The organism is Type-E symbiont of Plautia stali (assembly GCF_059731115.1).
The window spans coordinates 1-56,658 of record NZ_AP035907.1 but is presented as its reverse complement, the minus strand read 5'-3'; the positions used below and the strand labels follow the sequence as shown (position 1 = coordinate 56,658).

The following is a 56,658-nucleotide window of genomic DNA, read 5'->3' as shown; positions in this document are numbered from 1 at the left end:
GCACATCAGTCACCATTTCACCGGACTGAAAGCGCTGGACCAGCCCCTCCCATACCTGCGAGGGGCTGGAGAACAGGAAGGCGTTGATGTTGCCACTGCGCACACCGAGTTCCCACCCTCCCAACAGCAGCACCACAATCGCCACCTGTAAGAACAGCAGCGTGTAGCGGCGTGCGTTAGCTGAGCGGAAAAAGGTTTCTCGCGAACTGCGATTTGCCGTCGCCGCAACCGTAGGGCGTGTAGACACTGAGTTCATTGTCATGTCGTCCTCTCGTTAGTTAACCGGCTCAGGCTGAATGCCGATGCTGCGCCAGATATGTTCGTAATACTCATTGAAACGCGGTGACAAGCGGCGTTCGGGAATCGACAGGCTATCCGTGCCGAGATCGACCTCAATCTCCTGCACAATTTCACCTGGTCGCGCTTTCATCACGTAAACGCGATCAGATAGCGTGACCGCCTCTTCGATGTCATGCGTAATGAAGATCACCGTCTTGTGCTGCTCTTTCACCACGCTCAGTAATTCACTTTCCAGCGAGATTTTGAGCGGGTAGTCCAGCGCCTTATAAGCCTCATCCATCAGGATGATTTCCGGGTTGGTGACCATGGTGCGCATCAATGCCACACGCTGTTTCATGCCGCCGGAAAGCTGCGACGGATACTTCTGCTCGTAACCGGTCATTTTGTAGAGTTCGAACAGTTCACGCGCTTTGGCTCGCGCCTGTGCTTTGGGCATGCCGCGCACTTCCAGACCGAGGATCACGTTGTCGATCACCGTACGCCACGGGAACAGCAGGTCTTTTTGCAGCACATAACCGAGTTCCGGTGACGGCGTGCCGGTGGTTTCGCGATTCTTCAGCAATATGCTGCCGCTGTCGGGCATTAGCAGCCCGGTGATGATGTTGAACAGCGTCGATTTGCCGCAGCCGCTGGGCCCGACAAAAGAGACGAATTCATTGCGATTGGCATGGAAGTTGAGGTTGCGCAGCACCGTCACCTCACCCTCCGGCGTGGGATAGCTTTTGTGGATGCCAGCGGCTTCCAGAACTTTACTCATGGTTTTCCCCCAAAGGTCGCGCGTGGCGATTGTGAACCGTCAGCGGCGAAGGCGGGGCCTGCACCGGAACGTAATCTTTCAGGAAGTGATAGCCGAGATAGTCGCTGCTGCGGGCGCGCAGAATGGCGGATTGCACTTCGACGCTGGCAATCGCCATGCCTTCCGTGGTGCCACTGTCGGCGACGATATTTCCCAGGGGATTGATAATGCGGCTGTGGCCGTGATAGTGCAGATTGCCGTGCTGGCCGCACAGATTGGATTCGATCATCCAGCATTGATTTTCCAGCGCACGCACGCGGCCAAACAGCGTGTAGCTATCGACCATCGGATCGGCATCGCCTGCGCTGCCATCTCCGGCATAGCCCCATGCGGTAGGCATGATCATGATGTCCGCGCCTTTCAGCGCCAGCTCGCGGGTACTTTCCGGGAACACTTTGTCATAGCAGATCAACATACCAATGCGGCCAATTGGCGTGCTGAACACCGGGAAATCGCTGCCGGGATAGTAGACGTGCTTCTCATCGCCCGGCTGATGCACTTTGCGATACACGCCGATCAAACCCTCTGGCCCTAACAGCACCGCGCTGTTAAACAATATTTCGGCCCGTTCAGGATGGCGTTCGGTCATGCCAAAAACCACATGCAAGCCCAGTTGCCTGGCAAGCATCTGTATGGCCTGCACGCTTTCGCCTTCAGTCACCACTTCGGCTTGCGCCATTTGCCAGGCCACTGCTTCACCGTTCCAGTTGAGCGTATCCGGCAGATAACCCTGCAAAACCTGCTCAGGGAACACCACCAGATCGGCGCCCTCCTGTGCCGCCTGTTCCATCCAACTCAGCAGGTTATTGAGGTTGCGGGTTTTGTCGTAAAACGCGGGCAGAGTGACGCTAGCGATGGTGGTTATGTTCATAGCAGCTCCCAGAAGTTTTCTTTTAAACTGCTACTCTGCTCACATTTAGACCAATACAATTTTCTTATGTGATAATTTTTATCATATGTGAGAAATTAACTTTCCAGTTCACTAAGCAGAAGAATCATTGCCAATGAAAACCACCCGACAGCATGAAGCCTCCGGGCTGGGCGCCGCCTTGACCGGTGAACAAGATTTTGGCCTGCGCATCAAGACGATACGTCAGGCACGTGAGTTGACGCTGGAGCAGGTTGCCGAGTTAAGTGGCGTGTCGATTTCGACACTTTCGAAGATTGAGAAAGGCCAGGTATCCGCTTCATTCGATACTATTGCCAAGATTGCCAGCGCGTTTGATTACTCTCTGGCAGAACTGTTTGCCGATGAGTTACCGGCGCCCTCGGTGGCGAGCACTGCCATTAAGGGGCGCCGCACCTACACGCTGGCTGGCAAAGGGCTGGCGTTTACCAATCCCTATTTTCGCTATGAAGTGCATGCCGCTGAACTGTTGGTTAAGGGGATGATTCCGGTGGTAATGGGGATTGAGACCCGCGAATTGCCGCCGCCGGAAGCCTGGTCTCAACATGCTGGCGAAGAATTCATTTATGTCTTGTCAGGCGAAGTGATGTTGCATACGCAGCTCTACGCGCCGCTGCGGCTGGCGCAAGGTGATAGCGCCTACATCGACAGTACGATGCGCCATACCTTTGTACGGCTGAGTGAAGCAGCTGCGAGCTTGATTTCCATTTGTCAGACTGAAACGCTGGATATTGAAGATTTGACGCGCGGTGGCTGATCAGAGCCTTCCCGCCACGCCAGCAAACACAGTAAACTGACCGCCGATTACCCCACAAAAGGAACTTCAGCTATGGCACGGGAACACCACTATCAGGTCACGGTCCGCTGGACCGGCAATCGCGGCACCGGCACCTCCTCTTACACCGCTTACGATCGTAACAGTGAGATGCTGGCAGACGGCAAACCCATGATGCCTTTGAGCGCCGATCCGGCATTTCGTGGCGATGCCACGCGCTGGAATCCTGAAGAGTTAATGCTGGCTTCGGCCTCCGCCTGTCACAAACTGTGGTATTTGCACCTGTGCGCGGACGCGGGAATTGTGGTGGAAGCTTATGAGGATGCCGCGGAAGGCACCATGGTGGAAGGCGCTCGGGGTCGTTTTACGCAAATCACGCTGAAACCGCGCATTACGCTGCGCGATCCGGCAGATGCGGATCGCGCGCGTGAGTTACATCATCAGGCACATGAGGCCTGTTATGTGGCCAATTCACTCAACTTCCCGGTGAACTGCGAACCGACGTTTGCCTGATCAGGCGGCGCCGGCCAACGGCGGTTGCGGCGGTTCCCATAGCCGCACGCCGTTACGTCCGGCGCGTTTCACCTCGTATAACGCTTCATCTGCGTGGCGCAGCCAGTGACGTAATGACTCCGCATTGGATGCCGAGGCAATGCCAATACTCACCGAGCAGCGAAACTCCGCCGACGCTGGCAGGCGCACCTGAGCGATTTTTTCCTTTAAGCGATTTGCCAACGCGACCACCGACTCATCGGTTGCATGGTGCACGATCACGCCCAGCTCATCGCCACCGAAACGCGCGGGAATATCCTGTAATCCCACGTGATTGCGTAACAGCGCTGATATCTCGGCCAGTAAAAAATCCCCGGCTTCGTGGCCCCAGGTATCATTCACCGACTTGAAGTAGTCAAGATCCATCAGCAGCAGATACCCCGCACTGTCGCCACGACGCGTACTCAGGAATTCGCTCTCCAGACGACGTTCAAACAGACGGCGGTTAGGGATCTCCAGACCAGGGTCCATTAACGCAATACGCTCCAGTTCACGGTTTCGTTTACGCAATTGCCAGGTCAAATTGTAGGACGTCACGCTCAATACCAGCATATAGCAGGTTGCCAGCGGCAATGTCAGCCAGACGGTTTGCGGACTGAATGTGAGATTGACACCCGCGCCATCCACCAGCCAGACCATAACGAAAGCGCAGAGGAAAGCCTGCATGGCAGCGATTAACTGCGCTGCGCCTCCTGCCGCATAACGATCCGAGGCCAGCACCGCCATAATGATAAATGACGGCAATGGGCTAAGCGCCATCAGCGCTACCCAAATACCGCCAAATGCCGCGTCCAGCGTTAAGTTATGTCGTTCGGTGCCGGTGGAGTCTTCGGCACGCAATGCCCGGCGATAAGCAACCCACGGCCAGATAAATGCATTGGTAAATAACAGGGCGCTGAACGCCAGACCGCGATCCATCTCCATCAATACCGAGAGAATCGGGAAGAAACATAAAATTGTGCCAAGCTGGCGCATGATAAACATACGACGAACGAAGCGCTGTGAACGCCGCTTCAGATGGCTATCATCAGGTGAGTAATAATTCATTCACTGGAAAAGTCTGATCGACAAGAAAAGCAGTTTAACGGGAAAAACCGCGAGCGGAGCGGTTTATTTTAAGAATATTTACCTTGCGCTTAACAACTGCGCAAGGTTCGTAAGGATTTTGTAAAGCTACCGCCCAAATTTACGTGCAGCGGCTAAACAACATACAACGGCTGCCGTCACAACCAGCATCGATGGATGAATGGATTCATGAAGCAACCAGGCTGAGAAAATCAGGCCAAAGAAAGGCTGTAACAGCTGCAGTTGTCCTACGCTGGCGATACCGCCGGTTGCCAGCCCCCTGTACCAAAAGATGAAACCAATCAGCATGCTAAACAGCGATACATATCCCAAAGCCCACCATGCAGACGCCTGAACAGGTTCAAAACTGAGAGGAGCCGTCATCACTGTTGCCAGCAACATGATCGGCAGTGAAAGGATCAGTGACCAGCATATGACCTGCCAGCCACCCAGGTGCCGAGAAAGCAATGCGCCTTCTGCATAACCCAAGCCGCACACTAACGTCGCCGCTAACATCAAGAGATCACCGGTCAGTGATGCCGCTGCGCTCTGCACCAGCGCAAACCCCATCACCAACAGACAACCGAGAGTGGAAAATAACCAAAATGCTCTTCGTGGTCGTTCGCCTCCACGAATCACGGCAAAAAGCGCGGTAGACATTGGAAGCAATCCAATAAAAACGATCGAATGTGCGGAGCTGACATGCTGTAACGCCAGCGCAGTGAACAAAGGAAAACCTATCACGACACCCAGCGCGACAATCAGCAATGAAAAAAGCTGTCCGGGCGCAGGTCGGTGTTGTCGAAGGGCTAAAATGATCAGGACCGCCAGCACTCCTGCAATTGAAGCGCGTATGAAAGTCAGGAAAAAGGGATCGAAACTTTGTACCGCCACACGCGTAGCCGGTAACGATCCACTAAAAATAACCATCCCGATAAATCCACTCATCCATCCTTGTAATCCAGAATTTCTAGCGTGAGATACGCTTGTGTTGCTGCTAGTCGCCATAAATGCCACCTTGATTCATTGACTTACCCCCCGTTGACGCTTTAGAGCGTAAATGACAGCATTAATGACAATCAAAAAATTGTCATGGATACATTGGATGAAGGCTCGCTATAAAGTTATCGTTGATGAATTCGCCAGCGCCATTCAACTCGGCCATTTGCCCGCAGGGACACGATTGACCACGCACAGAGCACTCGCCAGCGAGCGTGCTATCTCATTAGCCACCGCAACGCGTATTTACAGTGAGCTGGAAACCATGGGACTGGTGAGGGGTGAAACTGGTCGGGGAACCTTTGTCAGGGAAATTTTGCGCCCGCTAGGATCAGGTGATGATCAACAGCGAGTTGCACCAGATGTATTAGATCTGAATTTCAACACCCCTTCCCTGCCAGAGCAAGCTGACCGTCTACGCAGTGCACTGCGACAACTTGCGACACGCGGTGACATCGAATCGTTATTGCGCTATCAGCCTTATGCCGGGCGTTTGAACGACCGTGAAGCGGTTGCCTCTTACCTGAGCAATATGGGAGTTGTTACGCAAGCCAAAAACGTTTTGATGGTCAATGGCGCGCAACAGGGTTTGGCGATAACCGTAATGGGTTTATTGAGACCGGGTGATGTTGTCGCGGTTGATGCTCTGACTTATCCGGGCTTTAAAGTGTTGGCCAGCCTGTATCATCTGGAACTCGTCCCTATCCCCGTCAATCCTTCTGGCCCTGATCTTGTGGCTTTGGAAACCGTTTGCCAAAGCAGGCGGGTTCGCGCCATTTACACCATGCCTACATTGCATAATCCGCTGGGCTGGGTGCTCAGTAGCGAACAGAGAGAAACTATCGGTTCAATTGCCCGAAAATATAATTTACTGATCATTGAGGATGCGGCTTACGCCTATCTTGAGCCGCGACCTCCAGCACCCCTGGCCTATTACGCCCCTGAAAGGACGATATATGTCACTGGTTTTTCTAAGAACGTGGCGACGGGGTTGAGAGTCGGTGCCGTAGTGTCTCCTGCGGAACATCGTGATGCACTGGAACGCGCGATTCGCGCTACTAGCTGGAACACGCCCGCATTAATGACCTCCCTCGTCTGCGACTGGTTGCGAGAGGGATACGTCGCACAACTTGAGGAAGAGAAGCGAAGAGATGCCGGGCAACGTCAAACCCTGGCGCGAACAATCTTGCAGGATTTTACCTGCTATGGACATCCGAATGCCTATTTTATCTGGATTGTGTTACCTGAAGAGGCTCGGGCGGAGCGCGTGGTAAAACACCTGCTGCAGAGTCGAATTTCCGTATCAACCGCAGAACCTTTTAGTACCTCGGCGACCGTGCCGCAGGCTATCCGGCTGGCGCTGGGTTCTGTAAGCCTGCATGATTTGCAATCGGCTTTGATAAAAATAAAGGAAGCGATTGATTACGAAAAAGGTTTGTAAGACGAAGCCTGTTTGTCAGCCACTCAATCAGTGAAAACTTTGAACCCACAGCGATTTTCAGCAGCTGATTAGCGCCAGCGGTTGTCACATCAGCAGCTTGAACGCAGGATGTTCACTGCCCCCTGTTGATAGGAAAACGTCATGTCTCTTTCTGCGGCACACAAGCGCGTGCTCATTGCCGGATCCGTCGGCAATTTTATTGAGTGGTATGAATTCGCCGTTTACGGTTTTATGGCCACGCTGATGGCTAAAAACTTCTTCCAGCTTGAGGGCGAAAGTGCCCTCACCAGTCTCATCCTGACCTATGCGGCATTTGCCGTGGCCTTCTTTTTTCGTCCTTTAGGCGCGGTAGTGTTCGGCAGGTTGGGCGATCGTTATGGACGCAAGCCGGTATTGATCACTGTGTTGATATTGATGACGCTCGCCACCGCTGCGATCGGTCTGGTGCCGGTTTATGCCTCCATTGGCGTTGCTGCACCGCTGCTGATTACCGCGTTACGCATCCTGCAAGGGTTGTTTGCCGGGGGAGAGTACGGCGGCGCAGTGTCACTGATGACGGAATTTGCGCCTCCGGGCAAACGCGGCTTTTACGGAGCATGGCAGTCTCTGACCGTAGCGTTTGGATTACTGGCGGGCGTGGCCGTGGTGGCGGTTTTGCCGTTGCTCATCGGAGACGCAGCCATGATTGACTGGGGGTGGCGCATCCCGTTTCTGCTCGCACTGCCACTAGGCGCTATCGCACTTTGGCTACGGTCGGGCTTAGAAGAGTCTCCACAGTTTGAGCAAGCAACAAATGCAGAAAGCGCGTCGATCGGCGCCACTGCGCGTGCCATTGTGCTGGGTATCGGACGACTGATGGTGTGGTCCGCCGCGGGCTATACCTATCTGGTGATCATGCCGACGTATTTGCAGGCCGCGCTGCATACCGGCTTCAATCAGGCGCTGCTGATTGCCGTGATCTCGAATCTCGGTTTCGCGGCCACCATCCTCCCTGCCGGTATCCTGAGCGATCGCATAGGACGACGCACAGTGATGCTACTGGCGACCTTCTTGCTGCTGGTGCTGGCATTCCCGTTGCTGAAAGTACTGCAAGCCCCACAAAATGGCTTGCTGATCAAAGCAGCGGTGGTGTTTGTGGCCGGGGCATTGGTCGGCATGCTCGCAGGCCCCGGCCCCGCGATGCTGGCGGAAATGTTCCCGACGCGCGTGCGCTACACCGGGCTTGGGTTAGCCTACTCGCTGTCGAATGCGCTGTTTTCTGGCTGTGCGGGGCTGATTATTACCGGATTGATGAAACAGACCGGCAATGCGGATATTCCGGCCTGGTATGTGATGGGCACAGCGCTGGTGAGCTTTGTCGCGCTGTGGACGTTGAATAAAGACGATCACCGCAGGCCGTTATAAAAAGAAGGCGGCCATCAGGCCGCCCCATCCTTGAACAAACTTAACGGCCCGCCCCCTGCAAGCGGAACTGCGCGACCAACCGCTCTAACATCATCGCTTGTTCTTCCAGCGAGTTTGCCGAATGCGAGGATGCGCTCACCAGCGTGGCGTTTTGCTGGGTAGTGGTATCAAGTTCACCTACCGCGCGAGCAATTTGCTCAATGCCACGGCTCTGCTCTTCGGAAGCAGCAGAAATTTCCTCCATGATCTCATTCACGCGCGCAATGCTACCGAGAATTTGATCCATGGTTTCGCCAGCACGCGCTACCTGCTGATGCCCGTTGCTGATGCGGCTCACCGACTCACTGATCAACTGTTCGATGTCTTTCGCTGCACCGGCGCTACGCTGTGCCAGGTTGCGCACTTCACTGGCGACCACGGCGAAACCACGCCCCTGCTCACCGGCTCGTGCCGCTTCAACTGCCGCGTTCAATGCCAGAATATTTGTCTGGAAAGCGATGCTGTTAATGACGGCAGTAATGTCGGCGATTTTCTTCGAGCTGTCGGAGATTTCCCCCATGGTGCTGACCACATCGCGCACCGCTTTACCGCCCTGATTCGCATTGTGTGAAGCTTCTGCGGCAATCTGGCTGGCCTGCCGCGCGTTCTCGGCGTTATTTTTAACGGTAGCCGTTAACTGCTCCATGCTGGCAGCCGTTTCCACCACCGCCGCCGCCTGCTGCTCGGTACGTGATGACAAATCGAGGTTGCCCTGATTGATCTCGCTAGCGGCTTGCGACACGCTGCTGACGCTATGCAACACATCGCCAATCATACTGCGCAGACGGTCGTTCATCCGCCCCATCGCCGAGGTCAGCTTGCCGAGTTCATCATGACGATCGGTGGTAAACTGCGAGCTTAAATCACCGCTGGCAATGCGCTCCGCCAGCTCAAGATTGTGGAATACCGGACGCGTAATCTGACGGATGATGTACCACGCTACCAGTACGCCAAACAGAATCGCCAGCCCCCCAATCAACAGGGATAGCGTTGCTGAACCGTTCGCCAGTTCATCATTGCGCTCCTTGACGATGGCAATGATCTTTTTGATCGCCGCACTGCTCTTATCACCCGCGACTTTTACCGTGTCTTCTGAAGCACGCAGCTGACCATAGCTGTCCGCCGCTTGCAGGCTGAGATCTTTAAAGCGTTCGGTATCCTGCCACAGCGCGGTAAATCCGCCCTGCTGTTCCGGTGGCAGCTGAGCCAACAAGGCTTTCATACCCTGATCGGCCTGCTGAAAATGGGTTTGCAAGGTATTGCGCAGGGTATCGGAGACATTGAAGCGCAGCGCCCAGGCTTCTTCACGCACGTTGCTAATGGCGAAGAGCTGTTCATAGATCTGATTGGTCAGTTCTGGATTGGTCACTGGCGTGCGGATCAACTGCATATAGCGCGAGGTCATGTCTTGCTGGCTCAGGGAATCGAGCTGTGCTCGCTGGCTATTTAGCTGCTGCGTGGCTTGCGTCATCGCGCCAATACTGTTTTGGAAGCTGGCGAGATGAGTATCCAGTTCATCCACCAGCGCGTGGGCATTGTCTGTCCAGGAGAGTTGTTTAGCCTCGCGATTCAGCTGCTGTGCATGAGCGACGTAGTCGGCCATCACCTTGCCGGATTTATCATCACCATAAAGGTATTTGAGGCGGTTAATTTTGGCCTGGAACACCTCAATGTTGATGTCGTAGATCAGATTGGTTTTCTGATAGATGTCATGAATCGCATTGAAACGCTGCACGCTGATGCCGGTGGCTAATGCCACTAACAGCAACACGATGCCAAATCCTGCTGACAATTTTCGGGTGATGCGTACATTACGTAAACGGGATACCAGCCCCATGTTCCCTCTCCTGCGAATGTTGTTTTTGTAAATTCTGGTAAGGGAGTTATCGGAGCGAGGCGGGATTTGTTTATCGCGGAGATCACAAAAAAACGATTACAGGATGTTATGCGCCGCCGGGCAGCGGCGCGAGCAGGTTATCGCGCGGATTGCGGGGCTAACTGGCTGATAAACAGGCCTGCCGCACTCACCGCATCCACCGCCACTTTCCCTAACTGCTGGCGAATGCTGTCGCCCAGCGCGATGGTGGAAAAACCGGTGCATGAGAAGGCGATGACTTCAATGCCATCGCGATAAAGACTATCCGCACAGGCCAGGGCGCTGGCGCGACCTTCTGCGCTCAGCAAGTCCGTAGTGTTCAGCACCCCTTCCGGACGCGCGTAGCGCACGGATTCACCCAGCAACTGACGGAAAGGCGCCGGGGCCGCCGCGCCAATCCCCATCACCGCGACAGGACGCTTGAGCATACGCGCAATGCTTGCCGATGCCGAACCGGCGCTGATGACGGGAATCGATACGGCATCGCGCAATGCCGCAAGGCCAGGATCGGCGGCGCAGCTGAGAAACAGCGCATTGCAGCCGTCGGACTCTAATTGCCGCCCGAGCGTAACGATCTTAGGCACCGCCAGCGCTTCACTGGCATCATCAAAAATGCCTTTGTGCTGATCGGGGATCGCCCGGCTAATTGAGTTGATAGCGTACTCCTGATAAATCAGCCGACCATGTTCTTCGACAAAGTGCTGATCTGGGTGAGTGAGTACGCGAATGATGCCTAACATGCGGTGTAACTCCTGGTGTGAAGTTGAAGGTGATTGCAAATCTGCCTGTTGCACAGCTGATGTTGTTTTATTTATGTGCAGTAAATTGGCAGGTTTAAACGGTGGAGACAACTGTTGCCTGCCGTCACTAATGCGTATTCACACTATAGTGAGCTCCCCACATCGCTGATCACTCCGCGTAGCCAACGGTGTGCCGAACTGTCCTGCGTTCGGCGATGCCAGAGCAAATCAAAAGGGATGGAGGGCAACGCTAGCGGCGGTTCGAACATCACGAACCGATCTTGATGAGCGGATGTGGTCGCCACGCGGCTCAGCACTGTAGCCACATAATCCGTGTCGGGGAGCAAATCAGGGACGGTAAACATGGTGGGTAACGTCAGGCTGATGTTGCGCGCCAATCCCTGCTCTCGCAGTTTTTGATCCACCAGTCCATATCGGTTGCCTTCCGGGGAAACGAGGATATGTGGCAGTGACAGAAATGCCTGCAGGTTCATTTCCTTTTGCGCGATGGGATGATCGCTTCCCACCAGCGTGACAAAGTCATCGCGCAGCAGCGGTTGCGAAAGAATCCGGTTCTCAGCTTTGGTCGGCGGTACGCCTACCGCAATATCAATTTTCCCCGCATCCAGTAGCGCAACCACCTCATCACGATCAATAAAGTAACGCACATGGATGGTGCAGTTGGGTGCCAGCGTCGCCAGCTTTTTGGTTAATGCAGGCAGCAATACATGCAGCGGGTATTCAGTGAGACCCAGGGTAAAACTGCGCTGCTTGTCATTGGGATCAAAGTCCTCCGCCGGCTTCATTAAATGACACACCTGCCCTAACGCATCAGCCACCGAGATCGCCATTTCCTGCGCCTTTGCCGTTGGCAGCAATCCCTCCGCACTGCGGATAAATAACGGATCATCGAAAACACGGCGTAAGCGCGCCAGCGCAGCACTCATCGCCGGTTGGCTCACGCCCGCCAGCGCCGCTGCTTTCGTCACGTTGCGTTCCAGCATTAGGGCGTTAAAGGCCACCAGCAGATTGAGATCGAAACCATCAAAATTCATATTTTGTATATTGCTCTATATCAATCATTTGTTGGATTGATAGTCTCAGGTTCGGGAATACTGCACAAGCCGGTGAGATGCACCGCTAACTCATTTAAAAGGTTTCCGTTATGTCTGCGACTCAACAACTGAATCAACGTCTGCAAGCTGAACGCGCTGCGGTAGAAAATCTGTACCGTGCGTTTAGTGATAAGAATCCTGATTTGTTGGATCTGGCGGTGACGCAAGACTGGAGTGATATTCCTTTAGCGCCGGGGCAAGGGCCTGGACCAGAGGGTTTCAAACCGGTGCTGGCGAGTTTTATCGCCGCGTTCCCGGACATCAACATTATTGTTCATGACATGCTGCAGGAACCGGGTAAAGCGGCGGTACGTGCTGAGATTACCGGGACACATCAGGGCGAGTTTTTGGGTATCGCGCCAACTGGTCACCGTATTCACGTTCGCCTGCATGAGTTCCATTTACTGAACGGCGAGCGCGTGACGACCACCTGGCATATGGAGGACTGGATGGCGCTGTTCCAGCAGATTGGGCAATTCCCAGCGCAATAGATAACGCGTTACATCGCGATCAAATATTCATGGAAATCCGCTGCCGGATTTAAAGCTAACTGCGCGGCACTCTGTTGCGGATGAGCCAGCAAATACCGCCGCACCAGTGCATATCCGAGCGAGTAGCCCAGCCAACGCGGCATATCGGCGCTACCGAAAAACCAGGCATTATGGTCGTAAAAGGGTTGCGACCACTGTTCTATGGCCCGATCAACATAAGGGGCAAACAGTGAAGGAGCCAGCGTTTCCCACGGCTCGGGCTCGCCACCGCACACTTCCTGCGAGAAGTGACCGGCTAAACCTTCAGACACCAGCGCTTCACCCAACATCCTGCCATAGCCGGGGCCATCCCAGCGGGCAGCATGATGCAGTTCGTGGGCAAACATGCGCGTCAGGCTCTCTTGGGTGAGATCGTGACTGTGCGGATCAATGGTCAAATAGATGATGCCAGGTTCCGGGGAGTAGCCCAGACACCCTTTGCCTTCGAGAACAAACTGCCCTGCTTTGATCACCACATCTAAGGCATTAATCTCGAGATGGCTGTTAGCCTGCCGCCAGGTGCGTTGCAGTGCCTCATCGATCCAAGGACGTTGAGCGGAGAGTGTTTGTCGGGCATTGATGAAGTGAAGATCGAGAGAATGCATCTGGCCTCCTGCCATTGTGAAATAGAACGAACTCACATCATGCTCAGGTATCCATGCGATGACAAATTTCAAATGATTAAGCGTGATGAACTGCATGGTTTAAGCCAGGCATAATCTTCCCCTGCTATGCTAAGCACCAGACGTTAATCAGTGTTCACAGGCGGAAGAATGAAAGTCGTGTTATGTGCGTATCATGAGATGGGATGCGCGGCGCTGGAGAGTTTGCAGGAAGTGGGATTTGAAGTGGTGTGCGTGTTCACCCACGCGGGCGCCCATCAGGAAAATAGCTTCTTTCATTCTGTTGAAGCCATGGCGCTGCAGCAACAGATCCCGGTGTTTTGTCCGGACGATATCAATACGCCAGAATGGATTGCCAAAGTAGCGTCGCTGCAACCCGATGCGATTTTGACCCTGTCTTATCGACAAGCGCTCTCTCCTGCCATGATTGCCACCGCCAAAAAAGGCGCATTCAATGTGCATGCTTCGCTGCTGCCCGCCTATCGCGGACGTGCGCATCTCAACTGGGTGATTATCCGCAATGAGCGTGAAACCGGGGTGACGCTTCATCGCATTAATGACGTGCCAGATGGCGGGCCAATTCTGGCGCAAAGCCGTGTCGCTATCACTGATGAAGATGAGGCGCTTTCATTACATCGCAAACTGGTACGCACCACACGTGAACAGTTGCCAAACTGGCTGCGCGCTCTGCGGGCGGGTAGTTTGATTGAAAGCGTGCAGGATGAAAGTCTCGCCAGCGAACCGGGACAACGAAAGCCTGAGGATGGGCAGATTCACTGGCATCAGTCTGCCGATGAGATTCATGCTCTGATTCGCGGCGTTGCTTATCCGTGGCCTGGTGCGTATAGCCTGATGGGAGAACAGCGTTTTATCGTGTGGAAAAGCCGCGTGATTACCCAGTCGCATCAGCACGCAGCGGGCAGCATTATTTCCATCGATCCGCTTTATATCGCCTGTGGCGAAAATGTGCTGGAAATTGTCGCGACGGGGTTATCGCATCACGACAATCTTAGTGCGGCGCAGCTCGTGCAGCACTTCTCACTGTGCGTGGGGATGCAACTGAAGTCATGTTGAGCTGGCGATTTCAGGCTGAAATCGCCAACCTTTATCACCAGCGGGTCGCTGCCATATCAATCACAAAGCGATATTTCACATCACCTTTCAGCATGCGCACGAATGCATCTTCGACTGCTTCACCCGCAATCAATTCGATATCTGCCGTGATGTTGTGTTCGCCGCAGAAATCCAGCATCTCCTGCGTCTCTTTGATGCTGCCGATGGATGAGCCGCTGATGCTCAGGCGACGGAAGACCATCGGCGTGACGTCAGGAGCCTGATGCGGTTGTTCCGGAATGCCTACCAGCACCAAACGACCATTGGTTTTGAGCGTGGCGAGGTAGGGATCGAGATCGTGAGGCGCGGACACGCAGTCGATAATGAAATCGAGAGAGGTTCGCGCCGCTGCCATCTGTTCCGCATCGCGTGAGACCACCACGCGGCTGGCCCCCAGACGTCGCGCATCGGCACCTTTTTCCGGAGAGGTAGTGAATAGCGTCACTTCCGCACCCATCGCACTCGCCAGTTTTACCGCCATATGCCCAAGCCCGCCTAAACCCACGACGCCGACTTTGTCACCAGCCTGCACCTTGAAGTGACGCAACGGTGACCAAACGGTGACGCCCGCACACAGCAACGGCGCAACGCCTGCCAGCGACAGGTTCTGCGGCACTGACACCACAAAATGCTGATCGACCACCACATTCTGTGCATAGCCGCCCCAGGTGCTGTCGCCAGTGTGTTTGTCGATACCATTATAGGTCGCGGTAAATCCGGCTTTGCAGTACTGCTCTTCCTGCTGCTGGCAGAAATGGCATTCACGACAAGAATCAACCATCACGCCGACACCCACCACATCACCGACCTTGAAGTTTGTGACCGCTGCACCGGTTTCCCGCACGCGACCGACGATTTCGTGGCCCGGCACCAGCGGATAACGACTGACCGCCCATTCGTTACGTGCCATATGCAGATCGGAGTGACACACGCCGCAGTACAGGATATCGATTTTCACGTCCTGCGGCTGCAGTGGACGCAGCGCGATCTGGCTGGATACTAAAGGTTTTGCCGCGTCGTGTGCGACTAATGCGTTGATTTTCATGGTGCCTCCGCAAGGTGCTGGCGTTATTGAGTTGAAGGCGGCAGACTATAGTCAACGTGGTGCAAAAATGATAGTAGTCACCATTTGGTGACCATAAGGAGAGACACCGATGCCAGCCTGGGTTGACGGTAAACTGGTTTTTTATGCGGATTCCCCGCCGCGTCGCTTGATGGACCTGTTCTCGCTGAAGTGGAGCAGCATGGTGCTGCACGCGCTTTATCACTGGCCGGGACAACGTGCCCGAACCGGGGAACTGCAACGCAGCCTGCAGGGAATTTCGAAGAAAATGCTTTTTCAGACACTGAAAGAGCTGGAGCAGCGCGGACTGATCGCCCGGCATGTGTACGACGTGGTTCCACCGAAAGTGGATTATCGCTTAACGCCGTTAGGATTGACCTTCGCAGCGCCGATTGAGCAGATGTATCTGTGGGGGCTGGAAAACCAGGCTGCGCTGGATGCGATGGACGCCAACTTAAAAGCGGCTACGGACGTGCCATCAGACGTTCCACCGTCTCACGATCTCTCGGCAAGCGAGGATTAAACACCACCAGGCTCAGGCCGGGCTTACCCTCAACCGCGAAGGTGCTGTATTCAAGTTCCAGCACGCCTTCGTCCGGGAGCCACAGTTGCTTTATCCCTTCGCCATGCTGGCTCACTTCCTGCGATTGCCACAGTTGACGGAAGGTTTCGCTCATCGCGCTAAGTTCTTCCACCAGCGCGCGCACATGTTCGCTGGCACCGGTGCGTGCTACGTCGGCACGGAAATTCGCCACCATGTTACGCGTGACCTGATGCCAATCCGGCAGGCGTTTTTTCATCTCTTCGTTGCTGAACATCATCAACAGGATATTGCGCTGTTCCGGCGGCAGCTGCGCGTAATCTACAAACACTTTGGTCGCCGCATGGTTCCACGCCACCACCTGCCATTCAGCAGTTTTCACTAGTGCGGGCGTGTGCGTCATGCTATCCAGGACGCGTTGCAACGAGGGTGAAACATCCACGCCCGCCTGCCAGGTGACGCCCGGTAAACGATTTTGCGCCAGCAGAAACAGGTGGTCGCGCTCGGCGGCACTCAGCTCCAACGCTTTGGATAACCGTTCCAATACCTCTTCGGAGGGCGCACCGCCTCTGCCCTGCTCCAGCCAGGTGTACCAGGTGGTGCTGACGCAGGCGCGCACCGCCACCTCTTCCCGACGCAATCCGGGCGTACGACGCCGCAGCAACGGATAGCCGAGTTTGCCGGCATCCAGTCGCTGACGGCGTTCACGCAGGTAGTTGCCGAGCAGATTGTCGTCTTGTTGGGTCATGGCGTTATCCTGTTAGTGCCTATACCTGTATAAGCTCACGACTTTTCGCCGCGCCGCAGACTTTTATCATAGTGCTTCAACAGCCAGAAATAGGAGTACGAATATGCGACTTTTTGTGACCGGCGCAAGCGGCTTTATCGGTTCGGCCATTGTGAAAAAACTGCAGGCACGCGGCGTGGACGTGCTTGGACTGGCACGCAGTGACGCGTCAGCAGAGAAACTGCACCAGCAGGGAGTCCAGGTGATGCGCGGCGATTTAGAAGATATTGCCAGCCTGCGTAGCGCCGTTGAACAGAGTGACGGTGTAATCCATGTCGGCTATATCCATGATTTCAGCCGCATGGATCACGCAGCGGCTATCGATCAGCAGGCGATTCTGGCGATGGGTGAAGTACTTGCCGGGTCAAACCGTCCGCTAGTGGTGACCACCGGTACTGCATTGGTCTCGCCAGGACGTCTCGCGGTTGAACAGACTCAACCGGTTTCCGGCGGCCATCCTCGTTCCGACTCCAACATCGCCGCACTCGCGCTGGCGGATAAAGGGGTGCGCGTCTCGCTAGTGCGTCTTCCGCCCACGGTACACGGCGCAGGCGACCACGGCTTTGTGCCGATGATCATTAATATGGCGAAAGAGAAAGGCGCGGCGGTGTATATCGGGGATGGTGCGAATCGCTGGCCTGCGGTGCATCGTGATGATGCGGCGGAGTTGTTCTGCCTCGCCACCGAGCACGCCGAAGCCGGCACGATTTTGCATGCGATTCAGGAAGGAGGCATCCCATTTCGTCAGATCGCCGAAACCATTGGTGCAGGTTTGTCTCTGCCGGTGAAAAGCCTGAGCATGGAAGAAGCGAAAGAATGGCTGGGCTGGATGGCGTTCTTTGCTTCCATTGATAATCCGGCTTCCAGTGAATGGACGCGCCAGACCTTTAACTGGCAGCCCACCGGACCGGGACTGCTGCAGGATATGCGTGAGGCGGGTTATTTTTCGCGTTGATTCCGCACCGCCTCTTGCAGGAAATCAATAAACGCGCGGCTTCTTGCGGGAAGAAAACTCCGTTCCTGGTAGAGCAGCGCAATCTCAAGGGGTGCGGGAGCGAGTTCAAGCTCAATCACTTCTAACTGCCCACTTCGAATATAAGGCTCACAAGCCTGCGCTGAAAGGATGGCAAACCCGATGCCTTTCAGTGCAGCTTGCATCGCCATCTCACCACTGTCGACACGGAAAGGACTCAGCACATTGATGTGTCGAAATCCTTTGCCAGTGGTTATAAATTGCCACGCTTGCCCCTGAAGTGCACTTACGGTGGTGATGCAGGGCAGAGCCAGCAATTGTTCTGTTTGCGTTGGTCTGGCGTATTTTTGCAGTAAAGTCGGCGCCGCAACAATGTGGCAGGGTAATGAAGCCAGCGGTCGAGCTATGACATCACTGCTGGCGCGCGTGCCGCGACTGATATCAATGACAACATCGCAGTCATCCCACAGTGCCTCTGCTCCCTGCAGGCTGGTAGTACAATGGAGTTCAATTCTGGGATATCGCAGTGCAAAGTCAGCCAAGAGATTGCCGAAAATCACCGGCCCGACTCCATTTGGTAAACATACGCGTAGCAGCCCTTCCGGCTCAGTTTGTGCGTGGCTTAATCTGGCTTCCGTCTCATTCACCGAGTCCAGCAGTGGTCGCATGCTGTCAAAAAACATCTGCCCTGCTTCAGTAAGCTTCATTTGGCGCGTACTTCGCTGTATGAGTCGCATCCCTAATCGTTCTTCCAGCTGCGAAATCTGGCGACTCACATTCGATGCAGGTATATTCAAGGCACGCGCGCCGCCGATAAAACTGCCCTTCTCTGCAACGGTGACGAATACCCGCAAAACATTTAAATCGATTCTACTGCGCATCGTTTATCCCATTTTTGATAATTAATCGTCTCACTTTATCGCTCTAATCATAATGAAGCACGGGCAATAGACTAGGCCTCCTGTAACTTAATGGAGCAAACTATGCCTGTCCTCACCCCGCAATCAGGTTCATTCGCTGTGATCCGCATCGCTGTGATTATCGCTTTTGTCCAATTCACGAATGCCCTCGAATACATGATGTTTAATCCGCTGTTTGCCTACATGGCGTCTCAATTTTCAGTGCCTGTCACTTATGCAGGTTATGTCACGGGGACTTACACCCTGGGTTCAGTGCTATCCGGGTTATGTATTTGGAAATGGATTGACCGCGTTAATGCCAAGCGGTTTTTACTGTGGAATATGGCGCTTTTAGGCGCTCTGACGGTGCTGATCACCTTCACGAGCGATTATACCCTGCTGCTGGTTCTACGATTTATGGCGGGCTTAGTGGGAGGAACAACCATGGGTGTGGGGATGAGTTTATTAATCAGCCTCGCGCCAGCGGCCTTACGAGCACGGATGATTGCCACCGTCATTGCCGCTTTCTCTGTGGTCAGCATTGCAGGGATGCCGACCATGCTGTTTTTGAGCACACATTTCGGCTGGTATAGCGCAACGAGACTCATTGGTTTGCTGTGCCTGATAGCTTTGCTTCTTATTGCCGGGTTTATTCCTGATGCCCCGCGCAAAATCTCCCCTAAATCATCGATAACAATGACGCCAGAATGGTTGTTTTTCGCCAGCGGGAACGCCATCGCGCAATTCACTCCTATGCTCATCATTCCTGCTTTAGTGCCTTTATTGACCCAACACATGCAGGCTGTGAGCGCCTCGCTGCCAATGCTGTTCTTCATCGGTGGCATCGCTGGGTTGATGGCGACAAAGCTTACCGGAAAGCTATTGGCTCACTGGTCCAGCTACACCTTAGCCGTTGTCTCAACGCTGATATTACTGGTCAGCATGCTGCTTCCCGTGACAGGTTTGCATGCCAGCGCATTATTCATGGGGCTGTTTCTGAGCGGGGCTTACGGACGATTGGTGGTGGTGTCGTGTGTGACGACGAGGTTTCCAAATGAGGCTAGTCGGGCTGGTTTCCTGTCCCTGCAAACGGCGCTGATGTCATTGAGTACCACCCTCGCCTTTTTTGTTTCGGCCATGACTTTTGAGATAGCAGCGCCACTTCCGATCATATTCTGGGTGCTGGTTGCCGGCAGCGCATTACTCTTGCCACCGCTGATTAAGAGGATGGAAAAAAGGTTAGCGAGACGTGAGGCCTGAGGTGATAAAGGTAGCGGCAGAATCGATCGCCCAGCTAAAAGTTTAGCTCTGGTTCGATAAACTCTGCCGCGAGGGATTAGCCAAACGGCTCTTCGCGTGCCAGCAAGCGTGCTATCACGTTAAGCGCACCTTCGTCGTTATTGCTGTCGGTTTTATAACGCGCAACAGCGGCCACGGGTGCGGCTGCATTGGCCATCGAAAAGCTGTAGCACGCCTGACGCAGCATTTCGAGGTCATTGGCGCTGTCGCCAATGGCCAGCACTTCGCAATCGTCGATGCCCCATTTTTCCTGCAGCAGCGCGATGCCATGTGCTTTGTGGCAGCCAGGAATGATCAGATCGACAAAACCAAAGCCGCTGGAGACCGGATGCATAATGTTTTCAATCGCGCCCAGTTCTTTGTGCAAACGCTCCATCAGGGCATCCACCCCTTCGTGGGCCAGATTCAACGAAAACTTAAAGATGGTGTCATCGATATCGTAGAGGTTGTCGCGCTTTTCCAGCCGATGATAGTGATTCGCCAGCATCGCAATCACTTCCTCCGGCATTGAAGTGTGCACATAAGCGCCATTGCGACCGCACACCACGGTGCTGATATCCGGCTCTTTCGCCAGAATATCGAGAATTTGATGGACGCGTTCTGGCGCTAATTCGCCGCAGAAGATCTCTTCATTGCTGTCTGACACCCAGGCACCGTTCTCGGCGACAAAGGCGATTTCATCTTTGATATCCGGGAAATAGCGTTGTAACTGGTAATACTGATTGCCACTGGCGACCACAAAACGAACGCCCTTCTCTTTCAACAAAGCGTACTGGCGCGCAAAACGCTGGGCGTTGTACTGTTTGTTGTCATCGAGAAAAGTCCCATCCATATCCACCGCAATCATTTTTACTGCCATCTTACTCTCCCGTATCGTTTGACCAGCATTCCATCCAGCTGTGAAAAGGTTTTCATAGAGCTTACTCGCGGTGTGGATTAATGAGAATGGTAATAATGAGATTGTTAACCGCTTTCAGAGATTTCCAGTGCCATCTTTTACTGCAAATCCGCCCCTTTTTCCCTGATCCAGACACAGAACATCTCTGCCATGTCCTTTGCGTAGTCGAGAATCTCCGCCTCAGTGCGCGGTGTTTCGGAAAAATGCTTGCCCACGTTACCCAGTGTGCTGTTGATCAGGTCCGCAGCGCGCAGACGTTGTTTCTCTTCCAACTGGGGCAATAACTCATACAGGAAGTCACTCATCACGTTTTCACCCGCCGCGCGCGCGGCTGCCACTTCCGGTGCATCACGGTATAACGGCGCTGCATCGTTAAGTGCGGTACGCATTGCCGCTTCTTCACACTCTGAGTGCAAGAAAGCGAGCGTGAGTCGGTGCAGACGTTCACCCGCAGGCACATCTCGATTGCGCAGGATTGATCCTAAAAGATCGCCGGTGCGTTGCCACTCCTCGCTCTGTAATCGAAAGAGGATAGCCGCTTTATTGGGAAAGTATTGATACAACGATCCAATACTCACACCAGCACGCTCCGCCACACGTGCGGTGGTAAACCGCGTGGCGCCTTCCTGTTCCAAAACCTGAGTAGCGGCTTGCAAAATCGCCGAAACCAGCTCGCTGGATCGCGCTTGTTGCGGCTTTTTTCTCTCTGAAATCTTAGCGTTACGGCGTTCAGCCATCTGATGCTCCTGAACACGAATAGTGAAATGCGAATGATTCATCGTATTGTGTTCGCACAGATTAATCCACGGAGAATCACCATGAATACCTTAACTTCCGCGCCCCTGGCGCCGCTGCTTAACTACCTGTTCGAACTGGCCGACAATATGGCGCATCCGACCAATGAAGCCTTCCGCGTGATGTCCGATGAAGAGCAAAATCGCCTGTTGCAGAGCAAAACAGATTATCTCGAACTCTATGGTCATCTGAAAAATGTGCCACTGGCGGTGTCGCGTGAGACTGGCAAACTGCTGTATATGCTGGCACGCAGCACCAAGGCGCAGTCGATAGTGGAGTTTGGCACCTCCTTTGGTATTTCAACGCTACATCTCGCGGCAGCGTTACGCGATAACGGCGGCGGAAAGATCATCACCAGTGAATTTGAGCCGGGCAAGGTTGCCTTAGCACGTAATCATTTTGCGGATGCGGGCGTGAGTGATTTGATTGAAGTGCGCGTGGGTGACGCGCTGCATACGTTGAGCCGCGACCTGCCTGCTGCCATCGATATGCTGGTGCTGGATGGCGCCAAGGCAATTTACCCTGAGATACTGGCGCTGGTTGAATCACATTTGCGCCCTGGTGCGCTGATCGTCGCCGATGATGCCGATTTCAGCCCCGAATATCTCGAAAATGTGCACAGCGGGCGTGGCTATCTGTCGCTGCCGTTTTACGATGGCGTTGAAGTGTCAATGTGGCTGGGACGTTCAAAGTAATCAGCACCCAGAGCCTGTGCTCTGGGTGACTGTCATTTTCGGTACTGCGCTTCAACCCGCTCCTGCTTAATCTTCGCATCAATTGAAAGTTCCGCCGTGGGTCGCAGCAGCAAACGCGCCAGGCCTATCGGATCGCCCGTCTCACGGCAATAGCCATATTCACCATGATGAATACGCTGCATGGCGGCATCAATTTTCGGCAGCAGGCGGCTTTCGCGATCAATCTGACGAAACAATAAGCGTAACTCCTCTTCGCGGATCGCTTTATCCGCTTCATCCCCTTGCTGTTCACTGCGTTGCAGCTGCGTTTTCAGGTAGTCGATATGTTCGAGCAGTTCCTGCCGCTCAAAACGTAATAAGCGCAAAAAATAGTCACTCTGGTGAGGATTCATATACTCTTCTGGCGGCATACTGAGAAGGTTTTGCTGCTCGGCTGCTGTGGGTTTGGTCATATTGAAATTCCTTAACAGCTTCGTGTTAATGTTATATCGTCACATTTCAAATCATTCATTGAGGTTGCTGCGATGAAGAGCACTGTTCCTCTGTTACTTATCGCCATAGCATCGGCAAAAGCAGGTGCCTTTCAGGCAAAGATTGATACGTTAAAACTGGCGCAAAAACCGGATACCGCAGTGGCCAACGTCGATTTGACACAGCCTCTGGCGACGGCGGAAGTGCATGCGGCGCTGTTAAAGCCCGTATCCGGCTGCCAGTGTCCGTTCTGTACGCAAATGCGTGCGCTGGCGGGCTAACTCAGGCGGATACGCGCGCCACGCGCTGCGGCCAGGGATCGGCAAATTCGCCGCCACTTTGCCACCATGCAAGCTCCTCTTCGTTGAGAAAGCAGCGTTTCAGGGCGACGGTGAAGGCTTTCACCTCATCCGGTTCACCAATAACCGTTAAACTGCAGCGCCGATCGCCAAATCGCCCCGGCATTTTTGCCACTGCCTGTTCGACCGCCGCGCGCTCCTCAGCAGTAAGCGGACTATCACGATGATTCAGAATTCCCGCTTTCCAGTAACTGATAAATTCCAGACTGATGCTGCCCGTGGCCTGATTCCATAACAGTGCCAGGTCATCCCGCGTCGGCAACCAGAAAAAGCCTTTGCTGCGATAGATGCCCGCGCCCATAAAGTGGTGGCAGGTATCCCACAATCGCTGTGGATGGAATGGACGATCGTCGTGAATCACTTCGGAAGTCATTTGCCACGCACCGGGATCAATGGCATCCACCTCATCCGCTAATTCTTCAATTAACTGCGCGACCCGCCCGAAATCGTAGGGCTGCATCGCCATGAGTTCACTCAGAGAGAGGTTTCCCCGCGATACCGCCATCACTGCCACATAGGGATTGAGCGGATGAATGGCCTGGGCAATGCGGGTAATGCTGGAAGACGGCAGCCGATCATTTTTGGTGAGCAGCAGATGGCTGCAAAACATGATTTGTTCTGCCAGCAGATTCTCGATGCGCCGCTCGTGACGAGTCAGATTGGCCTGCAAACGAGGAATCAGCGCTTCGCCCTGCTGGTAATCATCATTCAGCATCACGCTGTCGACCAGCGATAAGAATCCATTGAGTTGCACTTCAGCATGATCGCGGAAATAACGCACCAGTGGCAACGGATGGCTACTGCCCGAGGTTTCCAGCAGGATCAGATCCGGGCGATGTGCGTTGAGCATCGACTCAAGTGCGGCATCGAGTTTTTCGATACCCGTTCGGCTGCTAATACTGTCGGCCGAGAGCGTAATGAAATTATGTTTACTGGCGTTGACGATTTCAGTGTTGGCAATCAGCACGCCATCGACGTCCAGTTCGCTCATATCATTGACGATGACGCAGACTGCAAGTTGCTGTTTATGCGCCTGAACCAACAGACTTTTTAATAGCGTTGTTTTGCCTGCACCCAGAAAACCGTTGAGAATGGTGAGGGGAATTTTTTGCATCGTGACCTCTTGCTGCCGCACGTTGCGGCTGGGTTTGCCATCCATGGCGTCATGCCGTTCCGTTAAACCAGGTTCTGCCAAAGTACCCGCTGGGTAAACGCGCTTCGCTCAGGCAGAAATGTGTTGCCGGGCGCTCAGTTCATTGCACCGTCAACGATCTACCCGGTTCCTCGCGTTTATCTTCCTCAGTGAAACCAGGGTTCAAACGGATCTGGATATTCGGCCCAGTTTTCCGGGCCCTGCGCCATCTCTTCGTCAGTCAGCAGCGCATTTTCCAGCTGGTTGCGCAGACGAGCTTCATCCATCTCAATACCAATAAACACGATTTCCTGACGCGCATCGCCAGTGCCCTCGACCCAGTTCTGCATGATGTATTCCAGCGTCTCGGGATCTTCCGGCCAGCGCTCTTTCGGCGCGCTGGCCCACCACATGCCTGCTAAGCCCTGACGCGTCACGCCACCGGCCTGTGACCAGGAACCGGCATAATGAGGACGACTGGCGAGCCAGAAGAAGCCCTTAGACCGCACCACGCCTTTGAGATCGCCTTCAATGACGCTGGCGAAGCGGGTGGGATGGAAAGGACGACGCGCGCGGAACACAAAGTTGCGGATGCCATACTCTTCGGTTTCTGGCGTATGTGAACCGCGCAGTTCTTGCAACCAGCCGGGGGCTTGTGAGGCCGCATCAAAATCAAATAAACCGGTATTCAGCACTTCCTTCAGTGCAACCTTGCCAAACTCAGAGGTCACCACGCGTGCGCGCGGGTTGAGAGAATGCAATATCGCCAGCAAGCGAGCTTTTTCCGCTTCATCAATCAGATCGGTTTTGTTCAGAATCAGCACGTCGCAGAACTCAATCTGATCCACCAGCAGATCCACCACCGTGCGTTCATCTTCTTCACCCAGCGATTCACCGCGGGATTTGATGCTCTCGTTGGATTCGTAATCGCGCAGGAAATTGAAGCCGTCCACGACGGTCACCATGGTGTCCAGCGCAGCGACTTCTGACAGGCTCTGACCATCTTCATCGGCAAAGGTAAAGGTTTCCGCCACCGGCAGCGGTTCGGAAATACCGGTCGATTCGATCACCAGGTTATCGAAACGGCCATCTTTTGCGAGGCGATCTACCTCCAGCAGCAGATCTTCACGCAGCGTGCAGCAGATGCAGCCGTTACTCATCTCGACTAACTTCTCATCGGTGCGCGACAGCTCCGCCCCGCCCTCACGCACCAGAGCGGCATCGATATTCACTTCCGACATATCGTTAACGATCACTGCCACGCGGCGACCTTCGCGATTGTTAAGAATATGGTTAAGCAGCGTGGTTTTGCCCGCGCCGAGAAAGCCGGAGAGGACAGTTACCGGCAACTTTTTAAAATTCGGGGATAATGATGACATTGCAACTCCTTCAACATGACAAGTGCAGGTGCGGTGACATGCCACACCAAACGTTATAATTGATATGTTATAACATAACAATTACGGTTGTCATTGCGTCGAAGAAAGTTTGTTGTTTAAGGCAAAAAAAGCGGGCCGTTTCGACCCGCTATAAAGCATTACTTGTTATCGGGATAGCTTAGATCGATCGCTTCATCCGGTAACTTAGTGAATTTTTTCACGATAGTGCGGAAGTCGGCGTTAGGCGTCAAATCGGCAAACTGTTGCGGATAAAGGTCTTTAGCCAAAATTTCCATCCCCACGATGTTGTAAGGGTGGTTATAGAAATGATGGTACACGCCATAAACACGGCCATTCTTCACCGGCTCGATCTGTGCCAGACCGGTACGTTTCAATAGTGTCTGGAAAGTGGCATTCACCTCTTTCGGCTGCACGCCGTAGCCGAATGGCAGCACGTTGGTGTTAGGACGTTTTGAACCGGTCATGATGTAAACATCCGGTTTCATCGCAATAATTTTTTCCAGCGCGATAAAGCCCACGTTGCCCGGCAACAGCTCGGAACCAATATTCTTACCGCCTACGGCTTCGACTAGTCCGCCCCAGCCATTGTGACTGTGAGTGAAGCAGCAGTTATCGCTGTTACCGGCAATCGGCTCAATAAACACAGTCGGTTTGTTCTTCACCTCAGCGACGCCTTTGGTGATGCGATCAAACCTCTGCTGATAGAAATCGGTATAGGCCTTAGCCTGGCTCTCACGGTTCAACACTTTACCCAACAGCGTGACGCTGGGTGCCGTGTTTTGCGCGGGGTGCAGTTCATAATCCACAAACACCACGGGAATATGCAGATTATTCAGCGTACTCAATACACCTGACTGTTGCAGCGCCGGTTTCGCGCGCAGTTGGGCAATCATCATGTCGGGCTTTTGCGCCAGCACGCTTTCTAAATTGACCTGGCCCTGGTCGCTGAAGCCCATATCGACAATTTTGGTCGCTTCCGGCCATTTGCCTTTCAGCAGATCCCAGGTTTGGGTGTCTTGTTTCTTCGGCAGGTTATTCCACGCCACCACACGCTTGAACGGGTCATCACGATCCAGCAGCGCCAGCGTCAGAATATCGCGGCCATCCTGCAGGATGATGTGTTGCGGTTCTTTAGTGATGGTTTGCGTGTTGCCGTCCATATCGGTGACGGTTAACGGGTAAGTGGTAGCCGAAGCCGCCGTGGAAGCCAGTAATCCCATTGCCAGTAGCAGGCGCGTTTTCATCCTAAAACTCCGTGGTAAAAAGAATAGTTATTATTATCAATTACCTTAACACAACCTTAAGGGCCGAAAATAAACGCCAGGACAATGGGTTGTAACCGAGTATTAATGCTGAGTGATAAAGGTTGGATGGCGGATGGCGGATGGCAGATGGCAGATGGCAGATGGCAGATGGCAGATGGCAGATGGCAGATGGCAGATGGCAGATGGCAGATGGCAGATGGCAGATGGATTATCCATTCCCTGCCGGCAGCCCGCAAGCCGCCGCAGCAGGGAAATGCGCGTCAGGTGAAATCGGACAGCTTCTGCCCGGAGGTAATCAACTCCTGCAACAGCATCTGCCGACGCTCTTGCGACGTATCACGGCTGACCATAAAGCAGATCGCCGCCACCGCCTGGCCGCTGCGTGAGCGAATCGGCGCGGCCATACAGCAGGTAAAGCTTTCGGAGAGCCCTTCCGTCATGCAATAACCCAGCTTACCGGCATGGTGGATTTCATCGAGAAACGCCTGCTTATCGAGAATCTGCCCGCTGGCAAGACGGTAATCTTCTTCTGGAATCAAATCGAGGATCGCGCTATCAGACCAGTTGCTGAGTAGCAAGCGGCCAGTCGCAGTCCAGGTGATGGGCACGCGTACACCGATATCTGAGGTGATCTTGAAGGGGTGCGCGTTGCTGCTCTCGGACAGCACCACCGTGTACTTGTTGCCTTCCAGCATGCAAAGCTGCACAGTTTCGCCATGGCGCGCCACAATCTCGACCATCAGCTGATGCGCGCGCCGGATCAGATCGTTATGCGCCATGTAATCCGCACCGTAATAGTGCATCTCGCGACCGAAAAACACCGCACCATCTGCATCTAATTCCACCAGCCCGGCTTCACTGAGCAAACTGACCAACTCATAAACGCTGGATCGGGGTGCGCCAGTGGCATCGATCAAATCGCGCATCGCCATCGGCTGACGGGCAATATGCAACTGACGGAAAATATCAATAACCCGGTCAACACCGCGCGCCCGTGACGGTTTTTCATCCGGCATACGCTTACTCCCCTGTTGCATTGGTGCGATTGGAATACATGAAAAAAGAAAAGCATCATACACCCCAACGCAACAATTACCCATCCCCGTAAAAATAAAAATTAGTCACTGACGTTATATTATGGCGATCTATTTTGGGGCCTCATTTTGGCGCAACGATTTTTTACTGACATTAAAAATTTTCGACGAAGGTCACATTCTTATTAAACGAACACTCCGCAATAAATTTATTTTGCGATCCCGACTACATCACAAAAAATTAAATAGCCGATCACATATTGCAAAAGCAAATCCCCTGTGCAAATCTTGCCCTATCCGGTATTGCAGATTTGAGTCTGATATATCGGACAGACTAACTACTCCAGAAATGAGGCAATTTGCATGACGATAAAACGTTATGGCATTGAAGGCGGGACCGGCACTGGCGGGCAAATGTTGCCCTTCGCCCGTGCGGTAGAGGCCGATGGCTGGCTGTATATCTCAGGCCAGACGCCGATGCGCGACGGTGAAGTGGTGGAAGGCGGTATCATTGAACAGACCCAGTTAGCATTTGATAATTGCCTGACCATCATGCGCGAGGCAGGTTATCGCGTGGAAGATGTGGTACACGTCACGGCGGTGTTGACCGACGCACGCTACTTCAGTTCCTTTAATAAAGTATTCAGTGAGATATTCAGTGGAAATCCACCGGCGCGTATTTGTAGCGTGCAGGATTTAGTGGTCGACTGCAAAGTGGAAGTGGATATGAAATGCTTCCGCGCCGATCGTAAATAATTATTACGGTTAAAACAGGCTGACGATTTTTTATTTTCTTCGCCCACACCAGGACAGCCTGTTATTAATTGATGCTTTTCATTTTGCTGTGAAATATCGGTGTTACGCCGACTCATAACCATTTTATAGAGAGCATAAAATGAACACAACATCGCTTAAATTCGGCGCCGCTGCGCTGGCGTTACTGGTTTTAGCTGGCTGCACACCCACCGAAGAAAAAAAAGAGGCTGGCGCCGCACCGCAATCGGCCCTGCAGAACGTACTGCAACGCGGCACGCTGCGTGTCGGTGACTGCCTGAGCTTTGCCCCCTTTGGTTTTTATGACAAAGACGGCAACCCGGATGGTTATGACGTTGATTTGGCTAAAGCACTGGCCAAGGAGATGGGCGTGAAACTGGAGATGGTGAATACCACCAGCGCCAACCGTATTCCTAATCTGCAAACCAATAAAGTCGATGTGGTGTTCTGTAACTTCACACGCAATCTTGAACGCGCCAAAGAGATCGGCTTCACCAACCCGTATGTGGTGGCCAGTGAGGCAATGCTGGTGCGCAAAAACAGTGGCATTCAATCTGCGCATGATATGGCAGGCAAAACCATCGCCACAGTGAAGGGTTCAACCAATGGGGATGAAGTCCGTAACCTCGGTATTGATGTGAAAATTCAGGAATACGACTCATCGCAAGCCGCGATCCTCGCCGTGAAGCAAGGTCAGGCCGATGCGATGATCGAAGACAACAACTTCCTCGCCTATCAGGCCAAGCTCGATCCGACGCTAACCGTGACCAACGAAGCGCTGGTACCACTGGAATATAACGCCTTCGGTGTGAAACAGGGGGATCAGGTGTGGACCAACTATCTGAATGAATTCCTGTTTGAGATTAATGCATCGGGTGAAAACGCCCAGCTGTATCAGAAATGGTTCGGTAGCAAGCCACGTTACCCGCTGAATCCGCATTATTGATTGATGTGCGGCGCGGCAGTTGATGCCGCGCCGTTCGAAGGAGTCAAACCATGAGTTATCAATGGCTAACCCTCTGGCGCTATGCCGACACCTTTCTTGAGGCCGCATGGCTGACACTGCAGGTGACATTGCTGGCCTTCGTGCTGGCGGTAGCATTGGGTTTATTGTCGGCATTAGCGAAATCATCGCCTGTTGCTCCCCTGCGCTGGATCAGTCACTGCTACGTCGAGTTTATTCGCAACACGCCGGTGCTGCTGCAAATTTTCATCATCTTCTTTGGGCTGCCCTCGCTGGGCATCACCATGAGTGCCTTTACCGCCGGTGTGCTGGCGCTGGGCATCAACGTTGGCGCTTACTTGTCTGAAACCTTTCGTGCGGGGATTCAATCGGTGCCAAAAGGTCAGCTCGAAGCCGCTTATATTCTCGGCATCCCGCGTCGGCAAATCTTTCTCAGCGTGGTGCTGCCGCAGGCGGCACGCGCCGTATGGCCGGCGATCATCAACAACCTGATTCAGCTGCTGCTCGGTACTTCGCTGCTTTCTGCGATTGCCCTGCCAGAACTGACCGGCACCGCCACGGTGATCAACGCCCGCACTCTGCTGTATATCCAGACCTTTAGCGTGGTCGCGCTGGTCTATCTGGTGCTAAGCAATCTGTTCTCCTGGCTGGGCACGGTGGCAGGACGGCGCATGTTCCACCCGCCGCTGGTGACCCCGGTAAAAAAGTCCGCCTGGTGGTGGGCAAAAAAATGGCTGACTAATCCAGTGAAACAGGAGAATGCGCTATGAGCGAGCTTATCATCAGCTCTTTCCCCATCCTGCTGAAAGGACTGGGTATCACGCTGTTGCTGTCCATCGCCGCCATTATCGGCAGCACGTTACTGGGCTTACTGGCGGCAGTGTTGCGCACCAGCCGATTGCCGGTCGCCAAACAGATCGCCGTACTCTATACCGAGCTGTTTCGCGGTACGCCGGTGCTGATCACGCTGATGTTCATCTACTTCGGCGTGGCCTACTTCGGTTATGAGATCAATCTGTTTGCCGCCGGGATCCTCGGTTTGAGCATCTATCAAGGTGCCTATATCGCCGAAGTGTTCCGCGCCGGGATTGAAGCGGTACCGAAAGGACAGTGGGAAGTGTCCTGGATTCTCGGGCTTTCCAAACGTCAAACCTTCATGAGCGTGGTATTGCCCCAAACCCGTGGCATCGTGTTGCCGCCGCTGGCCGGTCAGTATCTTTCGCTGATTAAAGACACCTCGATCGTCAGCATGATCGGCATGTCCGAACTGATGCATCAGGGCCAGGCGATTGTCGATCGCATCGGCCAACCGGTGGTGATTTACGGCCTGGTTGCCCTGCTCTACTTCGCCATTTGCTTCCCGCTTTCACGTTGGGTTCAACATCATCAAACCAGGAGCCAGATATCATGAGCCAATCTGCGATTACGCTGAGCCGCATTACTAAATCCTTTGGCTCCACTCAGGTGCTGAAAGAGATCAGTCTGGATGTTTCACCCGGCGAAGTGCTGGTGTTAATTGGTGCATCCGGCTCAGGAAAAAGCACTGTGCTGCGCATCATGAGCGGCTTAGAAACCGCTGATGGCGGCGAAATATGGGTCAACAAAGTGCCATTGCATGACCGTAAGCGCAGCAGCGAAATTTGCGGCCATGTCGGCATGGTGTTCCAGCAGTTCAACCTGTTCCCGCACAAAACCGCGCTGGGTAACGTCACCCTGGCGCTGATTAAAGCGCAAAAACTGTCGGAAGCGGAAGCCAACAAACGCGGCATGGCGGCACTGACTCGTGTTGGGCTGGCGGAGCGCGCGCATCACTATCCGGCACAGCTTTCCGGTGGTCAGCAGCAGCGCGTCGCCATTGCGCGCGCGCTGGCGGTGGAACCGAAAATTATGTTCTTTGATGAAGCCACCTCCGCACTTGACCCGGAGCTGGTTGGCGAGGTGATGGAAGTGATGCGCAGCCTGGCACGTGAAGGCATGACCATGGTGGTGGTGACGCACGAAATGGGTTTTGCCCGTAAAACGGCCGATCGCGTGGTGTTTATGGATCAGGGCGTTATCGCTGAGCAGGGTTCGCCGGAGCAAATCTTTGTTAATCCGCAGAACCCGCGCACTCAGCAATTCTTATCGCGTGTGCTTGAGCACTAACAGGAGCCACTATGTCGATTCGTTTTCCACTGCAGGCAGACGGTTTGCTGGAAGCCCAACAACCTGCGCCACGGTTTAAATCGGTAGCGGGAGCTGGCGACCAGCCGTTAACGCCTGGCAGCAATGTGTTTACCAGTGATGAAGTGTTCTCGCCGTTGATGGTGATGAAGCAATCAGCGCTGCAGAACAACCTCCACCAGCTTGCCACGTTTTGCCAGGAGAACGGCATCATGCTGGCAGCACACGGGAAAACCTCAATGTCGCCCGCGATCTTGCGCCGCGCCATTAGCGAAGGTGGCGCGTGGGGATTGGGTGCTGCCACGCCAGCACAGGTGCGTGCGCTGCGTCAGTTTGGCATCCGCAATGTGTTTCTCGCCAATGAGCTGGTCGATCCGGCGGGCATTCGCTGGATTGGCCAATGGCAGCAGCAGCATCCCGACCACGGTTTCCTGTGCTATGTGGATTCACTGCAGGGCGTAAAATTGCTGGAGCAGCATCTCGGCGATGCAAAGATTTCTGTGCTGCTGGAGATGTCGGTGAGCGGTGGTCGCACCGGCTGCCGTTCCCAACAGGAAGCAATCAAGATTGCCGAAGCGATTAAAGACAGCCCTTCACTGCAGCTGGTGGGCGTGGCCGGTTATGAAGGTGCGCTGGGGGCGGGTCGCGATGAAGCCGGTATTCAGCGAGTGAAAGCGTATTGTCAGATGATGATCAGCACCGCTGCACTGCTGGCAGACCATCAACTCTTCAGCAGCGATCACATCATCCTCAGCGCTGGCGGTGGCGCCTGGTTTGACGTGGTGACCGAGTGTTTCACTGCGGCGGAATTACCACTGCCGATGACGCCACTGATTCGCTCCGGTGCCTATATGGCACACGACAGCGGCTTGTATGCGCGCATTGCACCGTTCGCGCAACCGGGTTCGAGCCATCACTTCGATGCAGCGCTGGAAATTTGGGGGCGGGTATTGTCTCGTCCTGAGCCAGGATTGGCTTTTGTCGATTTTGGCCGGCGTGATGTGCCGTTCGACCAGGATCTGCCCAATCCATTGTGGATCCGCAACGCAGATGGCAGTGAACCGCGCGCGGCAACCCATCTGCGTATCAGTGACGTCAACGATCAACATGCGTATCTGCTATTGCCCGAAGATGAAACGCTCCAGCCGGGTGATTGGGTAGGATGCGGTATCTCTCATCCCTGCACTGCATTTGATAAATGGCGCTATCTGCCGCTGGTCGATGACGATTATTGCGTCACAGATTCACTGGAAACAGCATTCTGACCACAAAAAAGGCTGCCAACATATTGGCAGCCAGTTCTGGCACATCCCTGTACGACCATGTGGGGTCAGACGTTGTGCCTTCAATGAGCATATAATAACACACAAAATAATTAGCAGGATAATTATTTTATTTCCAGAGCCAGTTTCACCGCATCCTCGGCATGAATCAACGTGGTATCAAACAGCGGCACGCTGGCATCTTCGGGCTTCACCAGCAGGGTAATTTCGGTGCAACCCAAAATGATCGCTTCGGCGCCCTGCGCCACCAGCTCAGCAATCACCTCACGATAACGCGCTCGCGACGACTCACGAATAATGCCAAGACACAACTCCTGATAGATGATGTCATGCACCGTCTTCCGGCCCGAGGCATCAGGTACCAGCACATCAATGCCGGACTGCGCCAGACGGCCTTTGTAGAATTCCTGCTCCATGGTGAATGCCGTCGCCAGTAAGCCCACACGCTTCACGCCAGCGGATTGAATACGCTGAGCAGTCGCATCAGCGATATGGAGCAGCGGGATAGCCACGGCACCGGTAATCTGGTCAGCGACTTTGTGCATGGTGTTAGTACAGAGCACAATGAAGTCCGCCCCGCCCTTTTCCAGACTGCGCGCGGCTTCTGCCAGAATCTCGCCGGCTCGCTGCCATTCCCCCGCCACTTGCAGCTTCTCAATTTCCTGAAAGTCGACGCTGTACATCAGGCTGCGCGCTGAGTGCAATCCGCCAAGTTGCTGCTTCACTTGTTCATTGATGATGCGGTAGTAGAGCGCCGTCGATTCCCAACTCATTCCACCGATCAAACCGATCATTTTCATCTGCGATTATCCTTTATCAAGCCTGTTCAGCACTGTACGGGATTTGTCAGTCTGGTGCATGACTCTCGCTCAAATACAGGTTAGCGGCACACTTAGGCACTCTCAACCTCAATCGAGGCATTTTCCGGCCAGCGCGCTGAGGGAAACAGCGATAAGCGGATATTGAACAGATGGAACATCGGCGAAAACAACGCCTGTTCCTGTAATGTTCGCGCTTCTAAACCCAGCAGCAGGCGATTAAGTTCATGCAACAACGCCGAATGGGGCTGTGTCTGCAGGGATTTCAGCCTGCGTTTGAGGAACACACTCAGCTCATGGAACATCGCCGTACTCTCAATGCCATTCTCGGTCAGCAGCGCTTTGTGCCGCGTGTAATAGTCGTAACAGTTGGCACCAAGCCAGGCCTCGGCAATCAGATTGCCGCCGGAAACCAGATCGGGCGATGGATCGACGCGCTTACGTGGCAAGATAATGTTCACCTTATCCAGCGTACGCGCCACAAATTGCTGCCGCGCCGTCATCGTTACCGTGTTGAGGCGCAGCGCAGCGATAAACTGCAGCAGATCGCGAATCCCTTTACGCACCGCGCGTTTCGCCGTCCACGATGGACGCTTGTTACGAATAAGCAATGTCAGCACCAGGGCGATGACAATGCCCACCAGCGTCGAAATCATGGCGTTCACTATAAGCAGAAGATCGGGCTTGAAATGGTGGCTCATGCCAATCAGCCCCGGAATCTGTGTGGCGACGATCAGGCCAATCAAATTGGTTGCCGGGTTGGCAATCACCAATCCCAGCGCAAATAATCCGGGCGCGAGGCAGATGATCATCGCTTCAAACGTTACCGCTTGTGGTATCAACACGGTAACGTAAAGCAGACTGATCGCCATTGAGATCAATACGCCTTTCAGGAATAGCTTCATCGGCGCGATAGGACTGTCCAGCCCGGCAAAGAATGAGCAGAGTACCGCCGCCATCATCGGCGCAGTCGAGCCATCTTTCCAGCCGCTGCCGATCCAGAACAAGCAGGTGGCGAAGGTGGCCAGAAACGCAGTAAAGCAGGAAAGCAACAGCAAACCTTTATCGACATGCTTATGCGCACGCACGGTTTTTCCCGGCTTGACAGTCGGTGTCCACTCACTCACGCGCTCGCTGACGCTGTGATAGGCATTAGCGATACGCACGAAGTTGAGCAGGCGCTCCAGCAATCCAATCAACAAAATACTCTCTTCACTGTTGAGCCGCCCCTCCTGCCAGGCCTGCTTCAAGTGCGCCTGTGTAACGGTCAAAACATCGTGAATCTGAACCTGGTCATCGCCGTTCAGCCATAACAAAAACTGCTGGAATGCCTCTGCAACATAGTCCGGAAAACGGATTTCCTGCTGCGCCAGCAAATTAAGCCGCGACTCAATCGCTGTCAGCGTTGGAATCAAATAGGAGAGGTGCTGATACTGCACGCTGACCAACCGCACCAGACGTCGCGCGGCATCGCCTTCATATACACAGTGTGTAATCAGGGTTTCGACGTTGAGAGGATAGTTCGCCATCTGCACCAGAATATCTTCTCGTTCCACCGATTTATCAGCTGGCATCACCGTGACTAACTCGCTGCACAACTTGCGCGCATTCTGGTACCACAGGCTGACGCTTTGCTCCAACAGACTGCGCATCGACACCGGCATGATTAAGCGGTGCACCAGGCTGCTGCAGATGATCGCCACCGTGATCTCTTCAATACGCGAAATCACCGTGTAGGTGATGGCCGAGGGTGACGTGACGTCGGGAAAGCCCATGATCGCCGCACTGTAACCGGCGAGCATAAACACATAGCTTTTTGGCGTGCGGTCATGCAATGAAAGGTAAAGGCACACGGCAACCCATAGCGAGATACACAGGCTGAACAGCATCGGTGACTCTACCGTAGTGGGATAGATTAGCAGCGTAAACAGCCCACCTAGCAAGGTGCCGAAAAAGCGAAACACCGATTTCGATACGGTCGAACCCGAATAGAGTTGTGAGGCAACGTACACTGTAGTCAGTGACCAGGCCGGTTTATCGAGATTGAGTTCCAGAGCAATGTAAAAAGCCAGAAAGGCGGCAAGACAAGTTTTGGCAGAAAACAGCACTGCGCTTTGTGAAAACCACTTCATAGAGCGAAAGAAACCCATAGCAGGCAACGTAAGCGCCTATCCTGACAGAAGCATATCGAGATGACATTTTGATTTGTTATACAAATTATTACCGTGCTAATTATCTGGGCATCTATGCAAATCAAGATGACATGCTGATTACAGTGAATGATCTTGATCACAAAAAATTAGGTTATAAGCGATCGAAATTCGTTATTTATTGGTTATATAAGCGCTTTGCTATGGTGAGAAAAAATCCACGAGAGACTCATCATGCAAACAAAAATTCCTGCTCTGAGCGCGTTGGCGCTTAGTTTTGGCCTGCTCTCTGCGCACGCCTTTGCCGCTAAACCAGAAACCGTGACCATCGGCTATCAGAAAGCCAATATTTTTGCGCTGCTGAAGTATCGCGGCACGCTGGATGAAACCTTCAAGAAGGAAGGCATCAATGTCCGCTGGGTAGAATTTCCGGCCGGGCCGCAGATGCTGGAAGGGCTAAACGTGGGCAGCATCGATTTAGCCGCCACCGGCGATGCTCCACCCGCTTTCGCGCAGGCTGCCAAAGCGGATTTGATTTACCTCGGTCACTCCCCTGCTAACCCCAAAACCGAAGCCATCGTGGTACCTAAAGATTCGCCGATCAAAAGCGTGGCGGATTTGAATGGTAAGCGCGTTGGATTGAACAAGGGTTCTGACGTGAATTATTTGCTGGTGAAAGCGCTGGAAGATGCCGGACTGAATTATAAGGACGTGAAACCCGTTTACCTGCCACCAGCTGATGCGCGCGCCGCCTTCCAGAAAGGCGCGATTGATGCGTGGGTGATTTGGGATCCGTTCCTCGCAGAAGTGGAAGCGAATGCCGATGCACGTGAAATCCGTAATGCAGCAGGTTTGGTGCCGCATTACACCTTCTATCTCGCCAGCCGCCCCTTTGCCGAAGGCCATCCTGACACCGCGAAACAGGTGGTGGATGAATTGAGCAAATTGAGTGACTGGGCGAACGCCAATCAGGATGAGGCTGCCGCGATTCTGTCCAAATCGACCGGGTTAGATAAAGCAATCTGGCAGACCACGTTGAAACGCCTGCCGTATGGCGCTACGCGTATGACGCCGCAGGTGTTCGATGAACAGCAGGCGCTAGCGGATACCTTCACCCGTGTTGGATTGTTGCCGGTGAAAGTGGATGTGCGCAGTGCGACCTGGTCACTGGATAAGCAGTGACCAGGTCGTGTGCGGCCTTGCGGCCGCACACTGTTAAACAGTGATAAACACTCTGCCTAAACGCCCACGCGTTTCTGCTCGTTGATGCGCTTCAACCACCTTTTCCAGCGGGAAAGTACTATCGATAGGCACGATCAGTTCGCCTTTCGCCGCCATCACCATCAGTTCATTCACCAAATCGCGGGCAATCTGTTTTTCACCCCATTCTGGTCCCAGCAAGCATCCGATCAACGTAATACGGTGCAACAGCAGATATTCCGCATCGACCATCTGATTACGTCCAGCGAGAATGCCGATCAGAACCGCCGACCCGCCGTCTTTTAATACTTCAATGCCATCTGACAATGCTGCGCCGCCGATGGTATCGATCAGCAAATCCACTTTATTGCCGCCCAGCAATTCCCGCACCTGCTCGCCAGCCTGCTTGTCACCCACCACAATGGCGTCATTGAGGCCAAATTCACGTAATTTTTCCAGTGATTCGGGACGCGTACCGATTCCGATCACCCGGGCACCCATGCGGGATGCCAGTTGGACGGCAGCCATGCCCACCCCGCCCGCCGCGCCGAGAATGAGTACGGTTTGGCCTGGCTGCAGCTGACCTAAATGAAACGCCCATGCAGCGGTGCCTGGCCCCACCGGAATGGCGGCAGCAATGCGCGCATCCAGGCCATCTGGAACAGGAAAACAGTTATAGGCAGCGACAGCGCGACGTTCTGCATAGGCACCTCGCCAGTTAAACGTTGCCACTTTCTGACCGATCTTAAATCCCGTCACGTTTGAACCGATGGCAAGAATGGTTCCTGCCGCCGCATAGCCAAGTGACTCGCCCGCTTGTAAGTGCTGACTATTGCGCGAAATGATATCGCCACCCTCAACACTAATGGCTTCCACCGCCACCAGCAGCTCATCCTGAGTAATCGAAGGTTCAACGACATCCACCAGTTGTAAAACCTCTGGACCTCCTGGTTGGGGGTAAGTGACTGCTTTCATCTCTGCTCTCCACACTGCTGAATACGAATAATGATCGGTAGATAAAGCGTAGCGAAGCTGATGATATGTTGGTAGGCTGCATTCACATGTATCAGACATAACCCCATCATGATATCGGACAATTTTGAACCCGCGCTGCTTCGTACTTTCGTTGCCGTTTGTCATCACCGCAGCCTGACACGCGCCGCCGAACAGGCCGGACGCGCCCAATCCGCACTCAGTGCACAGATTCGTCGACTAGAGGAACATACAGGCCAGCGTTTGCTGCGTCGTACAGGACGCGGCGTCGTCCCCACCAAAGAGGGAGAAGTGCTGCTCAGTTTTGCGGTGCGAATTCTCGCGTTGGGGGAAATGGCGGTCGCGCAACTGAGTGAAAGTACGCCCGCCGGCACGCTTCGCATCGGTATGTCCGAAGATGTGGCATCGAGTTTGCTCCCCTTTGCACTTGGCAGGCTGAGAAGATTGTGTCCGGGTCTGCACATTGAGCTTTCCATTGAGAGCGATCACATCCTCGCCAGACGTTGGCAGGAGAGCGCGTTTGATATGGTCTTGGGTCTGACCGCCGGTTTCAGCGAAGACCCGTTAACCAGTTGGGAGATCGACCTGCATTGGGTGTGCGGAATTGACTATCCCTGGGATAGCGCGCTGACGGTCGATGCTATTGTTTGCGGTGAACCTTGTTCATGGCGACGCTTGATGTTTGATGCGCTGATTGAAGCAGGCAAGGAGTTTAGGATCGCGGTAACCAGCTCCAACCTGGGTGCGATCATCCCCGCTGTTGAAGGTGGATTGGGTGTGGCCATGCTGCCAGCGGAACTCATTCGTCATGACAGTATGCGTCTGGTGAATGTCGCGCAGGCTCCGGTAAAAGTGACATATGGTTTGTTTGTCACGCGGCGGCCAAATTCCAATGTCACCACGGCGCTGAATGTGATTCAGGACAGTTTAAAAACGTTGTATTAGAAGTGGGCGGCTCAAGCCGCCCGGCATGAAATGTTTTACCCTTCCCCGCGCCCAATTTGCCAGATCCCTGTCGGCGGCGTCCCGTTAACCCTCCAGCCACCGATGTCACGTGCTTTATAGATCACCGGATTGTGTGACGAGACGGTACGCGCATTACGCCAGTGGCGGTCTAGCGCTTTGCTGATACGCGTATCCGACGCGCCGATCGCGTTAAACAACTCAGTCGCTGCGCGTGGTACTAGCTCACTGGCGATCACCTGTGCCTGACCCGCTTCAGCTTCTGCCAGCGCATTTACTGCCAGAAGTTGCGCTTCGTCGCTGCTTAAGTGCGCTTCATACGCTGATTGCAGTGAATGTGCGGCGCGGATCACCGTCGCTTCGACGGCAAACGCCAGGCTGGTGATCTCACCGATGACCTGTAGCACCTGCACATCCTGACGTGATGAATCGCCGTTGCTGTGGCTGTAAATACGATTGCGAGCGGCCACCGCTTTTGCACCATCGCGTGCGACTGCCCTCCCAATCCCGGCTAGTGTTGCCAATAGCACATGTTGATAGAACGCGGTTTGATAGCGGAAGCGCGTGGCGAAATCGAAGACGTGTTCCTGCTCGACGTGAGCGTTGTCAAAGCGTGTGGTGCCGCTGCCGGTCAAGCGCTGGCCGAAACCATCCCAATCGTCTTCACGCGTTATACCAGGTTGGTGAGTGCTTACCAGAGCGATGACATCACCCTGGTTATCGTTGCGTCGTGCATACACATCAATCCAGTCCGCAAACAACGTGCCCGTGCTGTAAAACTTCTCGCCGTTGAGCGTCCAGCCATTTGAGGCGGGCGTGACGCGGGTAATCACATCCCCGAGTTTGACTGTGCCAATTTCTGTCCAGCCACTGCCCACCAGCTCGCCGTCGATAAAACGGCGGAACCAGCGATCGCGCTCTGCACTCGCGGGCTGGTTGAGGCGGTCCTCGACAAATGCAAAGTGCGCACGTAATGCCTGCGGCAGATTGGAATCCGCTTCCGCCAGTTCGGTAAGCAATTGGAACAGCTGCGGTAGCGATGCGCCCCACCCGCCCTGCTCTTTCGGGATGCGTACCGTGCCGAAGCCCGCCTCTTTTAACCAGGTGATTGCTTCATGGGGCAAGGTGCGGCTGCGTTCGCGCTCCACTGCGCCTTCAGCAATACGATCAAACAGTGGGCGGAAATGCGCCGCCAGCGCAGCGTAATCGGTGCCTGTAGAAAGTTGGTTCATAATCACTCCTGATGAGAAAGATCGTCGATGTCGTGGCGCGTCGGTTCGTGGCGCACCGCGAGCAGGAAAAAGATCGGGATGATGGCGGCAAGCGACACCACCCAGAACATATTGGTGCCCAGCGCCGCCTGCAGAATCGGCAGAATAAACAGCGCCAGCGCGCTGCCAATCCCTGACAGCGCACGACTGAAACCCACGCCAGTAGCGCGAATGGAAGTTGGATAAGAGAGCGCCGGATAGACCATCAGCTGCGCACCCGGGCCAAAGCCTTCAGCAAACAACCACAAGCCAAGCATCAGCACCGCAAACACAATCCCCGCAATCGCTTCAGGGTGCCCAATCAATGCCAATGCAATCAGTGCGAAGAACTGCAGTGCAAATCCGGCCATTGCCACATGGCGAGACGGATATTTCCAGGCCAGACGCATGCCCAGCAGACCGCCGGTGAAAGCAAACAGCGCGTTCAGGCCGAGCGATGCGGAGATCGTTTCAAACACGCCCGCGCCGAGGAACTGCGCGAGGATCGAAGGCAGGAAGAAGGCGATCGCGGTGTATTCAAACGAGATGCAGATGTTCATCACGCCTGCCACGATGGTGCGTTCACGCCAGGGTTTCTGGAACAGCACGCGGAAACTTACCTTGGGTGCCGCTTCTGCTGGTGGTGCTTCGGGTTCCGCTTCATGCGCATGAATACCGTAAGAGTCACGCAAAATACGCACCGCAGATTTAAGATCCCCCTGATTGGCTGCCCACAGCGGTGATTCGTTCATAAATTTGCTGCGTACCGCGATGATCAACAACGCAGGAACGGCCCCGAACAGCAGTGATGCGCGCCACAACCAGTCAAGATGCTCTTTCGGTAACAGGAAGTAGAGCGCGAAGATCAGCAGGAAACACACCGTTGACGCGGCGTACCACATCGGGCACCAGGCGGCGAGTCGCGCGGCTTTGTTGCCTTTGCCTGCGAATTTAGAAAATTCCGCCAGGTAGGACATCGCCACGGGTAAATCGATACCCACGCCAATCCCCATCAGGAAACGTGCGCCAATCAGTACCCAGACATTGGGCGCTAATCCCGCTGCGATGGCGGAGACCACGAAGAACAGCATATCGGCCATAAACACCGAGTAACGGCCATATTTGTCGGTCAGCCAGCCACCAATGAGATTACCGACGATGGTGCCGACCATGATTGAGGACGTCACCAATCCGGTGAGAAGAGGAGAAAGCTGGAATTCGCGTACCACATCGTCAATTCCATAAGAGAGCGTGGTGAGATCGTAGGCATCGAGGAAGACGCCGCCGAGCGCGAGGAACACAATCATGCGCGCATAATTATTTTTGTCACTGCGGGTGTTGATCAGCCTTGCCACATCACTGACCGAACGAACCGGCTCAGACGCCGGTAAGGTGTTTTCGAAAGAAACGGTACTCATAATGCCTCACGATGTTTTTTAGTTGTGCAGGTGAGGTTGTTATAAGCGCTTACCCTTCAGGTCCAAAGCAACAAATATTGATATTAAATTGTTTAAAATCAATAATATAAAAAACTTTCAAACACAAAATCCCGGACGCGCATCGCGAGCCCGGGTGAAGGGTAACACCAGGAAATTAGTCTGCAGAGACCGGCACTAATACGCCTTTAACTAACGGATCATCCGTCGTTTTCAGCCACTGCTGAACGCGAGGATCGGAGAACGCCTGTTTTAACTTAACGATGTTCACCTGCTCCAGATAGGGCGTACCAATCACCAGCTGCGAGGCAAAAGTACGCGGTGCCGGTGGAAACAGAATGCCTTTATCACGCGGCACTTTTCCGGCATCAAACTGAGAAACATAGCCAATCGCCGCATCCACCGAATTCAACGCGCGTGGCATGGTTAGCAAATCGAGTTCTTTGAAGACGAAGCCATGCGGATTACCGACAATGTTTTTTAATTTGGCGGTACGCGGTTCAACCTTGGGATCGAGTGTGATCAAACCCTGACGTGCCAGCAGCCACAAGGCTTGTCCCTGGTTGGCGCCATCATCCGGCACCACAATGGTGGCACCCTGCGGCAGGTCGGCTATGGATTTATAGCGATCGGAGTAGACGCCAAATGCCCACTGGAACAGCGGTAAGGCAGAGGTGAGCTGGAAACCGTTGGCATCCACCACCTGCTTTAACCACCACTGGTGCTGATAGACGGTTGCCGCATATTGTCCTTGCGCCACGGCGCGATCCGCCTGAACCGGATCCTGCACGCCCACCGCTTCCAGCTTCAAACCATAATCCGGCGCGATGTGCTCGCCAACATACTCAATCAACTTCTGTTCTCCCGCCATTGCCGGTTCAAAGTGGACCTGCAGCGTGGTGCCAAAGACCACCGCTTGCGGTTGCTGACTGCGCCAGAACCCTGCGGCGGCGGCCAATGCAATGACCACTATAATCAGTAGTAGCCACGGCCAGCGGCGCGTCTTACGTAACTCAAATTCTTGTGTTGTCATCGTGATATCCCCTGAGGATGGCGTAGAATTGCGACTAAACGGTCACCGATAAATTGAATGGTTTGTATCAAAGCGATCAGCACCACAATGGTGGCGATCATGATGTGGTTGTCGAAGCGCTGATAGCCGTACACCACGGCTAAATAGCCGATACCGCCCGCGCCGATGGTGCCGGCGATGGCGGAGTACTCGATCATGGAAATCAGGTTGAGGGTGATGGCGGCAACAACAGCAGGTAATGCCTCACTCAGCTGCGCCGAACGGATGATCTGCCAGCGCGAACCACCGCACACCAACCCCACCGCAGTCACTTCATCGGGCAGTTCTCGCAGCGCGTTATCCACCAGACGACCAAAGAACGGAATGCCCGCCGCAATCATCGGCACCACCGCCGCAGGGATGCCGATGGTGGTGCCGGTCAGCCAGAAGGTAAACGGGATGATCGCCGCCATTAACACCAGAAACGGCAACGAGCGTCCCATATTCACTATCCAGCTCAGCACCCGATGCACGCCGCGGTGGGGAAACAGTCCACGTGCTGAGGTGTTAAACAACACCACGCCAACGATACCGCCGAAGCTCACCACGAACAGCATCACGATGCCGACCATCAGCGCGGTCTCACCTATCGCAGGTAACATCAATGCCGGAATTTCCAGCCACGGCGTATCCTGACTTATCACGGAAATGCTCATACCGCCTCCCGCAACTGATGGACACTGCCATAGACGCTGGCAACCAATCCAAACTGTTCAAGCTGCGCCAGCAATCGCGCCAGTGGCACACGCTCCTGCTGGAAATGAATTCCTACCTGCAAGCGTCCGGCCTGAATACCATTGACCTGCTCAACATGCGCGCCGAGCAGATCGATGCGCAGATTGAACTGCACACTCAAACGCGAGATCCAGTCGCTGATGACCGGTACATCTGTGCGATAACTCAGCTGCAGAATCAATTCCGCCACGCCAGGTTGCGCCACCAGTGGGAACAGACGTTGCCCCAGGGAGGAATCGGGCTGCGCCAGTAACTGTTTCAGCACGCCATACTGCACAATCTGCCCATCGCGAATTTCGGCAACCGCATCCGCCGCCTGACGCACTGCATCCATCTCGTGAGTGATCAGCACGATTGCCAGCTTATAGTCGTCACGCAGTTTCTTTAGCAAATCCAGCACCGCAACCGTGGCTTCAGGATCCAGTCCTGACGTCGCCTCATCGGCCAGCAGCACGGCAGGGCGAAGCGCCAGCGCACGCGCGATGCCAATACGTTGACGCTGTCCCCCCGAAAGCTGATCGGGATACGCTTTGGCTTTATGGCTCAGTCCAACACTCTCCAGCAACTCACCAACACGCGCAGAAATATCCCGCTCGACCACGCCGAGATAACGCAAAGGCAACGCAATGTTTTCCCAGGCGCTTTTGCGCTGCAGTAAGGCAGAGGATTGAAAAACGGTACCAATCGAACGGCGCGCGCGACGCAGTGCTTCGCCATTCAGCCGCGAGAGATCGCTGCCATTGATGCGAATGCTGCCCGCGCTGGGCTGCTCCAGTAAACTGATGCACTTTGCCAGCGTGGATTTGCCCGCGCCGCTGGGCCCAACGACAGCAGTGATGTTGGCCTGTGGTACCTGCAAGTTGATGGCTTTCAGCACCTCAGTGACGCGTCCATCCGCGGTGCGGTAATGCTTACTCAACTGGTCAATTTCAATCATATAACCTCCGGCAGTACCGAATTTTTCACCCGATAGCCCACGCCGGGATGCGGTGCAGTTAACTGTGGTCCGGCGTTAAACAGCTTCTCGCGCAGCGTACCTTCCGCATACGCCTTCTTATAAACACCGCGCTTTTGCAGCTCTGGGATCAGCAGTTCAACCACATCCTCAAAGGTTTCATGCGTTAATGCGTAGGCGAGGTTGAAACCATCAACGTCAGTGTCTTCCACCCAGCTTTGCAGCTCGTCGGCCACTGTTGCTGCACTGCCGATAATCAGCGGGCCAAAACCACCAATACCCACCCAATCCGCCAGCGCTTTCACCGTCCACTGACGATCGGGATCGGCGGTGGAGAAGGTTTCGACGGCTGATTGGATGGCGTTGGTGTGCAGATACTTCAGCACTTGATCCGGCTGATATTGACCGAAGTCGATACCCGTCCAGCCCGAGACCAGCGCCAAAGCTCCTTCGTAGCTCACGTAGCTTTGATATTCTTTCCACTTCGCCTGCGCGGCGGCATCGGTCTCCCCGACGATCACCGTTTGCAGATTGAAGATCAGGATGCTGCGCGGATCGCGCCCTGCTTCTTCTGCACGGCGACGAATATCCGCGACGGTTTTCTTCAGCAGCACTTTCGACGGCGCGGCAACAAACACGCATTCCGCGTGTTCAGCAGCAAACTGTTTGCCTCGGCTCGATGCACCGGCCTGGTATAGCACTGGCGTGCGCTGCGGCGACGGCTCGCATAGGTGAATGCCCGGTACGTTGAAGAAGGTGCCCTGATGATTGATGGGATGAATTTTGCGGGGATCGCTGAAGATACGCCGTTCACGATCGCGCAAAACGGCATCCTGTTCCCAACTACCCTCCAGCAACTTGTACACCACCTGCAAATATTCATCGGCATAGTCGTAGCGGCTGTCGTGATCGCTCTGCGCCTGATGACCAATATTGCGCGCCCCGCTCTCCAGATACGAGGTCACAATATTCCAGCCGATGCGCCCTTTGGTCAGGTGATCGAGCGTCGATAAACGACGTGCAAAGGGATAAGGATGCTCAAACGATAGCGATGCGGTGAGACCAAAGCCGAGATGCTCGGTCACCAGCGCCATTGGGGTAATCAACGCCAGCGGATCGTTGACCGGTACCTGCGTCGCCTGACGAATCGCGGCATCGCCATTCCCGTTCAGCACATCGTAAATACCCAACACATCGGCGATAAACAAACCGTCGAATTTGCCTCGCTCCAGCAGGCGCGCCAAATCGACCCAGTACTCCAGATCTTTGTATTGCCAGGAACGGTCGCGAGGATGCGCCCACAGGCCCGGTGATTGATGTCCGACACAGTTCATATCAAAAGCATTCAGGCGAATTTCACGTTGCGATGGCATAGCAATCTCCATAGCGAGGCCGTGATCGTGAGACGACCCGGCGTTCGTTAGTGTGTTTTTAGGATGTTTGAGAGATTAAGAAGCGTAAGGGGGACATCGCTCGTCTTGAGCGATGTTAAGTTCTCTGAGAATTTGCTGAGCAACGGCAGCAGCGTGATCGGCAACCTGTGGCAGGCCCATCAACTCACCGAAACGCGCGCGGGCGGCGGGTCCGACCACGAGCAGGCGGGCGTTGGGCTGTCCTCGCTGGTCAAGTGCGTGTGACTGCGTATCAACGTCGAGGCCAAAGCCAAGCTGGTCACCACGAATCAGGCCTTGTTCACTCAGCGAACGTAGCAGCGGCTGGCTTTGTGTCAGCGCATCATGCCCCGGTCCGGTGGTGACGATCAGATGGTCGAGCACGCGCGTTTCAATTTCACCGTTGCGCGTGTGCAGAGTGATTGCCAGCTGGTGGCCCTGCGCTGTAATGGCCTGCAGTCTGGCTGCCAGCACCTGCAAACTCCCCTGCTGCTGTCGTCTGATGATTTCCGCTGACACCTGCGGCGCGATACGATAACGATGTACATCCCACCACGCGCGCAGATGGCGCACAAAGCGCTTTTGCTCGTGCAGCGGCAAGGTTTGCCAGATGGTTTGGCCCTGTGCGCGTACATCGTCCAGCACGCGTTGCCAGGGTAATTGCTGCCGTGCCGCTCGGGCAACCTCATCCCTGATGTGATGCAGCCACAGACGCGCGCTGGGGACGTTCTGAGGTGCTATCGTCCATTCAGGCCACTCACCTTGCAGATTAGCGCGTGAGAGCTGTCCACGGCGTGAGAAAGCGGTTAACGGGCCTTGATGATGCCGAGTGCCTAATGAGGCAACCACATCCGCCATACTCAGGCCGGTTCCGATAATGGCCACGGTGGCGTCAGGATTTATCGCATCCAGCACGCCGGCTTGCCATGGATTGGCAATGAGCGCTGGGTGATGGGCAAAGGGCTGCAGCGAGCGAGGCAAGGATGGCGGTGGGTGACTGATCGCTAACGCCAGCACATCGCCCTGTAGTGTCTCGCCATTGCTGAGTAACAGCTGCTGCCCTTCCCATGCCATGGCACTGGCCTGAGCGTGCCGTAACTCAATCTGCGGATGCCGTTTTGCCGCGAGGGCAAACTGCTCTGCCAGGTAGCGACCAAACATCGCGCGCTGCGGATAGACTGATCCGTCATCACAATGGGCTACTGAATCCAGTGAACACTCAGGCTGCTGACGATACCAGCGGTCAAAGGCGCCCTGCTCATCGCCGCTGAGTTGCATGCGTGAAGCCGGGACGTTGATGCGATGCGCCGGTTCCTGCGTGGAGTAGGCCACCCCACCGCCCAGTTGCTCACGCGGTTCGACCACTGTAATCAGTAATGGAGAGGACGATTGCCGCGCGAGATGAATCGCCAGCGCCGTTCCGCTGAACCCGCCACCTGTGATGATGATGTGAGGTCGTGCCATCGTCTTCTCCTGCATTAGCTGGCGCTCGCCTGTTTTGAAGGACGTTTATCGCCACCAATTGTTTCGCCAAACGGTCCGGTGTTAATGGTGCGCGCGCGCTGCTGCTGACCATTTGCCAGCGGTAATAGCGGCAGCAGCAATTCTGCCACACGATGCGCCTCTTCCAGATGCGGATATCCCGACAGGATGAAGTTGGTCACACCCAGTGCCTGATATTCCCGTATGCGTTCGGCAACCTGCTCAGGACTTCCTACCAATGCCGTTCCGGCTCCGCCGCGCACCAGACCAACGCCTGCCCATAAGTTTGGTGAGATGTAGAGATTATCGCGCGAGCCTTTGTGCAGCGCGCTCATCCGTGCCTGACCTGCAGAGTCCATACGCGCAAAAATCTTCTGCGCCTGCGCGATGGTGTCTTCATCCAAATGACCGATTAATTTCTCTGCCGCCGCTTTCGCTTCCTGTTCCGTTTCACGCACGATGACATGCAGGCGGATGCCGTATTCCAGTTTGCGCCCGCGCGCTGTAGCACGTTCACGGACGACTGCCAGCTTTTCTGCGACCTGCTCCGGGGGCTCACCCCAGGTCAGATAGGTATCGATTTGCTCAGCGGCGACATCAATCGCGGCCTCCGACGAGCCGCCAAAATAGAGTGGTGGGCCATTTTCCTGCACTGGCGGGAACAACACCTCTGCTCCTTCAACGTGAATATGCTGCCCTTCATAGTCAACCTTCTCTCCACGCATTAAACGGCTATACACATCGAGAAACTCTTTGGTGACTTCATAGCGTTCACTGTGATTGAGAAAGATGCCGTCGCCTTTGTTCTCAACCGGGTCACCGCCCGTCACCACGTTAATCAGCAAACGTCCTTCAGAGAGGCGATCCAGGGTTGTGGCCATACGCGCGGCCAGTGTCGGCGGTTGAAGTCCAGGGCGAACGGCAACTAGGTAACGCAGTCTTTTGGTGATGGGTGCCAGTGCAGAAGCAACCAGCCATGAATCTTCGCAACTTTTGCCGGTGGGAATCAGCACACCGTAGTAACCGAGATTGTCGGCGGCCAATGCCACCTGCTGTAAGTAAGCTAAATCAACCGGGCGCCCACCTTCTGTGGTGCCGAGATAGCGACCGTCACCGTGCGTCGGGAGAAACCAGAAGACATTGATGTTCTTGTTTGCGTATTCGGCCATTATGCTTTTCCTATATAACTTTATTAAAAATTGGTCATTTCGGACTGATTATTTAGTTATATGGCTAGTAGCGAAAAGCGTGCCAGCTTTGATTCTCCTGATAATAACGCTATTTCAGCGGGTTAGGCCCCTACTGCTGTTTGTGTTTGTTGCATCGGCAACTTACCGCCTACAGCTATTGCTGCATATGCAACTGCTTATGCTTTTTTCCTGCTGTTCACAGTGAATAGCAACGATTAGCGTGTGCTGATACTCCTTAATGGACATCAAAAGATGCTGACCAACTATAGCAATTACGCTGATTCACCGCGTTTAGTCGACCCGGCTTCTCTCGCTTTTCAATCATTGCTCGACAAATTCGCCCCCACTGACGCCACGGTATTGATTGTCGGCGAGACCGGCACGGGTAAGGAAGTTGTCGCACGCTATCTCCATCATCATAGCCAACGCCGCCATGGCCCCTTTCTCGCCGTTAACTGCGGTGCTTTAACTGAAAGTCTTGCCGAAGCCGAACTCTTTGGTCATGAGAAAGGGGCATTTACCGGCGCGACCCAGGCGCATCCCGGTTGGTTTGAATCTGCGCAGGGCGGCACTCTGCTGCTGGATGAGATTGGAGAGCTGAGTTTGTCGCTACAGGTCAAGTTACTACGCGTATTACAGGAGCGCGAGATTACGCGCGTGGGTTCGCGCAAGCCGATTAAAGTCGATGTGCGTGTTATTGCGGCCACCCATGTTGATTTGGCACAGGCGATCCGAGAACGGCGATTCAGGGAAGACCTTTACTATCGCCTCAACATTGCGGTGGTGCCGCTGCCTCCGTTGCGACAGCGTCGTGATGATATCCCGCTGCTGGCGCAGCATTTCCTTTCGCTGTATGCACGTCGTTTAGGTCGACCGGTACGTCGTTTGTCACCGGATGCTTTGGAAGTGCTGCTGGAGTACAGCTGGCCGGGCAATATTCGCGAGCTGGAAAATACGCTTCACAACGCAGTACTTCTGAGTCGGGATGAGACGCTAACGCCAGCTCATTTGCGACTGACAAGATACAGTGAACAGGGATTTAACAACGCGGAAGCATCAACGCTTGATAACTTCCTGCGTCAACAACTCTCCACTAAGCCCAATCAACTGTTTGATCGCGTCATCACCAGCCTGATTACTCACGCACTGGATTTCACTGAACACAATCAGACACAGGCCGCGGCGTTGCTTGGCATCAGCCGCCACACGCTGCGTACTCATCTTGCTCATCAGGGAATGATAAAAGGACGGCGTAAGGCGGCGAGTTACATTGCAACTGCCTCTGCTGATGAGCCTCATCAGGAACGCGAGTTACGTATCGGTTATCAAAAATTCGGGAATCTTGGGGTATTAAAAGCACGGCAAAGTCTTGAGCAGTGCTTTGCACAGCAGGGTGTCAGCGTGTTGTGGAGCGAATTTCCTGCCGGGCCTCAACTACTTTATGCCTTACAAAATAACGACATCGATTTCGGTACCACCGGCGAGGTGCCGCCTATTTTCGCCCAGGCGAATGGCAATGCCGTGACCTACATTGCCTGGGAACCCCCTGCGCCCAGCAGCGTAGGGATAGTTGTCCCAATCGATAGCGATATCCGTAGCATTGCTGATTTACGTGGTAAACGTATTTCGGTCAATAAAGGTTCTAACGTTCATTGGTTATTGCTGCAGCTGCTGGAAGAAGCAGGTATCGCCCTTGATGAACTCAAAGTGGTGTATGCGCCGCCAAAATATCCTCTGACGGCCAGTGATTATCTGGCGGTCGATGCATGGATGATGTGGGACCCTTTACTCAGTGCGGCGGAGAGCAATCCTGAGTTGCGCGTGCTGGCCAACGGTGAGGGGCGTGTGCGCAACCACCAATTTTATCTGGCACGTCGCGATTATGTGGAAAAACATCACGACGTGGCCCATCAGCTAGTGGAGAGTTTACAGCAGACCGGCATTTTTATTGATAATCATCGACAGGAAGCTGCTGGTCTGCTTGCGCAGGAATTGGGTCTTGACCTTTTGGCCGTTGAAAGAGCTTTAACACGACGCAGTCATAAAACCCGTTCAATGGTATTTGAAGTGATTAAAGAGCAACAAATCATCGCCGATCGTTTTTATGCATTGGGTTTGATAAACAAGCCTGTCCGTGTTCGGGAAGCGGTTTGGCAATCGCCCAGCGTTTTGTCACTGACAGCTTAACGACCCGAATAAAGTTATCCACCTTTTCTGTGGATAAATCATTGAATATCATCTGGCTAAACCGGGTTAGTACCCTCGATGCAGCGCTAAAATTTGCTGTAATGCTGGCGATTTCAGCCTGAAATTAATTTAGAAAACACTTTTAATTCAATTAATTAGCTGTGAAATCCTGATGGCGAATGAAGAAAATTTCAGGGCATTCGCAATCTGATTTCCTCTCCTGGATAGCCTTTGTTGCTTTCCTATCCAGCTGGTTATTTTGCCTTCACCACAGATTCACTAAACTTTACGGTACAAGAATGTTATGCATTTAGAGGGTGAAAAAGTTGGCGATTTCAGCCTGAAATTTCTACACAGGTTAGATATTTTTCATACAGTTAGCGATGAAATAGCGCTGGCGAAAAGCTGAAATTCAGGCAAAAAAAAACCGCCCGAAGGCGGCATTTCGCTACTGATTGAGATATTTATTGAGTGTCTCGTTTATCACCCGATCCAACTCATCTTGCAATTCTTTCGACTGGCGATTGAATTCGTAGCTGAACATGCGGCCGCGTGTCTTCTTGCGGGCATAGCGATCTTTATCAGCAAACGTCCAGAGAGGCGTGGCGACCGCTTTGTCCTTTGCTGGCGACTGGATCAGTGTTTGGCTACCATTACGCACCAGACGCAAAATCCCATTTTTTACTTCATCTTCAGCCAGACCATCACGTGCGCAGACCGTATCGACATCCATGCCAATGGTATCAATTAAGGCTTCAACCGACTGACCAATCTCCTGAAGCTTCTCATACGCCTGCAGCAGCGTTTTGTAATCCGGGTAAGTTAACTCGGAGTGGTTTGGGAACAGAGTAACCAACTCCAGTGGTACGCTCGCGGCTTGCAACGCACGCGTCACTTTTGCCTGCGAGAGGCCTTCGCTCTGAGCAATCTCTTTCTGTGACAGGCCACTCTCTTTTAATGACAGCAGGCGCATCCCCACTTCACGCAGATTATGTTCGCGTGCGGTTTGAATGTCCTGCGCCAGGCGACGTGCTTCATCTGCCGTGATGGCAACATCAGTGACCAGCACATCCAGCCCAGTTTTGCAGTGCAGAGCGGCGGCACGGCGGCGGGAACCATCCAAAATTTCGATACGGTCGCCGCGCTTCACACCAATAGCAGGGAAGAACTGCTGCAATTTAATGGTGCGGATAATGTCGCGCAGCGATTCAGGCGTCAAGCCTGACTGGTCGCGGCCATTCGTTTCCATTACCACATAGGTTTTTTCTTCAATTTCCTTCGCCGTAATGTGTTCAAGCGTGAACAGGGCACGTTTACCGGTCGAAAGGATAAAGGTTTGAGAATGTCCGTCTGAGGCATCCTCAGTCTGCAAAGGTGTCTGGCTGAAGGTACGGCCAATCGTGATTCGTTTTGCGCTCATAGTAACCTCAGTTCAGGCGAATAAATTCAATGCGATCAAATACGGCTTTAGCGAAATCTTCCGCTGCCGAACGCGCATTCTTTAAGGCTTCGGTGCTGCCCACATAGGTCGATGGGTTCGCGGAGATCACCGTATCAAACGACTCTCCACAGCGCTCAAAGCCGTCCAGACGCGGTAAAGCAGCATCCAGCATGTCGCCGCCAAAGATCTCTTTTGCCAGGCTGTGACAAAGCTTGTGGTCCGCTTTATTCGACAGCTTGGACATAAAGCCGATGTTGCCTTGCAAGCGGCAGGATGCGCCTGATTCCTCAATGATGCCAATCAGTTCCGGCAGGCGCGTCAGATACTTCAACGTCGAGTGGAAATCAACTTGTGCTGGTGGAACTGGCGTCATCAGTAAATCAGATGCGGCAATGGCGTTCTTCAGGAAGGCATCCAGATGTGGGCCACTGTCGATGAAAATGAAGTCATAGTCTTTCTTCAGTTTTGCTACGACGTTGTCATACAGAACCGCATGCACATTCTGCGTAGGCAGATGCTCAGCACACAGTTCTTCCCAACGTGATGCAATGAACGCGTCGTCAATGGAGGCCGGCAGTACGTCGACACCAGGAATAATCGATGGCACGATGAATTCATTAAGCAACTCTTCGCGGCCCACGTTTTGCAGCATCGCTTGCGCAGCTGTGGCTTCTACCAGTCCGACCGAACGCTCATGATTGAGGAACATGGTGGCAGAGGATTGCGGATCGAGGTCGATAACCAGAATGCGCAGATCTTCATACAACAGATGTGGGTGCGCACGCAGCGCATGGGCCAGTGAGACCGTTGAGACGGTTTTCGATACGCCACCTTTGAGATTACCAACAAACAGCGTGAATGCCTCTGCGTGACGATCGCGATACTTTGGCACGCCGCGATGATGGTAGATATCAATGATGTTTTGGATGGACATTGCGTACTTGGTAGAGCTGCCCGCCGCGCGTTTATCGAATGGATAGCCGTTCTCTTCCATTTCATTTACGGCGTAATCAACGCTCGCACGCGTTAATTTAGGGAGTTTGGCTAACGCCGCTTTGGCGTAAACCTGATAAAAAGTGTTTTCCTGCAACTCTTCTTTCTGCGCCTGAATCTGTTCCGTCAGGCTCATTAGCATTTTTTCTGAACGTTGTGCGACTTTCAGAACTTGCTTCTCATCGTTAGCCATACTTGCTCCACACATGTAGGATTTATGACTTTATACCGAAATCCTGCACATGAGGCAAATCTATCTCATCTAATGCGAAACATTTAGCGCTGTGAAAATACCTTGAGTAAGAGCGTGTTAGTGCAAACATTCACTGTAATCAGCGGAGATGTTTTAATCAGAGCGGAATAATGGATGAAAGTGTGAGCAACGCCTCATTCGCGTATTTGCTCCAGCATTCACTGTAATCAGTAATTTGATCGTCTGTTGCACGAGAGTTGCGGGCAGGGTGATATGGCTGAAATCACAGCCTGCATTCACTATATTCGGCATAAGATTCACTGTAATCAGTAAACGTTCACTGTAAGTGGCAATAGGTTCACTGTAATCAGTAAACAACTGCGCTACGTTCACTGTAATCAGTGATATTGATTTTCACGCTGAGCAGTTGAAAGCCAGGGCTCTCCATGACGAAATCGGCTGCAGGCGTTTTCGGTTGATAGAGACACCTTAGTCCCAATATAAGCATTCACTATAATCAGTAGACTGCATATGGGGAGCATTGATTTAATCCGAGTGTTCACTGTAATCAGTAATCAACAGCTCGTATGGCTAGCTGGCATTCACTGTAATCAGCAATTTGTCTAAGCCACATTCAGACGTTCACTGTAATCAGTAACCCAAATCGTTCTCTCAGCGTAGCGTTCACTATAATCAGCAGTTTCGTCTTAAATGGATTCGCCATAATCGGCGGAAAGGGAAGGGCGTACGTGAGAACGTTCACTGTAATGAGTATGTGAGTCAGGAGTCAGGAGTCAGGAGTCAGGAGTCAGGAGTCAGGAGTCAGGAGTCAGGAGTCAGGAGTCAGGAGTCAGGAGTCAGGAGTCAGGAGTCAGGAGTCAGGAGTCAGGAGTCAGGGATGTAAATACGGGCTAAAATGACTGTCAACATTCACTGTAATCAGTAACCCAATTTGCGTTTTCAGTTGTGATTCGTGGTTCGCGAATGCGGGTTTGTTGTGAGTGAGTGAGTGAGTGAGTGAGTGAAGCTAAATCATCGGTGGCTAATGGCTGCCTGTACGTGAGTGAAAACGGGTATATGCTCAGCGTTGAGCATTGCAAGTACGCGATAGCGGGTAAGCTAAAACTGGCGGGTCCTGACCGGTACACCATGCTCTACTGGCGATATTAAAGATAAGCAATGTCCAGAGAATGAACGACTGAAGAGGCATGCCTGGTGGGGTATGACCGATGGCAAATGACCTATTAAAGAGAAGAGAGAAGAGCATTTTAGCTGCTCTTACTGGTGAAGTGTCCGTTTTAACCGGTGGCTATTAAATGCACCCATTGCCGGATCAACCAGAAACGGAATGCTTGTCTTTGAACTCCAACGTTCACTGTAATCAGCAAAACAGGTGAAGACCGTTTTTTCCTACCTCCCAAATCCCTGGTTGTAACATTCACTGTAATCAGTAATTGCTCCTCGCTGGCAAAGTTATTTACGTTCACTGTAATCAGTAAAGCGATCTTCTGTGGCCACAACGATCAGGTATAAAAATGTTTCGGAAGAGGGAAGGGCTGCAGAGCATTCACTGTAATCAGTGACAGCGTGACGCGCACGATTGAGGCCTTAAATCCATTCCCGACCGCACTGGCATAAGGTTCACTGCAATCTGCAATAAAGGGAAAAATTCACTGTAATCAGTGAAGGTGACCAACCCTGTCACTTTTACTGTTTATTTGTACAGACAATAAGCTGATTACAGTGAATGAATGCCAACAATTAAATATTAACTATAATATTCAGACACTTAAATTTATTCATTCACTATAATCTGTGTTCACTACATCACCACCATTCACTGTAATCAGCAACCAAATACGCTATGGCTGATGTTCACTGTAATCAGCAAACCCGCTGCAAAAGAGGGCGATCGAGTGTTGAAAACCCACCTAGTAAGTACTCACTATCACAATTAAACCCAATGATTCGTCGATTTTGATAACTCTGCAGGAGGATGTAAGACTAACGTGTCGCTGAATACTGTTTACAGTGAACGTTACTGATTACAGTGAACGAATGAAGGGATGCTGATTACAGTGAACAGTGCTTAGAAGAAGTGTGTCACTTTTGGCGATTAAGTGACACACTCAAGGGAAGGGTGCTGATTACAGTGAACGTGAAAAATCAGTCTTCAAACTCAATATCATCGAGGGAATCAATGCTCTCAAGATTGCTGATACCGTCCAGCTTCGGCGTTCTGCTATGGATAATAAAGAACACAGAACGTCCACGCTTCACCTCTGAATAGTCGAGGTAACCAATCTCCTTAAGCTGTTCCATCGCGCGTCGAACCACGTGGTTTTGCGTGGTCGTCTTAGAGCCTAAGTTTAAACGCATGCGCAGACGCGCCAGTGATATCGGTGCAGGATTGGTTGGCAAGCTTTCCAGGTAGGTATATAACGCCTGAGCCGATTCCTTACGTTTGAGCCGTGAAATAGCACGCAGCTGCAGCAAGACTTTATGGTCAAAGTTATACAGCTCAAACAGTTTGGGATCGGCCTGAATGCGCACCAGATCCTTTTCGCGATCGTAGTAGGCAGATTGCACAAGATGGGTATGGTACGCTTTGCCATTACCTTCAAAGGACAACGTATTGGTTGCGATGCGTCGTAAAGAGGCATCTAAACGCTTACGTAAGGCCGCTGACGAGTTTGCCGATGGGATCCCGCACATTTTCACGAAATCAATAAACGGCAGCGTCACCGTGTCGCCCTTTGAGGGATAACGCGAGAAAGACTGAATAATGCCAGCCCAGGTTTTGAAATCATTATCCATATCCAGCCTTGCGCCAGTAATGGTAATCTTTTCATAGCCTTCCGCTTTAACTAACGAAAGGTTCTTGAGCTCTTTGGTGGCGTCCGTTGAAGCCATCGCGCCCGATTTCCCACGCGCAGTAGACTTTAGTGTCGGAACGAACAGACCCAGGCGCATCAACGCGACCGGTTGTACGGTGTTATTTTTATTAGGATGAAGCTGGATAACCTCACCGCTGTTTTTTGTCACCGACAGAAAAGGTTCTAGTAACGCCTTGTTTTCACTCTCTTTATCTGCCATAGCCTGAGATCTTCATTCTGTGGATGAAAAGGATCGATTTCTG

At 53.5% G+C, this 56,658-nt stretch carries 53 protein-coding genes and 1 pseudogene (1 of these 54 only partly in view); 20 read left to right on the top strand and 34 right to left on the bottom strand.

Features of this window, described 5'->3' with window-relative positions; all coding sequences use genetic code 11:
• The 3 genes in view from AC6I8L_RS20195 to AC6I8L_RS20185 are tightly spaced (at most 12 nt apart) and all read right to left on the bottom strand, a layout consistent with a single transcriptional unit that may run on beyond the window.
• A protein-coding gene (locus tag AC6I8L_RS20195) for an ABC transporter permease (protein WP_058960416.1) crosses the window boundary here: on the bottom strand, positions 1-262 show its 5' end (the start). 581 nt of this gene lie to the left of the window's left edge; only the first 262 of its 843 coding nucleotides appear in the window; it begins with the start codon at positions 260-262; its stop codon lies off the left edge, out of view.
• Between the two features lie 12 nt (positions 263-274).
• Entirely contained in the window at positions 275-1,057 is a 783-nt protein-coding gene (locus tag AC6I8L_RS20190; protein WP_034822435.1) for an ABC transporter ATP-binding protein, read from the bottom strand.
• On the bottom strand, positions 1,050-1,967 hold the full coding sequence (locus tag AC6I8L_RS20185; RefSeq protein ID WP_058960417.1) for a carbon-nitrogen hydrolase family protein: 918 nt from the start codon (positions 1,965-1,967) through the stop codon (positions 1,050-1,052). The genes AC6I8L_RS20190 and AC6I8L_RS20185 overlap by 8 nt, the downstream gene beginning before the upstream one ends.
• Before the next feature lie 133 nt (positions 1,968-2,100).
• Here AC6I8L_RS20185 and AC6I8L_RS20180 point away from each other — a divergent pair, with 133 nt between their 5' ends.
• Both AC6I8L_RS20180 and AC6I8L_RS20175 read left to right on the top strand, forming a co-directional pair.
• Positions 2,101-2,760 (top strand): helix-turn-helix domain-containing protein, encoded by a 660-nt coding sequence (locus AC6I8L_RS20180; protein WP_058960418.1) that lies wholly within the window; start codon positions 2,101-2,103, stop codon positions 2,758-2,760.
• A 72-nt stretch (positions 2,761-2,832) separates the two neighbouring features.
• Positions 2,833-3,291, top strand: coding sequence for an OsmC family protein (locus AC6I8L_RS20175; protein ID WP_058960419.1), 459 nt, complete (start codon positions 2,833-2,835; stop codon positions 3,289-3,291).
• Here AC6I8L_RS20175 and AC6I8L_RS20170 read toward each other — a convergent pair whose 3' ends face one another.
• Both AC6I8L_RS20170 and AC6I8L_RS20165 read right to left on the bottom strand, forming a co-directional pair.
• A complete protein-coding gene (locus AC6I8L_RS20170; protein WP_058960420.1) occupies positions 3,292-4,377 on the bottom strand; it encodes a diguanylate cyclase in 1,086 nt (361 codons plus the stop codon). It lies immediately after the preceding gene.
• A 126-nt stretch (positions 4,378-4,503) separates the two neighbouring features.
• Positions 4,504-5,403, bottom strand: a complete 900-nt coding sequence (locus AC6I8L_RS20165; RefSeq protein ID WP_058960421.1) for a DMT family transporter — start codon at positions 5,401-5,403, stop codon at positions 4,504-4,506.
• Positions 5,404-5,500: 97 nt separating this feature from the next.
• Here AC6I8L_RS20165 and AC6I8L_RS20160 point away from each other — a divergent pair, with 97 nt between their 5' ends.
• Together AC6I8L_RS20160 and AC6I8L_RS20155 are read left to right on the top strand one after the other, a co-directional pair.
• Positions 5,501-6,835 (top strand): aminotransferase-like domain-containing protein, encoded by a 1,335-nt coding sequence (locus tag AC6I8L_RS20160; RefSeq protein WP_058960422.1) that lies wholly within the window; start codon positions 5,501-5,503, stop codon positions 6,833-6,835.
• Between the two features lie 141 nt (positions 6,836-6,976).
• Positions 6,977-8,239 (top strand): MFS transporter, encoded by a 1,263-nt coding sequence (locus tag AC6I8L_RS20155; RefSeq protein WP_058960423.1) that lies wholly within the window; start codon positions 6,977-6,979, stop codon positions 8,237-8,239.
• Positions 8,240-8,279: 40 nt separating this feature from the next.
• Here AC6I8L_RS20155 and AC6I8L_RS20150 read toward each other — a convergent pair whose 3' ends face one another.
• The 3 genes from AC6I8L_RS20150 to AC6I8L_RS20140 form a co-directional block, all read right to left on the bottom strand.
• Complete coding sequence (locus AC6I8L_RS20150) at positions 8,280-10,115, bottom strand: methyl-accepting chemotaxis protein (RefSeq protein ID WP_058960424.1); 1,836 nt, start codon at positions 10,113-10,115, stop codon at positions 8,280-8,282.
• 137 nt (positions 10,116-10,252) lie between these two features.
• The gene (locus AC6I8L_RS20145) at positions 10,253-10,894 is read right to left on the bottom strand and encodes an aspartate/glutamate racemase family protein (protein WP_058960425.1); all 642 of its coding nucleotides are present in this window, start codon (positions 10,892-10,894) and stop codon (positions 10,253-10,255) included.
• A gap of 143 nt (positions 10,895-11,037) precedes the next feature.
• Positions 11,038-11,949, bottom strand: a complete 912-nt coding sequence (locus tag AC6I8L_RS20140) for a LysR family transcriptional regulator (RefSeq protein ID WP_058960426.1) — start codon at positions 11,947-11,949, stop codon at positions 11,038-11,040.
• Positions 11,950-12,059: 110 nt separating this feature from the next.
• On the opposite strand from AC6I8L_RS20140, the gene AC6I8L_RS20135 reads away from it, so the two are divergent.
• Positions 12,060-12,500 (top strand): ester cyclase, encoded by a 441-nt coding sequence (locus AC6I8L_RS20135; RefSeq protein WP_058960427.1) that lies wholly within the window; start codon positions 12,060-12,062, stop codon positions 12,498-12,500.
• 8 nt (positions 12,501-12,508) lie between these two features.
• On the opposite strand, the gene AC6I8L_RS20130 is transcribed toward AC6I8L_RS20135, so the two are convergent.
• Positions 12,509-13,144, bottom strand: a complete 636-nt coding sequence (locus AC6I8L_RS20130; protein ID WP_058960428.1) for a DUF2268 domain-containing putative Zn-dependent protease — start codon at positions 13,142-13,144, stop codon at positions 12,509-12,511.
• 168 nt (positions 13,145-13,312) lie between these two features.
• Here AC6I8L_RS20130 and AC6I8L_RS20125 point away from each other — a divergent pair, with 168 nt between their 5' ends.
• Positions 13,313-14,236 carry a formyltransferase family protein gene (locus AC6I8L_RS20125; RefSeq protein ID WP_058960429.1) on the top strand — a complete coding sequence of 308 codons (924 nt, stop codon included), beginning with the start codon at positions 13,313-13,315 and terminating at the stop codon, positions 14,234-14,236.
• Between the two features lie 34 nt (positions 14,237-14,270).
• On the opposite strand, the gene AC6I8L_RS20120 is transcribed toward AC6I8L_RS20125, so the two are convergent.
• Positions 14,271-15,320, bottom strand: coding sequence for an NAD(P)-dependent alcohol dehydrogenase (locus tag AC6I8L_RS20120; protein ID WP_058960430.1), 1,050 nt, complete (start codon positions 15,318-15,320; stop codon positions 14,271-14,273).
• A 109-nt stretch (positions 15,321-15,429) separates the two neighbouring features.
• Here AC6I8L_RS20120 and AC6I8L_RS20115 point away from each other — a divergent pair, with 109 nt between their 5' ends.
• Positions 15,430-15,861, top strand: a complete 432-nt coding sequence (locus AC6I8L_RS20115; protein WP_058960431.1) for a winged helix-turn-helix transcriptional regulator — start codon at positions 15,430-15,432, stop codon at positions 15,859-15,861.
• Here AC6I8L_RS20115 and AC6I8L_RS20110 read toward each other — a convergent pair.
• A complete protein-coding gene (locus AC6I8L_RS20110) occupies positions 15,803-16,627 on the bottom strand; it encodes a helix-turn-helix transcriptional regulator (RefSeq protein WP_058960432.1) in 825 nt (274 codons plus the stop codon). The genes AC6I8L_RS20115 and AC6I8L_RS20110 overlap by 59 nt on opposite strands.
• A gap of 103 nt (positions 16,628-16,730) precedes the next feature.
• Between AC6I8L_RS20110 and AC6I8L_RS20105 the strand changes: the two genes are divergently transcribed.
• On the top strand, positions 16,731-17,621 hold the full coding sequence (locus tag AC6I8L_RS20105; RefSeq protein WP_058960433.1) for an SDR family oxidoreductase: 891 nt from the start codon (positions 16,731-16,733) through the stop codon (positions 17,619-17,621).
• Here AC6I8L_RS20105 and AC6I8L_RS20100 read toward each other — a convergent pair.
• Positions 17,606-18,520, bottom strand: a complete 915-nt coding sequence (locus AC6I8L_RS20100) for a LysR family transcriptional regulator (RefSeq protein ID WP_479401767.1) — start codon at positions 18,518-18,520, stop codon at positions 17,606-17,608. The genes AC6I8L_RS20105 and AC6I8L_RS20100 overlap by 16 nt on opposite strands.
• A 102-nt stretch (positions 18,521-18,622) precedes the next feature.
• On the opposite strand from AC6I8L_RS20100, the gene AC6I8L_RS20095 reads away from it, so the two are divergent.
• On the top strand, positions 18,623-19,798 hold the full coding sequence (locus tag AC6I8L_RS20095) for an MFS transporter (protein WP_034822405.1): 1,176 nt from the start codon (positions 18,623-18,625) through the stop codon (positions 19,796-19,798).
• Positions 19,799-19,874: 76 nt separating this feature from the next.
• Here AC6I8L_RS20095 and AC6I8L_RS20090 read toward each other — a convergent pair whose 3' ends face one another.
• A complete protein-coding gene (locus AC6I8L_RS20090) occupies positions 19,875-20,696 on the bottom strand; it encodes a Cof-type HAD-IIB family hydrolase (RefSeq protein WP_034822403.1) in 822 nt (273 codons plus the stop codon).
• Positions 20,697-20,833: 137 nt separating this feature from the next.
• Positions 20,834-21,472: a TetR/AcrR family transcriptional regulator gene (locus AC6I8L_RS20085; RefSeq protein ID WP_058960434.1), complete on the bottom strand. Its 639-nt coding sequence runs from the start codon at positions 21,470-21,472 to the stop codon at positions 20,834-20,836.
• An 81-nt stretch (positions 21,473-21,553) separates the two neighbouring features.
• Here AC6I8L_RS20085 and AC6I8L_RS20080 point away from each other — a divergent pair, with 81 nt between their 5' ends.
• Entirely contained in the window at positions 21,554-22,225 is a 672-nt protein-coding gene (locus AC6I8L_RS20080; RefSeq protein ID WP_058960435.1) for an O-methyltransferase, read from the top strand.
• Between the two features lie 32 nt (positions 22,226-22,257).
• Here AC6I8L_RS20080 and dksA read toward each other — a convergent pair whose 3' ends face one another.
• Positions 22,258-22,677: an RNA polymerase-binding protein DksA gene (gene dksA / locus AC6I8L_RS20075; protein WP_058960436.1), complete on the bottom strand. Its 420-nt coding sequence runs from the start codon at positions 22,675-22,677 to the stop codon at positions 22,258-22,260.
• A 72-nt stretch (positions 22,678-22,749) separates the two neighbouring features.
• Between dksA and AC6I8L_RS20070 the strand changes: the two genes are divergently transcribed.
• Positions 22,750-22,977, top strand: a complete 228-nt coding sequence (locus tag AC6I8L_RS20070) for a hypothetical protein (protein ID WP_058960437.1) — start codon at positions 22,750-22,752, stop codon at positions 22,975-22,977.
• Between the two features lies 1 nt (position 22,978).
• Here AC6I8L_RS20070 and AC6I8L_RS20065 read toward each other — a convergent pair whose 3' ends face one another.
• From AC6I8L_RS20065 to AC6I8L_RS20045, 5 genes are all read right to left on the bottom strand, one after another.
• Positions 22,979-24,169 carry a CobW family GTP-binding protein gene (locus tag AC6I8L_RS20065; RefSeq protein ID WP_058960477.1) on the bottom strand — a complete coding sequence of 397 codons (1,191 nt, stop codon included), beginning with the start codon at positions 24,167-24,169 and terminating at the stop codon, positions 22,979-22,981.
• 185 nt (positions 24,170-24,354) lie between these two features.
• A complete protein-coding gene (gene zigA / locus AC6I8L_RS20060) occupies positions 24,355-25,566 on the bottom strand; it encodes a zinc metallochaperone GTPase ZigA (RefSeq protein WP_058960438.1) in 1,212 nt (403 codons plus the stop codon).
• Positions 25,567-25,724: 158 nt separating this feature from the next.
• Positions 25,725-26,831, bottom strand: coding sequence for an ABC transporter substrate-binding protein (locus tag AC6I8L_RS20055; protein ID WP_034822383.1), 1,107 nt, complete (start codon positions 26,829-26,831; stop codon positions 25,725-25,727).
• 102 nt (positions 26,832-26,933) lie between these two features.
• Complete coding sequence (locus AC6I8L_RS20050; RefSeq protein ID WP_286119825.1) at positions 26,934-27,068, bottom strand: hypothetical protein; 135 nt, start codon at positions 27,066-27,068, stop codon at positions 26,934-26,936.
• A 44-nt stretch (positions 27,069-27,112) separates the two neighbouring features.
• Positions 27,113-27,868, bottom strand: coding sequence for an IclR family transcriptional regulator (locus tag AC6I8L_RS20045; RefSeq protein ID WP_034822379.1), 756 nt, complete (start codon positions 27,866-27,868; stop codon positions 27,113-27,115).
• A gap of 381 nt (positions 27,869-28,249) precedes the next feature.
• Here AC6I8L_RS20045 and AC6I8L_RS20040 point away from each other — a divergent pair, with 381 nt between their 5' ends.
• From AC6I8L_RS20040 to AC6I8L_RS20015, 6 genes are all read left to right on the top strand, one after another.
• Positions 28,250-28,642, top strand: a complete 393-nt coding sequence (locus AC6I8L_RS20040; protein WP_058960439.1) for a RidA family protein — start codon at positions 28,250-28,252, stop codon at positions 28,640-28,642.
• A 139-nt stretch (positions 28,643-28,781) separates the two neighbouring features.
• On the top strand, positions 28,782-29,606 hold the full coding sequence (locus AC6I8L_RS20035) for an ABC transporter substrate-binding protein (protein WP_268152761.1): 825 nt from the start codon (positions 28,782-28,784) through the stop codon (positions 29,604-29,606).
• Positions 29,607-29,656: 50 nt separating this feature from the next.
• The gene (locus tag AC6I8L_RS20030) at positions 29,657-30,394 is read left to right on the top strand and encodes an amino acid ABC transporter permease (RefSeq protein ID WP_045833600.1); all 738 of its coding nucleotides are present in this window, start codon (positions 29,657-29,659) and stop codon (positions 30,392-30,394) included.
• A complete protein-coding gene (locus AC6I8L_RS20025) occupies positions 30,391-31,035 on the top strand; it encodes an amino acid ABC transporter permease (protein WP_045815500.1) in 645 nt (214 codons plus the stop codon). The genes AC6I8L_RS20030 and AC6I8L_RS20025 overlap by 4 nt, the downstream gene beginning before the upstream one ends.
• On the top strand, positions 31,032-31,769 hold the full coding sequence (locus AC6I8L_RS20020) for an amino acid ABC transporter ATP-binding protein (RefSeq protein ID WP_034822369.1): 738 nt from the start codon (positions 31,032-31,034) through the stop codon (positions 31,767-31,769). Before AC6I8L_RS20025 ends, AC6I8L_RS20020 begins: the two co-directional genes overlap by 4 nt.
• A gap of 11 nt (positions 31,770-31,780) precedes the next feature.
• Positions 31,781-33,052 (top strand): alanine racemase, encoded by a 1,272-nt coding sequence (locus tag AC6I8L_RS20015; RefSeq protein WP_058960441.1) that lies wholly within the window; start codon positions 31,781-31,783, stop codon positions 33,050-33,052.
• A 122-nt stretch (positions 33,053-33,174) separates the two neighbouring features.
• Here the strand turns inward: AC6I8L_RS20015 and AC6I8L_RS20010 are convergent, their stop codons facing one another.
• Complete coding sequence (locus AC6I8L_RS20010; RefSeq protein ID WP_058960442.1) at positions 33,175-33,870, bottom strand: aspartate/glutamate racemase family protein; 696 nt, start codon at positions 33,868-33,870, stop codon at positions 33,175-33,177.
• A 92-nt stretch (positions 33,871-33,962) separates the two neighbouring features.
• Complete coding sequence (locus AC6I8L_RS20005) at positions 33,963-36,020, bottom strand: FUSC family protein (protein WP_058960478.1); 2,058 nt, start codon at positions 36,018-36,020, stop codon at positions 33,963-33,965.
• Positions 36,021-36,315: 295 nt separating this feature from the next.
• Here AC6I8L_RS20005 and AC6I8L_RS20000 point away from each other — a divergent pair.
• Positions 36,316-37,220, top strand: a pseudogene (locus AC6I8L_RS20000) (sulfonate ABC transporter substrate-binding protein).
• A gap of 33 nt (positions 37,221-37,253) precedes the next feature.
• Here AC6I8L_RS20000 and AC6I8L_RS19995 read toward each other — a convergent pair.
• Positions 37,254-38,213: a quinone oxidoreductase family protein gene (locus tag AC6I8L_RS19995; protein WP_058960444.1), complete on the bottom strand. Its 960-nt coding sequence runs from the start codon at positions 38,211-38,213 to the stop codon at positions 37,254-37,256.
• A gap of 108 nt (positions 38,214-38,321) precedes the next feature.
• On the opposite strand from AC6I8L_RS19995, the gene AC6I8L_RS19990 reads away from it, so the two are divergent.
• Positions 38,322-39,176: a LysR family transcriptional regulator gene (locus tag AC6I8L_RS19990; RefSeq protein WP_072226533.1), complete on the top strand. Its 855-nt coding sequence runs from the start codon at positions 38,322-38,324 to the stop codon at positions 39,174-39,176.
• A gap of 35 nt (positions 39,177-39,211) precedes the next feature.
• On the opposite strand, the gene AC6I8L_RS19985 is transcribed toward AC6I8L_RS19990, so the two are convergent.
• The 8 genes from AC6I8L_RS19985 to ssuD form a co-directional block, all read right to left on the bottom strand.
• A complete protein-coding gene (locus tag AC6I8L_RS19985) occupies positions 39,212-40,426 on the bottom strand; it encodes an acyl-CoA dehydrogenase family protein (protein ID WP_058960445.1) in 1,215 nt (404 codons plus the stop codon).
• A 2-nt stretch (positions 40,427-40,428) separates the two neighbouring features.
• Positions 40,429-41,862: an MFS transporter gene (locus tag AC6I8L_RS19980; protein ID WP_034822356.1), complete on the bottom strand. Its 1,434-nt coding sequence runs from the start codon at positions 41,860-41,862 to the stop codon at positions 40,429-40,431.
• Positions 41,863-42,037: 175 nt separating this feature from the next.
• Positions 42,038-42,913 carry a MetQ/NlpA family ABC transporter substrate-binding protein gene (locus AC6I8L_RS19975; protein WP_058960446.1) on the bottom strand — a complete coding sequence of 292 codons (876 nt, stop codon included), beginning with the start codon at positions 42,911-42,913 and terminating at the stop codon, positions 42,038-42,040.
• Positions 42,910-43,608, bottom strand: a complete 699-nt coding sequence (locus AC6I8L_RS19970; RefSeq protein WP_058960447.1) for a methionine ABC transporter permease — start codon at positions 43,606-43,608, stop codon at positions 42,910-42,912. The genes AC6I8L_RS19975 and AC6I8L_RS19970 overlap by 4 nt, the downstream gene beginning before the upstream one ends.
• Positions 43,605-44,624, bottom strand: a complete 1,020-nt coding sequence (locus tag AC6I8L_RS19965) for a methionine ABC transporter ATP-binding protein (protein ID WP_058960448.1) — start codon at positions 44,622-44,624, stop codon at positions 43,605-43,607. Before AC6I8L_RS19965 ends, AC6I8L_RS19970 begins: the two co-directional genes overlap by 4 nt.
• Positions 44,621-46,015: an LLM class flavin-dependent oxidoreductase gene (locus AC6I8L_RS19960; RefSeq protein WP_058960449.1), complete on the bottom strand. Its 1,395-nt coding sequence runs from the start codon at positions 46,013-46,015 to the stop codon at positions 44,621-44,623. Before AC6I8L_RS19960 ends, AC6I8L_RS19965 begins: the two co-directional genes overlap by 4 nt.
• Positions 46,016-46,090: 75 nt before the next feature.
• Positions 46,091-47,497 carry an FAD/NAD(P)-binding protein gene (locus tag AC6I8L_RS19955; protein ID WP_058960450.1) on the bottom strand — a complete coding sequence of 469 codons (1,407 nt, stop codon included), beginning with the start codon at positions 47,495-47,497 and terminating at the stop codon, positions 46,091-46,093.
• 14 nt (positions 47,498-47,511) lie between these two features.
• On the bottom strand, positions 47,512-48,684 hold the full coding sequence (gene ssuD, locus AC6I8L_RS19950; RefSeq protein WP_058960451.1) for an FMNH2-dependent alkanesulfonate monooxygenase: 1,173 nt from the start codon (positions 48,682-48,684) through the stop codon (positions 47,512-47,514).
• Between the two features lie 276 nt (positions 48,685-48,960).
• On the opposite strand from ssuD, the gene AC6I8L_RS19945 reads away from it, so the two are divergent.
• Positions 48,961-50,892 (top strand): sigma-54-dependent Fis family transcriptional regulator, encoded by a 1,932-nt coding sequence (locus AC6I8L_RS19945; RefSeq protein WP_058960480.1) that lies wholly within the window; start codon positions 48,961-48,963, stop codon positions 50,890-50,892.
• Positions 50,893-51,340: 448 nt separating this feature from the next.
• On the opposite strand, the gene AC6I8L_RS19940 is transcribed toward AC6I8L_RS19945, so the two are convergent.
• The 3 genes from AC6I8L_RS19940 to AC6I8L_RS19930 form a co-directional block, all read right to left on the bottom strand.
• On the bottom strand, positions 51,341-52,312 hold the full coding sequence (locus AC6I8L_RS19940; RefSeq protein WP_058960452.1) for a ParB family protein: 972 nt from the start codon (positions 52,310-52,312) through the stop codon (positions 51,341-51,343).
• Between the two features lie 7 nt (positions 52,313-52,319).
• Positions 52,320-53,519, bottom strand: a complete 1,200-nt coding sequence (locus AC6I8L_RS19935; protein ID WP_058960453.1) for an AAA family ATPase — start codon at positions 53,517-53,519, stop codon at positions 52,320-52,322.
• Between the two features lie 2,166 nt (positions 53,520-55,685).
• Entirely contained in the window at positions 55,686-56,615 is a 930-nt protein-coding gene (locus tag AC6I8L_RS19930; protein WP_034822338.1) for a RepB family plasmid replication initiator protein, read from the bottom strand.
• Positions 56,616-56,658 lie beyond the last annotated feature (43 nt).

Coding starts and splice junctions, on each gene's coding strand:
- AC6I8L_RS20190 (WP_034822435.1), bottom strand. CDS start 1,057: ATGAGTAAAGTTCTGGAAGCCGCTGGCATCCACAAAAGCTATCCCACG.
- AC6I8L_RS20185 (WP_058960417.1), bottom strand. CDS start 1,967: ATGAACATAACCACCATCGCTAGCGTCACTCTGCCCGCGTTTTACGAC.
- AC6I8L_RS20180 (WP_058960418.1), top strand. CDS start 2,101: ATGAAAACCACCCGACAGCATGAAGCCTCCGGGCTGGGCGCCGCCTTG.
- AC6I8L_RS20175 (WP_058960419.1), top strand. CDS start 2,833: ATGGCACGGGAACACCACTATCAGGTCACGGTCCGCTGGACCGGCAAT.
- AC6I8L_RS20170 (WP_058960420.1), bottom strand. CDS start 4,377: ATGAATTATTACTCACCTGATGATAGCCATCTGAAGCGGCGTTCACAG.
- AC6I8L_RS20165 (WP_058960421.1), bottom strand. CDS start 5,403: ATGGCGACTAGCAGCAACACAAGCGTATCTCACGCTAGAAATTCTGGA.
- AC6I8L_RS20160 (WP_058960422.1), top strand. CDS start 5,501: ATGAAGGCTCGCTATAAAGTTATCGTTGATGAATTCGCCAGCGCCATT.
- AC6I8L_RS20155 (WP_058960423.1), top strand. CDS start 6,977: ATGTCTCTTTCTGCGGCACACAAGCGCGTGCTCATTGCCGGATCCGTC.
- AC6I8L_RS20150 (WP_058960424.1), bottom strand. CDS start 10,115: ATGGGGCTGGTATCCCGTTTACGTAATGTACGCATCACCCGAAAATTG.
- AC6I8L_RS20145 (WP_058960425.1), bottom strand. CDS start 10,894: ATGTTAGGCATCATTCGCGTACTCACTCACCCAGATCAGCACTTTGTC.
- AC6I8L_RS20140 (WP_058960426.1), bottom strand. CDS start 11,949: ATGAATTTTGATGGTTTCGATCTCAATCTGCTGGTGGCCTTTAACGCC.
- AC6I8L_RS20135 (WP_058960427.1), top strand. CDS start 12,060: ATGTCTGCGACTCAACAACTGAATCAACGTCTGCAAGCTGAACGCGCT.
- AC6I8L_RS20130 (WP_058960428.1), bottom strand. CDS start 13,144: ATGCATTCTCTCGATCTTCACTTCATCAATGCCCGACAAACACTCTCC.
- AC6I8L_RS20125 (WP_058960429.1), top strand. CDS start 13,313: ATGAAAGTCGTGTTATGTGCGTATCATGAGATGGGATGCGCGGCGCTG.
- AC6I8L_RS20120 (WP_058960430.1), bottom strand. CDS start 15,320: ATGAAAATCAACGCATTAGTCGCACACGACGCGGCAAAACCTTTAGTA.
- AC6I8L_RS20115 (WP_058960431.1), top strand. CDS start 15,430: ATGCCAGCCTGGGTTGACGGTAAACTGGTTTTTTATGCGGATTCCCCG.
- AC6I8L_RS20110 (WP_058960432.1), bottom strand. CDS start 16,627: ATGACCCAACAAGACGACAATCTGCTCGGCAACTACCTGCGTGAACGC.
- AC6I8L_RS20105 (WP_058960433.1), top strand. CDS start 16,731: ATGCGACTTTTTGTGACCGGCGCAAGCGGCTTTATCGGTTCGGCCATT.
- AC6I8L_RS20100 (WP_479401767.1), bottom strand. CDS start 18,520: ATGCGCAGTAGAATCGATTTAAATGTTTTGCGGGTATTCGTCACCGTT.
- AC6I8L_RS20095 (WP_034822405.1), top strand. CDS start 18,623: ATGCCTGTCCTCACCCCGCAATCAGGTTCATTCGCTGTGATCCGCATC.
- AC6I8L_RS20090 (WP_034822403.1), bottom strand. CDS start 20,696: ATGGCAGTAAAAATGATTGCGGTGGATATGGATGGGACTTTTCTCGAT.
- AC6I8L_RS20085 (WP_058960434.1), bottom strand. CDS start 21,472: ATGGCTGAACGCCGTAACGCTAAGATTTCAGAGAGAAAAAAGCCGCAA.
- AC6I8L_RS20080 (WP_058960435.1), top strand. CDS start 21,554: ATGAATACCTTAACTTCCGCGCCCCTGGCGCCGCTGCTTAACTACCTG.
- dksA (WP_058960436.1), bottom strand. CDS start 22,677: ATGACCAAACCCACAGCAGCCGAGCAGCAAAACCTTCTCAGTATGCCG.
- AC6I8L_RS20070 (WP_058960437.1), top strand. CDS start 22,750: ATGAAGAGCACTGTTCCTCTGTTACTTATCGCCATAGCATCGGCAAAA.
- AC6I8L_RS20065 (WP_058960477.1), bottom strand. CDS start 24,169: ATGCAAAAAATTCCCCTCACCATTCTCAACGGTTTTCTGGGTGCAGGC.
- zigA (WP_058960438.1), bottom strand. CDS start 25,566: ATGTCATCATTATCCCCGAATTTTAAAAAGTTGCCGGTAACTGTCCTC.
- AC6I8L_RS20055 (WP_034822383.1), bottom strand. CDS start 26,831: ATGAAAACGCGCCTGCTACTGGCAATGGGATTACTGGCTTCCACGGCG.
- AC6I8L_RS20050 (WP_286119825.1), bottom strand. CDS start 27,068: ATGGATAATCCATCTGCCATCTGCCATCTGCCATCTGCCATCTGCCAT.
- AC6I8L_RS20045 (WP_034822379.1), bottom strand. CDS start 27,868: ATGCCGGATGAAAAACCGTCACGGGCGCGCGGTGTTGACCGGGTTATT.
- AC6I8L_RS20040 (WP_058960439.1), top strand. CDS start 28,250: ATGACGATAAAACGTTATGGCATTGAAGGCGGGACCGGCACTGGCGGG.
- AC6I8L_RS20035 (WP_268152761.1), top strand. CDS start 28,782: ATGAACACAACATCGCTTAAATTCGGCGCCGCTGCGCTGGCGTTACTG.
- AC6I8L_RS20030 (WP_045833600.1), top strand. CDS start 29,657: ATGAGTTATCAATGGCTAACCCTCTGGCGCTATGCCGACACCTTTCTT.
- AC6I8L_RS20025 (WP_045815500.1), top strand. CDS start 30,391: ATGAGCGAGCTTATCATCAGCTCTTTCCCCATCCTGCTGAAAGGACTG.
- AC6I8L_RS20020 (WP_034822369.1), top strand. CDS start 31,032: ATGAGCCAATCTGCGATTACGCTGAGCCGCATTACTAAATCCTTTGGC.
- AC6I8L_RS20015 (WP_058960441.1), top strand. CDS start 31,781: ATGTCGATTCGTTTTCCACTGCAGGCAGACGGTTTGCTGGAAGCCCAA.
- AC6I8L_RS20010 (WP_058960442.1), bottom strand. CDS start 33,870: ATGAAAATGATCGGTTTGATCGGTGGAATGAGTTGGGAATCGACGGCG.
- AC6I8L_RS20005 (WP_058960478.1), bottom strand. CDS start 36,020: ATGAAGTGGTTTTCACAAAGCGCAGTGCTGTTTTCTGCCAAAACTTGT.
- AC6I8L_RS19995 (WP_058960444.1), bottom strand. CDS start 38,213: ATGAAAGCAGTCACTTACCCCCAACCAGGAGGTCCAGAGGTTTTACAA.
- AC6I8L_RS19990 (WP_072226533.1), top strand. CDS start 38,322: ATGATATCGGACAATTTTGAACCCGCGCTGCTTCGTACTTTCGTTGCC.
- AC6I8L_RS19985 (WP_058960445.1), bottom strand. CDS start 40,426: ATGAACCAACTTTCTACAGGCACCGATTACGCTGCGCTGGCGGCGCAT.
- AC6I8L_RS19980 (WP_034822356.1), bottom strand. CDS start 41,862: ATGAGTACCGTTTCTTTCGAAAACACCTTACCGGCGTCTGAGCCGGTT.
- AC6I8L_RS19975 (WP_058960446.1), bottom strand. CDS start 42,913: ATGACAACACAAGAATTTGAGTTACGTAAGACGCGCCGCTGGCCGTGG.
- AC6I8L_RS19970 (WP_058960447.1), bottom strand. CDS start 43,608: ATGAGCATTTCCGTGATAAGTCAGGATACGCCGTGGCTGGAAATTCCG.
- AC6I8L_RS19965 (WP_058960448.1), bottom strand. CDS start 44,624: ATGATTGAAATTGACCAGTTGAGTAAGCATTACCGCACCGCGGATGGA.
- AC6I8L_RS19960 (WP_058960449.1), bottom strand. CDS start 46,015: ATGCCATCGCAACGTGAAATTCGCCTGAATGCTTTTGATATGAACTGT.
- AC6I8L_RS19955 (WP_058960450.1), bottom strand. CDS start 47,497: ATGGCACGACCTCACATCATCATCACAGGTGGCGGGTTCAGCGGAACG.
- ssuD (WP_058960451.1), bottom strand. CDS start 48,684: ATGGCCGAATACGCAAACAAGAACATCAATGTCTTCTGGTTTCTCCCG.
- AC6I8L_RS19940 (WP_058960452.1), bottom strand. CDS start 52,312: ATGAGCGCAAAACGAATCACGATTGGCCGTACCTTCAGCCAGACACCT.
- AC6I8L_RS19935 (WP_058960453.1), bottom strand. CDS start 53,519: ATGGCTAACGATGAGAAGCAAGTTCTGAAAGTCGCACAACGTTCAGAA.
- AC6I8L_RS19930 (WP_034822338.1), bottom strand. CDS start 56,615: ATGGCAGATAAAGAGAGTGAAAACAAGGCGTTACTAGAACCTTTTCTG.